At 35.9% G+C, this 54,096-nt stretch carries 55 protein-coding genes and 1 pseudogene (1 of these 56 running past the window's edge); 25 read left to right on the top strand and 31 right to left on the bottom strand.

Annotation, left to right across the window (positions count from 1 at the left end):
- Together JKG61_RS20285 and JKG61_RS20280 are read right to left on the bottom strand one after the other, a co-directional pair.
- A partial coding sequence (locus JKG61_RS20285) for a hypothetical protein (protein WP_202104841.1) occupies positions 1-425 on the bottom strand: 425 nt, incomplete at its 3' end.
- 271 nt (positions 426-696) lie between these two features.
- Positions 697-915 carry a hypothetical protein gene (locus tag JKG61_RS20280; RefSeq protein WP_202104840.1) on the bottom strand — a complete coding sequence of 73 codons (219 nt, stop codon included), beginning with the start codon at positions 913-915 and terminating at the stop codon, positions 697-699.
- A gap of 621 nt (positions 916-1,536) precedes the next feature.
- On the opposite strand from JKG61_RS20280, the gene JKG61_RS20275 reads away from it, so the two are divergent.
- From JKG61_RS20275 to JKG61_RS20240, 8 genes are all read left to right on the top strand, one after another.
- Positions 1,537-2,013 (top strand): hypothetical protein, encoded by a 477-nt coding sequence (locus JKG61_RS20275; protein ID WP_202104839.1) that lies wholly within the window; start codon positions 1,537-1,539, stop codon positions 2,011-2,013.
- Positions 2,014-2,121: 108 nt separating this feature from the next.
- The gene (locus tag JKG61_RS20270) at positions 2,122-3,147 is read left to right on the top strand and encodes an N-acetyltransferase (protein ID WP_202104838.1); all 1,026 of its coding nucleotides are present in this window, start codon (positions 2,122-2,124) and stop codon (positions 3,145-3,147) included.
- Between the two features lie 142 nt (positions 3,148-3,289).
- Positions 3,290-5,263 carry a tetratricopeptide repeat protein gene (locus JKG61_RS20265; RefSeq protein ID WP_202104837.1) on the top strand — a complete coding sequence of 658 codons (1,974 nt, stop codon included), beginning with the start codon at positions 3,290-3,292 and terminating at the stop codon, positions 5,261-5,263.
- A gap of 180 nt (positions 5,264-5,443) precedes the next feature.
- Positions 5,444-6,436, top strand: a complete 993-nt coding sequence (locus JKG61_RS20260; RefSeq protein WP_202104836.1) for an AbiH family protein — start codon at positions 5,444-5,446, stop codon at positions 6,434-6,436.
- 24 nt (positions 6,437-6,460) lie between these two features.
- Positions 6,461-7,300 carry a PD-(D/E)XK nuclease domain-containing protein gene (locus JKG61_RS20255; RefSeq protein WP_202104835.1) on the top strand — a complete coding sequence of 280 codons (840 nt, stop codon included), beginning with the start codon at positions 6,461-6,463 and terminating at the stop codon, positions 7,298-7,300.
- A 270-nt stretch (positions 7,301-7,570) separates the two neighbouring features.
- On the top strand, positions 7,571-8,509 hold the full coding sequence (locus JKG61_RS20250) for an abortive infection family protein (protein ID WP_202104834.1): 939 nt from the start codon (positions 7,571-7,573) through the stop codon (positions 8,507-8,509).
- A gap of 498 nt (positions 8,510-9,007) precedes the next feature.
- Positions 9,008-9,940 (top strand): hypothetical protein, encoded by a 933-nt coding sequence (locus tag JKG61_RS20245; RefSeq protein WP_202104833.1) that lies wholly within the window; start codon positions 9,008-9,010, stop codon positions 9,938-9,940.
- Positions 9,941-10,441, top strand: coding sequence for a hypothetical protein (locus tag JKG61_RS20240; protein WP_202104832.1), 501 nt, complete (start codon positions 9,941-9,943; stop codon positions 10,439-10,441).
- A 27-nt stretch (positions 10,442-10,468) separates the two neighbouring features.
- Here the strand turns inward: JKG61_RS20240 and JKG61_RS20235 are convergent, their stop codons facing one another.
- From JKG61_RS20235 to JKG61_RS20215, 5 genes are all read right to left on the bottom strand, one after another.
- A complete protein-coding gene (locus tag JKG61_RS20235) occupies positions 10,469-11,083 on the bottom strand; it encodes a hypothetical protein (protein WP_202104831.1) in 615 nt (204 codons plus the stop codon).
- A gap of 5 nt (positions 11,084-11,088) precedes the next feature.
- The gene (locus JKG61_RS20230) at positions 11,089-12,237 is read right to left on the bottom strand and encodes an AAA family ATPase (RefSeq protein WP_202104830.1); all 1,149 of its coding nucleotides are present in this window, start codon (positions 12,235-12,237) and stop codon (positions 11,089-11,091) included.
- A gap of 79 nt (positions 12,238-12,316) precedes the next feature.
- Positions 12,317-13,573 carry a hypothetical protein gene (locus JKG61_RS20225; RefSeq protein ID WP_202104829.1) on the bottom strand — a complete coding sequence of 419 codons (1,257 nt, stop codon included), beginning with the start codon at positions 13,571-13,573 and terminating at the stop codon, positions 12,317-12,319.
- 34 nt (positions 13,574-13,607) lie between these two features.
- The gene (locus tag JKG61_RS20220) at positions 13,608-15,407 is read right to left on the bottom strand and encodes a serine/threonine-protein kinase (protein WP_202104828.1); all 1,800 of its coding nucleotides are present in this window, start codon (positions 15,405-15,407) and stop codon (positions 13,608-13,610) included.
- A 3-nt stretch (positions 15,408-15,410) separates the two neighbouring features.
- Positions 15,411-16,967, bottom strand: coding sequence for a P-loop NTPase fold protein (locus JKG61_RS20215; protein WP_202104827.1), 1,557 nt, complete (start codon positions 16,965-16,967; stop codon positions 15,411-15,413).
- A gap of 139 nt (positions 16,968-17,106) precedes the next feature.
- Between JKG61_RS20215 and JKG61_RS23365 the strand changes: the two are divergent.
- Positions 17,107-18,267 (top strand): annotated as a pseudogene (locus tag JKG61_RS23365) (PDDEXK-like family protein).
- A 212-nt stretch (positions 18,268-18,479) separates the two neighbouring features.
- On the opposite strand, the gene JKG61_RS20200 reads toward JKG61_RS23365, so the two are convergent.
- From JKG61_RS20200 to JKG61_RS20175, 6 genes are all read right to left on the bottom strand, one after another.
- On the bottom strand, positions 18,480-19,184 hold the full coding sequence (locus JKG61_RS20200) for a M48 family metallopeptidase (protein ID WP_202104824.1): 705 nt from the start codon (positions 19,182-19,184) through the stop codon (positions 18,480-18,482).
- The gene (locus JKG61_RS20195; RefSeq protein WP_202104823.1) at positions 19,184-22,234 is read right to left on the bottom strand and encodes a type I restriction endonuclease subunit R; all 3,051 of its coding nucleotides are present in this window, start codon (positions 22,232-22,234) and stop codon (positions 19,184-19,186) included. The genes JKG61_RS20200 and JKG61_RS20195 overlap by 1 nt, the downstream gene beginning before the upstream one ends.
- Positions 22,231-23,262: a PDDEXK nuclease domain-containing protein gene (locus tag JKG61_RS20190; RefSeq protein ID WP_202104822.1), complete on the bottom strand. Its 1,032-nt coding sequence runs from the start codon at positions 23,260-23,262 to the stop codon at positions 22,231-22,233. The genes JKG61_RS20195 and JKG61_RS20190 overlap by 4 nt, the downstream gene beginning before the upstream one ends.
- A 23-nt stretch (positions 23,263-23,285) precedes the next feature.
- Positions 23,286-24,428 carry a restriction endonuclease subunit S gene (locus JKG61_RS20185; RefSeq protein WP_202104821.1) on the bottom strand — a complete coding sequence of 381 codons (1,143 nt, stop codon included), beginning with the start codon at positions 24,426-24,428 and terminating at the stop codon, positions 23,286-23,288.
- Entirely contained in the window at positions 24,422-26,920 is a 2,499-nt protein-coding gene (locus JKG61_RS20180; RefSeq protein WP_202104820.1) for a type I restriction-modification system subunit M, read from the bottom strand. Before JKG61_RS20180 ends, JKG61_RS20185 begins: the two co-directional genes overlap by 7 nt.
- A 209-nt stretch (positions 26,921-27,129) precedes the next feature.
- Positions 27,130-28,251: an AbiH family protein gene (locus JKG61_RS20175; protein ID WP_202104819.1), complete on the bottom strand. Its 1,122-nt coding sequence runs from the start codon at positions 28,249-28,251 to the stop codon at positions 27,130-27,132.
- Positions 28,252-28,752: 501 nt separating this feature from the next.
- Here JKG61_RS20175 and JKG61_RS20170 point away from each other — a divergent pair.
- Complete coding sequence (locus JKG61_RS20170; RefSeq protein ID WP_202104818.1) at positions 28,753-29,244, top strand: hypothetical protein; 492 nt, start codon at positions 28,753-28,755, stop codon at positions 29,242-29,244.
- A 15-nt stretch (positions 29,245-29,259) separates the two neighbouring features.
- Positions 29,260-29,949, top strand: a complete 690-nt coding sequence (locus JKG61_RS20165; protein ID WP_202104817.1) for a hypothetical protein — start codon at positions 29,260-29,262, stop codon at positions 29,947-29,949.
- 32 nt (positions 29,950-29,981) lie between these two features.
- Here JKG61_RS20165 and JKG61_RS20160 read toward each other — a convergent pair whose 3' ends face one another.
- The 3 genes from JKG61_RS20160 to JKG61_RS20150 are packed head-to-tail and all read right to left on the bottom strand — an operon-like array spanning position 29,982 to position 30,841.
- Positions 29,982-30,119 carry a hypothetical protein gene (locus tag JKG61_RS20160; RefSeq protein ID WP_202104816.1) on the bottom strand — a complete coding sequence of 46 codons (138 nt, stop codon included), beginning with the start codon at positions 30,117-30,119 and terminating at the stop codon, positions 29,982-29,984.
- Between the two features lie 12 nt (positions 30,120-30,131).
- Positions 30,132-30,536, bottom strand: coding sequence for a hypothetical protein (locus JKG61_RS20155; protein ID WP_202104815.1), 405 nt, complete (start codon positions 30,534-30,536; stop codon positions 30,132-30,134).
- 17 nt (positions 30,537-30,553) lie between these two features.
- Entirely contained in the window at positions 30,554-30,841 is a 288-nt protein-coding gene (locus tag JKG61_RS20150) for a DUF2185 domain-containing protein (protein WP_202104814.1), read from the bottom strand.
- A gap of 222 nt (positions 30,842-31,063) precedes the next feature.
- Between JKG61_RS20150 and JKG61_RS20145 the strand changes: the two genes are divergently transcribed.
- From JKG61_RS20145 to JKG61_RS20115, 7 genes are all read left to right on the top strand, one after another.
- Complete coding sequence (locus JKG61_RS20145; RefSeq protein ID WP_202104813.1) at positions 31,064-31,843, top strand: leucine-rich repeat domain-containing protein; 780 nt, start codon at positions 31,064-31,066, stop codon at positions 31,841-31,843.
- Positions 31,824-32,426 carry a hypothetical protein gene (locus JKG61_RS20140; protein WP_202104812.1) on the top strand — a complete coding sequence of 201 codons (603 nt, stop codon included), beginning with the start codon at positions 31,824-31,826 and terminating at the stop codon, positions 32,424-32,426. The genes JKG61_RS20145 and JKG61_RS20140 overlap by 20 nt, the downstream gene beginning before the upstream one ends.
- Before the next feature lie 33 nt (positions 32,427-32,459).
- Positions 32,460-32,921 (top strand): hypothetical protein, encoded by a 462-nt coding sequence (locus JKG61_RS20135; protein WP_202104811.1) that lies wholly within the window; start codon positions 32,460-32,462, stop codon positions 32,919-32,921.
- Positions 32,922-33,000: 79 nt separating this feature from the next.
- Positions 33,001-33,630: a DUF4919 domain-containing protein gene (locus JKG61_RS20130; RefSeq protein WP_202104810.1), complete on the top strand. Its 630-nt coding sequence runs from the start codon at positions 33,001-33,003 to the stop codon at positions 33,628-33,630.
- 50 nt (positions 33,631-33,680) lie between these two features.
- Positions 33,681-34,253, top strand: a complete 573-nt coding sequence (locus tag JKG61_RS20125) for a hypothetical protein (RefSeq protein ID WP_202104809.1) — start codon at positions 33,681-33,683, stop codon at positions 34,251-34,253.
- Positions 34,254-34,262: 9 nt separating this feature from the next.
- On the top strand, positions 34,263-34,964 hold the full coding sequence (locus JKG61_RS20120; protein WP_202104808.1) for a hypothetical protein: 702 nt from the start codon (positions 34,263-34,265) through the stop codon (positions 34,962-34,964).
- Complete coding sequence (locus JKG61_RS20115) at positions 34,957-35,580, top strand: hypothetical protein (RefSeq protein ID WP_202104807.1); 624 nt, start codon at positions 34,957-34,959, stop codon at positions 35,578-35,580. The genes JKG61_RS20120 and JKG61_RS20115 overlap by 8 nt, the downstream gene beginning before the upstream one ends.
- 23 nt (positions 35,581-35,603) lie before the next feature.
- On the opposite strand, the gene JKG61_RS20110 is transcribed toward JKG61_RS20115, so the two are convergent.
- The 9 genes from JKG61_RS20110 to JKG61_RS20070 all read right to left on the bottom strand — a co-directional run bounded on the left by JKG61_RS20110 (position 35,604) and on the right by JKG61_RS20070 (position 41,686).
- Entirely contained in the window at positions 35,604-35,822 is a 219-nt protein-coding gene (locus JKG61_RS20110; RefSeq protein WP_202104806.1) for a hypothetical protein, read from the bottom strand.
- 157 nt (positions 35,823-35,979) lie between these two features.
- Entirely contained in the window at positions 35,980-36,222 is a 243-nt protein-coding gene (locus JKG61_RS20105) for a hypothetical protein (protein WP_202104805.1), read from the bottom strand.
- 144 nt (positions 36,223-36,366) lie between these two features.
- Positions 36,367-36,966, bottom strand: a complete 600-nt coding sequence (locus tag JKG61_RS20100) for a hypothetical protein (protein ID WP_202104804.1) — start codon at positions 36,964-36,966, stop codon at positions 36,367-36,369.
- A 157-nt stretch (positions 36,967-37,123) separates the two neighbouring features.
- Entirely contained in the window at positions 37,124-38,680 is a 1,557-nt protein-coding gene (locus tag JKG61_RS20095) for a cold-shock protein (RefSeq protein ID WP_202104803.1), read from the bottom strand.
- A 220-nt stretch (positions 38,681-38,900) separates the two neighbouring features.
- Entirely contained in the window at positions 38,901-39,194 is a 294-nt protein-coding gene (locus tag JKG61_RS23200; RefSeq protein ID WP_202104802.1) for a YdeI/OmpD-associated family protein, read from the bottom strand.
- Positions 39,195-39,245: 51 nt separating this feature from the next.
- Entirely contained in the window at positions 39,246-40,187 is a 942-nt protein-coding gene (locus tag JKG61_RS20085) for a hypothetical protein (protein WP_202104801.1), read from the bottom strand.
- A gap of 474 nt (positions 40,188-40,661) precedes the next feature.
- The gene (locus tag JKG61_RS20080) at positions 40,662-41,114 is read right to left on the bottom strand and encodes a hypothetical protein (RefSeq protein WP_202104800.1); all 453 of its coding nucleotides are present in this window, start codon (positions 41,112-41,114) and stop codon (positions 40,662-40,664) included.
- Between the two features lie 98 nt (positions 41,115-41,212).
- On the bottom strand, positions 41,213-41,398 hold the full coding sequence (locus JKG61_RS20075; protein ID WP_202104799.1) for a hypothetical protein: 186 nt from the start codon (positions 41,396-41,398) through the stop codon (positions 41,213-41,215).
- 114 nt (positions 41,399-41,512) lie between these two features.
- A complete protein-coding gene (locus tag JKG61_RS20070) occupies positions 41,513-41,686 on the bottom strand; it encodes a hypothetical protein (protein ID WP_202104798.1) in 174 nt (57 codons plus the stop codon).
- A gap of 264 nt (positions 41,687-41,950) precedes the next feature.
- Between JKG61_RS20070 and JKG61_RS20065 the strand changes: the two genes are divergently transcribed.
- Both JKG61_RS20065 and JKG61_RS20060 read left to right on the top strand, forming a co-directional pair.
- A complete protein-coding gene (locus tag JKG61_RS20065) occupies positions 41,951-43,192 on the top strand; it encodes a hypothetical protein (protein WP_202104797.1) in 1,242 nt (413 codons plus the stop codon).
- A 309-nt stretch (positions 43,193-43,501) separates the two neighbouring features.
- Positions 43,502-45,202 carry a Kelch repeat-containing protein gene (locus tag JKG61_RS20060; RefSeq protein WP_202104796.1) on the top strand — a complete coding sequence of 567 codons (1,701 nt, stop codon included), beginning with the start codon at positions 43,502-43,504 and terminating at the stop codon, positions 45,200-45,202.
- Between the two features lie 151 nt (positions 45,203-45,353).
- Here the strand turns inward: JKG61_RS20060 and JKG61_RS20055 are convergent, their stop codons facing one another.
- The 4 genes from JKG61_RS20055 to JKG61_RS20040 all read right to left on the bottom strand — a co-directional run bounded on the left by JKG61_RS20055 (position 45,354) and on the right by JKG61_RS20040 (position 48,035).
- Positions 45,354-45,917, bottom strand: a complete 564-nt coding sequence (locus tag JKG61_RS20055) for a YdeI/OmpD-associated family protein (protein WP_202104795.1) — start codon at positions 45,915-45,917, stop codon at positions 45,354-45,356.
- 10 nt (positions 45,918-45,927) lie between these two features.
- Entirely contained in the window at positions 45,928-46,389 is a 462-nt protein-coding gene (locus tag JKG61_RS20050; protein ID WP_202104794.1) for a hypothetical protein, read from the bottom strand.
- 36 nt (positions 46,390-46,425) lie between these two features.
- Positions 46,426-46,806, bottom strand: a complete 381-nt coding sequence (locus tag JKG61_RS20045; RefSeq protein ID WP_202104793.1) for a nuclear transport factor 2 family protein — start codon at positions 46,804-46,806, stop codon at positions 46,426-46,428.
- A gap of 368 nt (positions 46,807-47,174) precedes the next feature.
- Complete coding sequence (locus tag JKG61_RS20040) at positions 47,175-48,035, bottom strand: virulence RhuM family protein (protein WP_202104792.1); 861 nt, start codon at positions 48,033-48,035, stop codon at positions 47,175-47,177.
- A gap of 167 nt (positions 48,036-48,202) precedes the next feature.
- Between JKG61_RS20040 and JKG61_RS20035 the strand changes: the two genes are divergently transcribed.
- Together JKG61_RS20035 and JKG61_RS20030 are read left to right on the top strand one after the other, a co-directional pair.
- Positions 48,203-48,574: a hypothetical protein gene (locus JKG61_RS20035; RefSeq protein WP_202104791.1), complete on the top strand. Its 372-nt coding sequence runs from the start codon at positions 48,203-48,205 to the stop codon at positions 48,572-48,574.
- 556 nt (positions 48,575-49,130) lie between these two features.
- A complete protein-coding gene (locus JKG61_RS20030; RefSeq protein ID WP_202104790.1) occupies positions 49,131-49,625 on the top strand; it encodes a hypothetical protein in 495 nt (164 codons plus the stop codon).
- A 474-nt stretch (positions 49,626-50,099) separates the two neighbouring features.
- Here the strand turns inward: JKG61_RS20030 and JKG61_RS20025 are convergent, their stop codons facing one another.
- The gene (locus JKG61_RS20025; protein ID WP_202104789.1) at positions 50,100-50,981 is read right to left on the bottom strand and encodes a DUF6624 domain-containing protein; all 882 of its coding nucleotides are present in this window, start codon (positions 50,979-50,981) and stop codon (positions 50,100-50,102) included.
- A gap of 177 nt (positions 50,982-51,158) precedes the next feature.
- On the opposite strand from JKG61_RS20025, the gene JKG61_RS20020 reads away from it, so the two are divergent.
- Positions 51,159-51,341 (top strand): hypothetical protein, encoded by a 183-nt coding sequence (locus JKG61_RS20020; protein WP_202104788.1) that lies wholly within the window; start codon positions 51,159-51,161, stop codon positions 51,339-51,341.
- A 110-nt stretch (positions 51,342-51,451) separates the two neighbouring features.
- Here JKG61_RS20020 and JKG61_RS20015 read toward each other — a convergent pair whose 3' ends face one another.
- On the bottom strand, positions 51,452-52,138 hold the full coding sequence (locus tag JKG61_RS20015) for a tetratricopeptide repeat protein (RefSeq protein WP_202104787.1): 687 nt from the start codon (positions 52,136-52,138) through the stop codon (positions 51,452-51,454).
- Positions 52,139-52,599: 461 nt separating this feature from the next.
- Here JKG61_RS20015 and JKG61_RS20010 point away from each other — a divergent pair, with 461 nt between their 5' ends.
- Together JKG61_RS20010 and JKG61_RS20005 are read left to right on the top strand one after the other, a co-directional pair.
- Entirely contained in the window at positions 52,600-53,349 is a 750-nt protein-coding gene (locus JKG61_RS20010; RefSeq protein ID WP_202104786.1) for a hypothetical protein, read from the top strand.
- A gap of 153 nt (positions 53,350-53,502) precedes the next feature.
- Positions 53,503-54,096, top strand: partial view of a hypothetical protein gene (locus tag JKG61_RS20005; RefSeq protein WP_202104785.1) — the 5' end (the start) only. It continues 606 nt past the right edge of the window; the window shows 594 of its 1,200 coding nt (coding positions 1-594); it begins with the start codon at positions 53,503-53,505; its stop codon lies beyond the right edge, outside the window.

Genomic DNA, 54,096 nt, shown 5'->3' with positions numbered 1-54,096 from the left:
TTGATTATAAAAGGTCCGCGATTAATAGTGTCAAATGGAACATATATTGGTTTAGTAAGCTTATTATGTCCAATGCGCAATACGCCAGATTCGAGGTAAACTCCACGAAAAGAAAAAGTCCCATCATGCTGCGAATAGACATAAACATCAGTTCCTTCAATACTGATATGACTTCTTAGGCTAAGCGTACTATCTGAAGACACCACCTTACCTTTTAAATACGGTCTATACACTTGACTGATCTCAGGAGCCTTTATGGCAGCCCGCTCCCCAGTGGACTGCGCAAAGACTTTACTAAACAACACACAGAAAATCATAGGTAGCATGTATATGATCAGCGAAACACACTTCATTTTTTGTTTTATGGATTGGACATAGCTCTGCCCAAAGGGCAGTTCTCTCCTACCCCTAAAAAATTCTCTCATTTTAAGTTCATTGGGTGTGACCTAACTTTACCCCGTCACCCTGAGCGGAACGCAGAGGAGTCGAACGGGTCTAAAGACTATACAGTCCTTAACTAGCCCACACTGTTTAAATAAAAAATTAACTGATAAAGTCGTTTAGTGCAAGATTGGTTTATATAGGAATTTAGCGTTTTATAATTGGCACTCGACTCATAAAGTCATCAACAATGACTTCTACTCCTTTGGAATTAAGGAGGGATTCTAATCTTTCTTTTTGTTCTTTCTTTTCTCCTCATTGCTCTTTATTCTTGACACCTTCATGCTCCGTCCCTAAACCTAATCTGAAACCAAACAGAGTGTAACAGCCTCTAATTTTCTCAACAGGCCAATTAATAGCCTCGGCTATACGCACGAACTCTGTTTCAGTATTCTCAATCCATTCATTGATCTCTTGCAAGTGCTCTTCCTTAGTATCTCCAATGATTAGGTCTCTAAAATCTTCTTTCTTCATTTTTTGGATTCATTTTTTGTGACCTAACTAAACATTCCGTCATTTCGACCGAAGTGGAGAAATCTCACTCCATACGATGTTAACTCACACTGTTTAAATAAAAAATTAACTGAATGAAATCGAGGAAATGCCTGTTCGCTTACAATTGGGTTTTGTCGGTTTAATAATTGGCAAATACAACGATCTAAGTCATCAATAATGACTTCTATTCCTTGGGTATTAAGGAGGCCTCTTAAGCTTCGTTCTAATTTGTTTTTTTCTCATTGTTCATCTTGGTTAAGGCATCAATGAACAACAGTATCTATATAAGAAGAAGGCTATCTGAAAAGAGATGGGACTTACCTCATTCCTTCAGAAGGCCGTAGGAAGCCCGGAGAAAAGAACAAGAGCAAGCGCCCATCTCTCCTCACAAAGATAAGAGAATGGGGCTTAGACTCCTGACCTTGTTTCTCCTGAAAATTTCCTACGTTTTCTAAACAAGATGCAGCGTCATTCGCCAATTTATTAGCAGAAATACAAATAGTTAATCAGCTAATTACAACACAAACTTAAAACAAAAAATACAAAATTCCAACTTTTTCTAATCACCATAATTTGCATCGAATATTCTTTATTGCGATTATGGTTAAATTAACAACTTCAGCAATATTCACAATCAACATGGTTAAGCTACGTAGACTGGTTAAAGGTCGCTCAGCAAGAGACCTATCAGCATCTGTCAGTAGTGATCCTAATTTAATTTCAGGATTTGAAAGTATGGTGATAAAATCACAATATCCGCATCATATTCTATCATCAATCGCAAATGAATTGAATGATGATATACGACTATATTACCCTCCTGATGAAGACTTGCTGGAAGATGACGGCAGTAGAGTTGTCAAAGAAATTATCAGTCTATCTAATATAGATGATTGCACGTTAGTGATAAATGGAATGATAGATGCGGGTTGTTTTATCGATGGAAAGAGTACGGATGACACTGCGATATATCTGTTTGAACAAGGGAAACCTAATGCTTTGATAATCGAACAGGCCTTAAAAATAGCTGAAAAAGCTAATAAATTAAGCCTTCGCGACGGCAAATACTTTTCCTAATCACAAGCATTGTTGTCTCCAATCAGATAAAACCTTATTTTAGAGCTTTATTAATCTAAATTGGGGAACGTCAAAAAAAATACCAGAGTAAGAAGTCCGCTTGTTATCATGCTTCGAAGTGATTTCGAGGTGCTTCGCAACGTGTACCATCTTTTACAAGATTCAATTCTGTCAGATGAGGACGTCTCATTTCTAATGGGGAAAGCTGATGGTTATCTTTTCGAAATATTAGACCCCACGAACAAGAAGAAATTTAAACAAGACCTGTGGACGCTTTTTGTCCCGATATTCCAATCTTCTTTTACGGAGGTTATGCCTCCTTCACATGTAGGTTCCTATGAAAAAGTAAAGCTTAATAGTGCTGCCAACCATAATAAAAAAACGACTATATACCGTTTTACGGTTAATTATGAAGATCGTACGGAAGATAAAAATGGTGCTGAACATAAGATAGCCGTAGAACCTGAATACCTAGAATGGAAAAAGAAGGTGGTTACGGGTGAACGGAAAGTTGAAAATAAACCGCTGACTCATTATTTAAAGTTTTTGATCAGCGAGGGGTTCTTTTTTACACCCAAGACTTCCCTATTCATTCTTATCCATCTCCGTGAGTACTTTGATAAACCATTCACAGCTGAAGATCTAGGTGTCTCTATTAAAAAACTGTGTAGACGACAGGCGGGAATCGAGACATTGCTCCAACGGAATATAGATGACTCAAGATACTCCTACTCCGAATTATTCCATATCTCGCCATTAGATGAAGTATCAGAACTTCCAGAAGTACTACTTGAAATGGCTAGTAGCTCCACTGTCACTCTCCGATACAAAATTACGCATGCAGTACGCGGTTTACTAGGCTTTATCGAGCTGAACGACCGAGAGCTGGTGAACATAGCAGTGCATCCTGACTTTAGAGAAATGCGTATGGCAGCGAGATTGCTCGATTACGTCATGGATCTAGATAAAAAGTCGCCATTGACAATAGAAGTCGATATCAAATCTCCCCACGTCGACTTTCTTGAAAACTGCTCATTCATAGAAAGCAAAGAAGACCGGAAACATAGGAAAGATAACAAACTGTCAATAATTAAGCTGAAAAGAGGAACCAAGAAGGAGGAAGAAGATGAGTAATAAGTCTGACAATAAAATTAAAAGGTATTTAAGAGTTTACATCTATATTCTGAAATCAACATAAAAGTTCTTGTAAGCCTAAAATGAAATTACATCCCCATCCTAGATATCAATAACCAAATGATTATACGTTAACACCTGTATGAATAAAACTAAAGAAAAGCCTCAAAGTTCATGGATTAAAGAAGCGGAAAGTCTTTTTAAAGTCGGAAGATTTGAAGAATCATTAAGCCTTTTAGAGAAAGAATTAGAAATAAATAGTAATAATTGGGAAGTTTTAAACTTCAAAAGCTCGTGCTTGATGAAACTTAATCTACTTCCAGAGGCAAAACTACACATAGAAAAGTCGCTAAAAATTGATGATAGTAAAGGTGAAAGCTGGGGTTTTATGGGGACCTATTATCTTCTGAATAATCAAAATGAAGAAGCCCAGAAGTGTTTTAGCCAAACAGAAAAACTCGAAGGAACAGAGCTTTCTTTTGCTCAGCTAGCTTATTTCTATTATATAATCGAAAAATATGACGAGGCGATTCTATATGCTCAAAAAGCGTTAAGCATAAATAGTATTAATGAAAGCGCTCTTAATACTAAGGGTTTACTCTTAATAATTGATAAAAAGTATGAGTTGGCTATTGAGACCTTTAATACTTTAATAAAGGTTAATAGTGCAAATAGCATGTATTATAGCAATATAGGATATGCATACTTATCTGATGGAAATAACTGCGAAGCGAAAGCACCATTAGAAAAGGCTATTTCACTAGATCCTAATAATGCTCACGCTTTTAATAACCTCGCCATATTATACCATAACAAAAGCGAGCAACTGTTAGCATGGAATTATATAGAACAAGCAGTATCTGCCAATCCGAATATCCCTAAATTATGGGTGAATAAAGGAGAAATATTGATTCATTTAATCAAATCAGGACAGAAATCCTATGGCAACTTACAAAATGTCGGCACCTATTTCTTTAAAGGAAATCTATCTGTCGTGGATGCTATGATTGCATTGGGTCCTTCAATGCCAGAACCGGTTTTATCGAGAGAGGAAAGGTATCAGGTAATTCTTGGGATGATAAGTATGGATGTTTTCTTTACTGACACCGTACGAGAATGTTTAGTCCCAGAAGAACATTATTTTAATATCTATAGGATGTCATTGGAAATAGTAGCATTATTAGGTACTTCTGATCCAAATGAACTTCATTTTGCACACTACACAACACAAGAAACAGCTAATGCATTAGTTTTTCAAAATTCGTCATTCAGATTAAACTCGGTGACAACAGCAAACGATCCGAAAGAAGGAAATTCTATTTTAGATTTCTTCGGTTTTACAGGGCTTTATTCTCCTAATGTTCATCAAGCATTTGTTGGTAGCTTTACTTTTAACCCTGACAGTTTGAATCAGTTTCGACTTTATGGAAAAAACAACAACATAGAAGGAACGGGAGTTAGCCTATTTTTGTCTTTTGATTACTTTGCTGATAATGCAGATTTAAATAAAGGATTGATGAGTCCTAAGTCAACCGGATTCTCAAAAATGAAACAACCATTGTTTCGGTGTATCTATATCGACCCAATATCTAGGCGAGTAATTTCTTTAGGGCACAAAGAAGCTTGTGTTTTTTATCGCGATCTGGACAACTATGGATTGGAAAGAGACGCTTTAGATAATAAAGTTTCCGATTATATAAATTTTATTAATGAATTAAGAGTTAAAGTTGAAAAATCACTAAGCGATTTGAGCGATGAAATTTCAATTTTGTATAATAAAATTGCCAAAAATGATGATCAGCGAAATGAATTTTTTCAAATAATACCTAAACTGTTAATACATCTCCGCTATTTAGTTAAGCATTATGACTTTAGAGAAGAACAGGAATGTAGAATTATTCAAGTTGAACCCCTTCAGAAAAATCCCCATATAAAAGTGACACAGGATAATACCAGAATGTATGTTGATTATCTACCATTTCATGATGAAGATAGATCATATTTACGAGAAGTATACTGGGGACCCAAAACATCAAATTTTGAACTCTTCAAAGATCAAATCACGCACATGGGTATAGATATATTATGTGTTAAAAATGAGCATCCATTTGTATAACGAATAAATATTGTTAGTTAGAAATTTTGGAAGAATAAATTCGTTAAGACATAAACTTTTTTCATATTTTAGTGAATAATAAAAGGGGCTAGAGCATGTTCCTGTTAAGGATAAATTACAATACTTTATTGACTTCTCGTTTTCCCCCTGCTATTAATACCAAATCAAGAATAATTTTTAGTGAAAATATTACATATACTGGGAAACGGTTTTGACTTAAATTTGGGGTTGAAAACCAGCTATAGAGACTTTTACAGTTACTATAAATCTATTGAATCTTCTAAAGAGGGAGTAAAAATTCTGAAAACTAATATCGCTGACAATTTCAGCCATTGGTCAGATTTAGAATTAGCTTTGGGGCAATATACAGAGAACTTTAAGAACACAGATGATTTTGACGAAGCATTTGAGGATATCGGAGAGCAATTAGCGGAGTACTTGAAGAACGAAGAAAACAACTTTGATTTCTCGAGAGCCAATAAAGAAAAACTATTCGAAGATCTGGTTAAGGCAGAAGTGTTTTTAACTCCAGCAGAGTCAAAGAAAATTGCAGATTATAAGTTGAGATATGTGCATCATAGTTGGGCTGTTGATATAGTTACATTCAATTACACTAGAATAATTGAAGGAATTATTGGCGGTACCACGGTAACTAAAATTGGAAATCATATCGCAAGTAATGTCCATGTAGAGTTGCGAGGAATTGATCATATACACGGTTATGTCGACGACAGAATGGTTTTAGGGGTAAATGACGTATCACAGCTTAAAAATCAAAAATTTCATCAGAATGTTGATATACTTGAAGCCATTGTAAAACAAAGATGCAATAGCGGACAAGGACATACTATTGACGATCAGGTTGTTGCAAAAATTAAAGAAGCTAACATGATAATAATTTTTGGATCTTCTTTAGGGGATACTGATAATATGTGGTGGGAATTAATCGGAGAAAAACTCAAACGAGAACCAATCCCTGTTATAATTTTCACAAGAGGTGAAGAGGTTATTTCACCAAGGATCGCTTACAAAAACAATAGAACCAAAAGAGCAATGGTTGATTACTTTTTGAAAAAAACTAAACTTAATGGTGGTGATATTGAAAGGGTTAAAGATAATATTTTTGTTGGTCTTAATACCTCAATGTTTCAATCTGCTATAAGTAAAAACTAAATTGCTGTCACAAAAAAAATAATTATGTCCTTAGATGTTTCAACCTACCAAGAGCAAAAAATTAAAAGCATTATCGCAGAAATGCAGACAATCTATTTGGATATTCAAATAAGAGAGGAAGTAACTAGTAAACGAGAAATAGACTATGAATTTGACATTAGAACCGAACAATTAGAAGATGAATTCTGCACATTAGCTCAATCTGTTTATATTATATCTTCAGCATATATTGAAAGTAAGAAAATGCAAAATTATTATAGTGATTTCGCAAATGATCTAAAGTTCTACCTGATAAATAAAAGCAATTTGCTTTCTTCTAGTTACCATGAAGAAAGTGGTGAAATATACAGCGAATTTATTAATAAGCTATGGAGATACTTATTAGCATTCCCTGCATTCGACGGTAACAATGAGAAAATTCTTAAAAGAAGCGGTCTTCATTATCTCGAAAACATATTAGAAAGTACTGCATTTATAGTAAAAGAACTAGGAATTAAACCGAAGAAGGAAACAGAGGTATATAATGGCATAAAATTTATCGTACAAGCTACTTTTCCCAATACTCATTCTCCTGACATATCATTTATTAAAACCGCCAAACATTATGTACCTGATGTTTTAATTCCGAGCTTAAATGTTGCAATTGAATATAAATTTGCTCGATCATTAAAGAGGTTGACAAATACAATGGATGAAATACTCATTGATGTCAAGGGATATGATAATAATCCAACCTACAAAATATTCTATGCTGTATTCTATGTAAAGGCAGGAATTTTGTCTCCAAAAAGATTTCATGAAATTTGGAAGGAAAAAGAATTCCCAGAAAATTGGAAACCTATATTTGTTGAGGCAGAAATGTAGTATCTATAATAGCACTTATCTTAATTAAAGAGAATATAGACAATTTGTCTGCATTCAATTTGACACCAAATTGAAACGCATAGGTTCATACTCTTAATTAAGGCTTTAACTAATTTTTCATATCGCACTTAACTCACAACATGGTGAACGAAATAAAACTCGCTGTTACAAAATTATTGCATGTGAAAACACTATACATATTGTCAAAATAAAATCATATACTATTTAGCCTAGTGTTTGTTTACATCAATTTTTAAATCAATATAAAAAATGCCAAAATCTATAAAAAACAGAATTACTCAAGAAATAAGAAATGAAATAGCGGATGAAATTATCGCTAAAAACCTGATTTACAATGGAAAAGTCAGGCATTCAGATTTTTTAAACAGACTGTTTGATTTAAAAGAAATGCCCTCTACAGATTATAGACCTGAATATAATAACGCATACAAGGATATTTATCAACATGCAGACATGAACCCTGGAGATTGGGATAAAGGCTGGGTTTTCACAGATGAAAGGTTGAATTTAACGCACTGTGCTGACGAAGTTTATTTGAAATTCTTAGATTTGACAGTTAATCCTGCTATGCGAGACAATGATGGAACAGCAAAACAATTAATAGATATATACAACAAATCCTTAAAAAGCATAGGGATTGGATTTCAACAAGAAATCGAACTTCAGAATGGAGCTCCTAAATACTCTAGAGCAATACTAGCTGAATTACAATCTGGTCAGACAACTAAATCTCTTGAAATTAAACGTTATTTAGATTCCGACTACGTTAAACAGAAAATTGATTTAATGAATCAAAACGTTGATCAAGCTACTGATATCGCCATAGGCACCGGTAAAGAGCTTCTTGAGACCGTATGTAAATCCGTTTTAAAGCAGAAAAATGTTATGACAAACAAAGACTGGACTTTATCTCAGTTAATCAAAAATACTATTACATCTTTAGATGTTAAACCAAAAACAGTAGCAAATCCAGAGAATGCTGAACGCTCAATTAGACAGATACTAGGGGGCATAGCTTCTATCGTACAAGGTATTAGCGAATTACGAAATTCTTACGGCTCAGGGCATGGTAAAGATGATGATTTTAAAGGATTAGATCCGATTTATGCAAGACTATTTATAGCCATGGTTGCTGATATTTCACTTTTCATATTGAATTTAAACGGAAAAGCTGAATTAGAGGAGTAAGTTTTAAAATCAACATCCCCACAAAAGCGCTCTCATTGTTTTGGGGAGCTAATATTAGTATATTTATGGTATTACTATAAGTCTATAATTAGAACGACAAAACAATATATATAACATCGTCCTTGCGTCTGCAAGGCGATGTTTAACCAATCATACATCCTGAGAGCTCAGATTCTTATTATAAATATTGCTCTTATAGACTTAAAATACTGCAGAATAAAAATTAATATTCTGAATTGCTTAAAGTGCAACATCTAGTATTCCTTCACTCCTTCTCTAGTCAATAGATATAAACTAGACAACACTTCGGCTTCCCATATTTTCATTCTAATAGAAAGTACATTTTAGCAGAAGTTACAACTTAAAATTGTAAAATAGATTTTATTTGTTATTTTACAAGAAATCTCGAACCAACAAGTTTGCTTGTATGCAAGAGTTTATAAAATCTCTAAATTAAATGATTTTAACTAATATACTCAAACTAGCCAATTATTAATTATGGAAAAAATAGCTCACGTAGACAAAACAATACATTATTATCTTTTAAACTTTAAATTCACTGACAATTTCAAACCAAAAGATGGTGACAGCTTCAGAGAAATATTCGAAATTATAGTATCTCTATCAAAAACTAAAGCTGATATTAGATATCAACGATTTGGAGAAAAATCAATATTCATACAAGACATTAAATTTGTCCCTAAGGATAGACAAATATTTGGCAAACTTAGGTGTGTTAGAACAGACTTATTACCCGAAATTATGAATACTAAAACCGATAAAGCTCGAGGTATCGATGCTTTAGAAGAAGAAGGTCTCGTTGAAACTACTCATTTTATTTTAGACTACTCAAAGAAAGAAAAGAAAATTGCTATAGAGTATAATCAATTCGGTGCTAAAATAAATGACTTCTCTCTCTACATACAGAATATTGGAATAACGAAGAAAGCCATTAAAAGTGTCGATTATGTACCAATTATAAAAAATGAATTATCAAAATACCTTAATAGAATAAACAGAACTAGTGAATTTGTTGTTAAGATTCATAAAGACAATATAGAAGCTGTAAAGAACGTTGATAATGGATTATATAGCGCCGCTAAGGCCGCAATTGATCAATTTAATAGTGACTATGCAACTCTACGTTTAAAGTTTGACTATAGAAAGATGGACGATACATCAGAAGTTAATAGGTCTATTTTTAACACTATCAGGAATTTAGTAAAAAAACCTACAAAAGCGGAATTATTTGATGTTCTAACTGTTAAAGCAGAAGACGAGGAAAAAAATAACAGATTAGAAGTTTTTGATCTGTTAGTGAATAAAGTAAAGAGTAATATAAAAGTAGAAAAACAACCCAGATACCGGACTGTGATATCTGAAGATATGTATCAAAAAATTCAAGCTGAGATAATTCGAAAAAAAATATAGATGACAAAGATAATTGACTACTATCTAGAAAATCCCTTAAGGTGTGATTTTCTAGCTATTTGCACTTTAATAGCAGGAAATTGGTTAATTCCAGCATTCATTCAATTTAAATTTGATCCTTCTGCTCAAGCTGATATTATATCTGACTTGATTAGTACTAGCGTTTCTTTGGCCGGTTTCATTTTAGCCGCACTGACAATTATTGTCTCTTTCCGGTCCAATATTGCATGTAAAAATCCAGAAAACGCTAAGAATCCCTTAGAACTACTATTTTCAACAGCTCATTATCAAAATGTTATAAAAATATTTAAAGGGGCTATTATTGAATTAACGGTTGTCTTTGTTGGTTTATATTTAGTATGGATAATAGCAGAAAACGTTAATTCTGAAATACTCTTACAAGCTAACGTATACGGTGGTTTGCTTATCCTTTTCAGCTTATTTAGGACACTGTTTACCTTATTTCTGGTGCTGAAAATGGATAAGCATGAGGAACGATAGAGTTCACGAATAAAGTAACTCCAATTTCTATAACTGAGAAAGCAATATCTCGAGGCTTTCTTTTATTGCAGCGGTAGCTTGATCCGAAATGACACTGTCATTCTCACTTGAAGGTATTCCTTGAGCCTGATTTAATGAATCAACTTCCAGCTTTGAGAGTTTAAAATAATCGTATGTATATCGACCTTTGTTGGTTTTTGCAATGTACTTAGTAATTTTTGCTTCATTAACCACTAAGCGAAAATGATCCAAGTTATTACTATATGTATCAAAATTAGGGTGAATAAAATAATAATGTTGTGGTACTGAATAATCAGTTCTTATCAAAGCCTTGTCAACTACGAAATCATCCTTTTCTCCTTTTATGGGCATGTTACATCGTTTGCATGAAATATTAAGATTCCCCATTTCAAACATATACTCTTCATATTTTGATTTAGGCAATATGTGCTCAATATCAATAACCATATTAAACTCATCTTGAAAGTCCCTGCGGCAATAACAGCAAACTTCCGAACCATTCGTCCGGTAAAATCGCTTAATCCGAGCTTTAAGATCTACTAGCAGTTCATTGTTCCAAATATCACCTCCGGTATCTTGTGCAGTTCTTATATTTTGTAAATCCTCTTCTGTGAAGTTCATTTTTTCTAATTGTTAGATTCGACTTGATGTGCTAGCTTTATTATTCCTCTTAGTGCCTTCTGTTGCACTTCATCATATGATTGATCAATAAACCTGTTCACTACATTTTCAAAATCGGAAAGTTCCATTTTTCGTTCAGTAAGTAAATTAAACTTGCTCATCAAAAAATCCGAAAGATATCGATTCTCAGGTGTCGTTACGTTGAAGTACTCTTCATAAATCTCTTCAACATTCTTCTTATTCCGTTCCAAAGGAAAGAATCCATTGGGCCCTCCTTTTAAAATATTTATATTTTGAACGTTAAGTTTACCACCGTTTATTATCAAAGGGGAGTGCGTAGCAATAATTATTTTAGGTTGATATAAATGAAATAGATCTAGAATCAATCTGATAAACTCTATCTGCCATTTAGGATGTAAACTATTCTCAGGCTCATCAATCAGGATAATGGTTTCTTTATCTATATTTGCACTAATAAAAATAAGAGATGTTAATAACGTTAGTTCTCCTGAACTCGCTCCAAACAATTCAATTAACTGATTATTTTTCATCAAGGCAAAGTCAAAAATTCTTAAAACTTCTTGTTGATTAAGTTTACTATGACGAAGCAGCCTAAAGAGATCCCAACTTAGCTGACCTTGTAAGTTATTTCTATCAAGATTTATTGGAACAAAATCATTCTTGGAATGAACTTTATTAGAGTCCATTATATCATAAAAATAAGCAAAGAAGGAATTAATAGACTCTTGATCATTAGAGTCTCGATGATTTTTAAGCTGATTAATTTTTCGAGGATTTATTTTTAATCCTAAAACTTGATCAAACCCAATATAATCTAATGTTCTTAACACACTATACTTGTTATCTCCATAATCATCAGCAAAAACTTTTAAAAGATCAATAATAGACCTCTTAGCTAGTTGTTTGCCATAACCACCCCTTAAAATTTTAAAATTTGATTTTCTTACGTTGAATTTATCGTAAATAGAATTTGCTATAGCGATTACATTTCGCCCAGCATTAGTGTGATACCGGGCTACTTCATTCAACATAATACTTTTCCCACTGCCATTTTCCCCAACCAAAATATTTACATCTTCTATTGAATCGGAGAATTCAGTGAGCTCCTTTGGTAAATCAAAATTTTTAAACATAAATATTTATCTTTATTATGATAGTATACTATGGTTTAATTAGTTAAGTTAATCAGCTAACTTCCAAATCCGTTCTTACTTACAAGAAGTTAAATAGAAGTAGCTCAAGTTTTATCAATCTGTCGTGATCTTTATGATTTCTAAAAACAAATGAAAATGATGTTTCGCTTCTTTTACCTTCGTAACTGACGAAAAGCTCATGTGCTTTCAATGTTTCTATAGAAATTTCTATAATCTGAGAGAAGCCAGTGGCTTTTGTATTGAAAATTAACAAAGCAGCTTTGCCATCTCTCCATGTGATATATCTACTAAACAACTGAGTGATTGCCTTATCTAGGTATGATTTACCATTCCATAATTTACATTCAGCAACTAATAACACCTCCTTTGCTTTATTTCTAACCAAAATATCACTTTTCCCTAACCCTCGGAATGTTTCACCTGTTACGGTATGATCAAGAGATAAAGAATCTAAATATCCCACGAAGTAATCCCGATACCTCTCTTCATCCATTTTAGTTGATAATTCTCTAAAACCCTCTAAAGCAGCCCCAAGGCGAAGCATATAATCCAAAATCTGAAAATAAGCTATCTCACTTATACCTGATATTACCTCTTCTTTAAAAATTGGATCCATCGGGCTTCTAGAAAAGTAGTTTTCTAAAGTCAACTCCACTTCCTCGAGAGCTTCATTAATAGTGAAAGGCCTTCTTGCGTAGATTGTAAGATCATTGTGGCCATTAGCTTTCTGAGTTAGGTTAACATGTTGAACCGAAGCAATTTTCCTTAAATGATTTGCAATAACATCCAATAGTTCGTTAGATCTTAAAAAAACTTTGATCCAATAATTATCGTCCCTTGATCCAACTTCTAATGCAAATTTTTTGCCTGGCTCTGTTGCATTAGTACCTGGTACAGAAAGATATTGGGATGAAGCGGGTATTTTGGTTCTTGACTCTATTTCTGACTTTTCGAATTTTTCAATAATCTTTTTACAAATCGGTTCATCAGGATAGCTTGTGGCTGCTTTAAATAACACTTTTTGAGGTGCTCTATTCTCTAAGATCGTAATTAAAGATATTAATTGATCCATTTTCAAAAGATACTTTTCCTCTGTATGACATAACAGTAATATATCTAAATCGTTATATATTTCTTTCTTAGATATTCGATCTGCGACTTCAAAATGCTTAAATAACTCTTCAACGAATATATTTATCGCAAAATTAACGGTTGTATCTGAGTCTAAATTATTACCATGTTTGTGTAAAATCATGATTATCTCACCGAATTTTTTCTCATGCAGATATTGATAGATAACTTCTTGACTTAACATTTAAAGACTAATTTTACTTTTTATAAATATGCAATTATGCATGTACCTCTTTTAATCCTAAAATTTGGGCTAGTGTATTGGGAATATCAAATACTTTACCTAGCTTCAATTCTACCATATTACCCACATAATTTGGCTCTTCCAGAATATCTAAAACGTCTCCTTCAAAGATGTAATGTGGTTTTGCTATTGAAAGTGCGTAGCTGCTAAATCTTTCAAATTGATTAATGGTACTAAACTTTATCGAATAATAATCATCATCAATGTTAGAATATGTCATTTTCCATTTACGACGAAAAGCGGCTAGAATCTGTTGTAATTCTTCTTCTTTTTCTAAGTTGTAGCTATACAACAACTCTTCCTCATCTTCATTATACTCGTACTCCTGCGTTCGGTCCCAGTCGATCAAAATATGATTCTCAAACCTAAACTCGAAACGCCCTCCAAACCCATTGATTCCATCGGATAAAGCTCCCCTTTTTTCAACAATTCCTTGTTTTAATGCAATAACAATAAAAATAATTGGCGCAGAGGTTAGGTTATATTTTGCGCTATCCTCAATTTCTTGCATTCGCTCAAGAATTTCCACGCAGTGATAATCTGCACAAGAAGAAAAATACTTCAGAATTTGACCCGACAGATCCAATAAAGGATAGCCATTGTGCTTTAAATCGTATTTTTCTAAAAAAACACTCAACTGGAGATAAAGAGACGTGTGCTTATCATTATTGATTAAATCTAATGTTTGGTGCCAATTATCTTTTCTATAAATATTGCTTTCATATTCAAACTTAGCTTTACATATTTGTAGCAAACGTTCTTGGATATAAAGGTTGTAAAGAAAATAGTCTACCCTGTATCCAACTTTCATATGCCAATTACGATTATATCTATTAAGTTCACTTCTAGAATGCGTCTCGAATAGATACTTACCAAACAAAATGTCTTCACTCGCTCGCCTGTAAATTTTTCGTATTATTGAACTCTTTAATTCTAGAGGAGGAGATTCTATCTCAAGATCACACCTGATATCTTCAAGATTCTTCTTCAGCTGTTGATGAATAAACTTTATTTGCGCTATCACACTATCAATAGCTATTCGATCAGCAGCCGCATTTCTAGTCATATTTTCGACCAGATTATCTAATTCATAAAACAAAGGATAGCTGTCTGCTATTTTTTTAAATTGGGAGCCCGCTGGATTTTGTTTCGTAAAACACTCATTTACAATCAGTCCTAATGCATAAACATCAGCTGCCTCATGTACGTTGTGTACATTATTTTTTGTCTTTTGCTCAGGTGCCATGTAATTCCTATTGGCAAGCCAATCGCTCTTTTTGGTTAACCCATATTCCTTGAAATGGGCAATACCGAAATCTGCAAGCACTAGATTATTACCGTCTATGAGTATATTCTCTGGTTTGATGTCACGATGCCTGATTCCTTTTCTATGAATGTATTTTAAAGCAGCACATATTTTCAATATATACTTGATAAGCATATCTGCTTTTTCCTCTTCATCGATAACCTGTCGCAAAGTCCTGGAATAGAATGGCATTACGTAAAACGGAGTTCCTTGATGATTACCTTCAGCAATTACCTTCACAATATTACGGTGGGTTGCGTGTTTACTAAAAGAAATTTCAGCTTTAAAACGGGCAATTTTATTACCAGACTTATCATTTAGTAAACTTTCTGATTTGATATATTTAATCGCAAACTGTTGTCCACCAGATTCCGCCGTCCATACTGTACCTGCCCCTCCTTCTCCCTTTTTCTTATCAAGTTTATACTCGGCACCTTCTACTTCGATTATTTGGTCCTTTTTGAACATAGCTTATTCTAAAACACCTATTTTCTTTGCACTAGATAATGCAACAGACAATACTTCAAACACATTTAATTCAAAATTTTCGCTCTCAAGGTCTTCTTCACTAGTAGATTTCAAGAAATAAAACTCTGAAGTTCGCAATTCAAAATTGGCTTCTGCCTTAAAGTGAATATAACACGTTAGTTCTTTGCTATAAATAACAGTCTTATCTTTATCTTCTAATCGATAAGTAATCATTTTTTTAGGATCTGTTATAAAAGGAATTGCATAGCCTAAAACAGCACTATGGACGGATGAATTATCGACATTCTTTTCTGAGTTGTAACTATTCTTATCCTTATAGAAATCTTGTGCTAAAGAATCTAATTTTTCTTTTATAATGTCAATCGTTGGATAGTAAGCTAATAATAACTGAAATAAAATTATCAAAGGATACGAACTGCTATCTAAGCTATTAGGATTTATTGTAATTGGAATATCTTTTAATCTTACATCTGTAACTTGAAGCAACGACCGTAGATTAAGCAATCTTGCATTAATCAAATTATTAAGTAACCATTCTATTGTAGAAACAAACATATTATATCTTGAAGACTCCTGTGTAAGATATATAAAACGGGTATTACTTCGACTTTTCTCATTTGCTTTCAACTCTCTAAGCAAGTGATATACAACACCACATACAAAGTGTCTATTATCGAAATCAAAAGGCGCATGGGAGTAAAACTTATCCAAATACCCTTTGAAATCTACACCTGCACCATATTTGTGCCTATAGATGCGTCGGATATTCTCAATATCGCAGACGAAGATAATCTTGTCAAAGCCAAACTTATTACAGCCATTGCCGTCTAGACTTTCTCCCCGATATTCAAAATGTGTAGAGAAGACATTGAAAAGACGGAAGATGTGTTCTGGATCCAGACGGTCTAGATCATCTATAACTAATACTACTTTATGCTCTGTCTTTGCTTGCAAACGTATTATCAGCTCTTTGACCTTCTCAGATATACTGTCCATTTCAATGGCACTTCTCTCTTTATTGATTAAAGCTCCTACAAAGGTCTCGATGTCTTTAGTTTCGTTGGGTTGTATTGCCTTATGGAATGCGTTGAAATCCTTTACAGTATCTGTAAAGGCCTTGAAAAAGTTAGATGAAGACTTGCCTATATTACCAAAGCACGAAAGTATGGCTTCTATCCACGGTGTCAAAGACATACTGTCTCGTACAAATACCTGTGCTGTGAGCAGCTTACTGAAGTCTTCTTGTTGAAGATCTAGCTGGTTGCCATACTTACCAATGAGCTGTGTCAATATATCAAACTTGATCAGTTGGAAGACGTCCTCATTGGACGATACAGAATAATTGACGGGGTAAAGTTTTATGGTGTGATATTCCGCTTGCTCATCTTCGAATACTTTATTAAGGAATGTAGTCTTGCCCTGCCCAAATGGCCCAGAGAATAAGATGCGGTGATTGTCGGTATCTGCAAGGTGATCTTTGAACTGCTGCTCCAAAGAATCTTGGTTAATAACAAATGGTTCTGTCTGTCCCGGTGTCATATGTATTTAAGTCTCCTACAAGATACCTGAAATCTAATAATGAATCAAATAATATTGTATAAAAATACAAGACTCATGCTAGTACAAATAACTATACTATCTTTGCTCCCAATCAAATAAAAATTAAAACTTATAGCCGATGAATGATCTTAAATCCTATTTTGAACACCAACTGATAAAGCAAACAAAGGAATACAATATTTTTTCTGTTCTACATAGAGAAGATGATGAAACACGTCTACATTCTAGATTTCTTGCGTTTTTGCTAGACCCGAAGGAGTCTCACAATATAGGTGACATGTTTTTCAAATTATTCTTAGAACAGGTTTTAAATATATACTTTGACTATACCAACTATGAAGTAAAGAAAGAATTTCAGTTTATCGATATTCTTATCCATAATGACAGTGATGCTGTTATCATTGAAAATAAAATTTATGCGGGAGATAGTAACCATAAGGACACGGTTGATGAAGTTGGTGATGGTGCATCTGACATTAAGGTCGGTTATAAAGGTTAGCTAGAAAGATATTACAATACGGTATCTAACGGCATAAATAAAAAAGGTGATGACACGGACTTAAAAAGAAATGTGAGACAGGTAGCGTACCTTACATTGGCTGGACACCAGCCTACGAAGGAAAGCATCGGCATGTTGCCAATTGAACCAAAGATAATCTCCTACATCGACCATATCAACAAATGGTTGGAGCAGTGTGCTGCATTGATCGATAATACGTCTCCAAAACTGAGTGCTGACATCCGGCAATATAGACAACTGGTGATAAAACTGACGAGCGAGGTTCCTCAGGTTTTAAAGAATCAAGCTATAATTTCGGATAATATCGATATTGCTTGGGACCTAGAAAATAGTGATAAGTTTTTCACTAGAGATATGGCTACGATATTCAATCATGTAAAGTGGCATACGATAGATGACTTTTTTAACGAATTGGCCTATGCTTTGGAGCAACAGGAAAACTGTAATGTAGTATCTAGACCTGATCCAGAAAGTGTTACGAAAGTAGCGCATAGTAAGGGTAAATCGACGCATATGCTGATTCTGACTTTTGTTCTAAACGGTAACTCGATGCAGATCGTAAGTGATTCCAAAGGCTTTACTCTAGGTAATCTGAGTACTATGCAATGGGATAACATCAAAGGTGTAGATCTGAAATTAAATGACTTTAGCAAAGAAGGTACCTTTCGTATGATTAAGGGGGCGGATAGAGAGATAGTCGTTTCAGAAATAGTAAACTTTACTTTAGAAAACTACAATAAACTGAAAAAGGTTTTTTAGATCCTACCTCAGACAACCACTTTTTCATGAAAATCTGTAGATCCGTCGGGCCGTTGATAATGGAAAATCTTGATAGACTTACAATTAGGATGGTCGAATACTTCCTTAAATATTGTCCGATCAGATAAGCCACATGAATGCTCAATTACATACACTTGATAACAGAGTGATCGGTTATTGACGTCTTGCTATAGCTAACTATTTCAGAAAAACTAGATAATTCCAATCGGCAAGTCATTCAGCAGTTTCTTTTGTGTACGCCAGGATGGGGAATATTGATCCATCAACAGAATAAATCTTTTGTTGTGATTACGCTCGAGTAAATGCACCAATTCATGCACTACTATATATTCAATGCAGTCAATCGGTTTTTTTGCCAACTCAATATTAAACCAGATTCTTTTGAGATCAGTTGCACATGAGCCCCATTTGGTTTTCATTACTCTAATCTTAAACTCTGGAACGTCAACACGGAGCAATGCTGCATATTGTTGAACCATTACCTTCAATTTGTTCCGTAATTCTTTACGATAAAAACGATACAAAATGGCTTTCTTTAATTGTAAATCTTCAACATCCTTAACATGCAAGATCATTTTTTTACCCAGAATTTGGATGGAATTACGATTTGACTGTCGAACATCTAATAAATAGCGTTCGCCAAAAAGATAATGACTTTCTCGCGTAATCATCAATCTTTCATCTTCACGCGCTTGATCTCTGAATTTCCTTTGTTCTTTCTTTATCCATCCTAGCTTAGACGCAGCATAAATCTTTACTTTCTCCAAATCATAAAAATCCGGAGATGCAATCGTGACGCGTCCCTCCGGTGGATGAACACTCAAATGAAGGTTTTTAATGGGCTTGAAGGTTACCTCAATCTCTACCTCAGCTATCTTCAAACTTTCAATATGCATTAGTACTCGTCCTTATGTGCTTCAATTATTTTATAGACAACTTGTACCTTTTCAATATCTTTTACAACGTCGAAAATAGCCTTCTTAACAATATTTTGTTTGGCCAAATTCTCTCTAAAACCTTCTTGCTTGGAATATTGAACAGCTTGTTCACAAGCCAAAGCCAATTCCTCACTTTCTAAAGTATGATACAGGGCTACCTTTCCTTTGGTATTTAAAGTACTGGGCAAATCGTCTTTTTTCCCCTGATTCACTTGGCGAACCAGTTCTGCCATTTTTACTAAATATTCCTGATAGGAAATCATTTCTTTTTTCCGTTGCTCAATCAATTCCTGAAGCAGCACTGACATGTGGTCGAAGTATTTAGGGTCTAAAAGATGTTCCTCTACAATTTTGCTACGTACATTATTTTCAATTGTTTCGGCAACAGCTTCTTTACTACCCTTAATTCCTTCAGGTAAAGTTTTGATCGCATCCTCAATATTACTCTCTAATAAATCGAGCAGCGAAATATCTTCAAAAGGTGAAATTGTTTCAGATTCCTCAGCCCGAATATAGGTGTCAATTAGGAATCGCATGTCAGACTCATAGGCTTTCAAATCAATGGTTTCGCCAGAAGCAATACGAATGATTTCTCTTAAATTCAGGTAATCATCTAATTTCTTATGAAATCGTTGAACTTCGACATCACTAAATGACGTGCTGTGAAAATCTGCTTTGATCGCTGTATAAGCACGAATATATTCTACAATGGCCTTGTACAATGCCATGCGCTTAAACTCATTTGATTTTAAATCTTCGGGATTTTCTGTGTTGCCACAGAAATATCGAATATAATCTAAATCAGTTTTTGGTGCGGCAACATTTTCAATAATTGCTTCGACAGTTTCGTAAGCAGTCATTAATCGATCTACAGCGATTTTGACGCGATCTTTCAACTGAATTTCAACATCCTCTTTTGTAAAACCTTCGCTATCCAACTCCGAAGTGTATACATTGATGGCATCGGTCACATTACCAAATAACTCCATGTAATCCACAATGTAGCCATAATCTTTATCGTCAGTATCTAACCTATTTACACGACATATAGCCTGAAACAAGGTGTGATCTTGCATTTTTTTGTCAATGTAGATATAAGAACATGGAGGCGCATCAAAGCCTGTCAGCAGTTTAGAAACTACAATCAATAGTTTCATTTTAGCAGGTTCTTTTCGGAACTGCTCTTTGCTATCATCTTCGTATGTTTCTGTCTTCGATTTCGACCCTTTGACACTTACATTTTTTAATAACTCATCGTAGGTTTTGTAGATAAAGGCTTTGTCCGTTTCGGTATCAGCGCCTGTATCTTCTAATGTAATATCGCCAATGTAAGGATTGTATGAGGTAATAACTGCACACCTATTCTTAAGCTCGGTTTGTAAAAATAGGTTATAGTACTTGCACGCTTCATAGATACTAGAGGCCACTAAAATCGCATTTCCTTTTTCACTGGCTAAACGTGGCTTGACAGAGAAATCCATCACAATATCGGATACGATTTTCTCCATTCTACTTTTAGAGCTCAATACATTCTGCATAGTGCCCCATTTTTTCTTCAATTCGTTGCGCTGAAAATCATTTAGGCCTGAAGTTTTGGCATCAAACCATTGATCTACTTTTGTTTGCGATGTCAAACTTTGCTCAATTTTTCGACCTTCGTACATTAAGTCCTTTACCACTCCGTCCTGTACCGCTTCGTTGAATTTATAGGTATGAATGTATCGACCAAATACATCCATAGTGGTTTTCTTATCTTCTTTCAGTAATGGCGTACCTGTAAAACCTACAAAAACGGCATTGTGTAACACGGCTTTCATTACTTGATTCAATTTGCCACTTTGGGTACGGTGACATTCGTCTATGAACACAAAAATTTCGCCTTGCGTTTGTATCGGATTTTCTTGTAACTCTTTTAAGAAAGCATCAAAATCTGTTTCTCCTTTATTTCCGAATTTGTGTATCAGCGAACAGACCAATCGAGGTCTTGACGCCATCAAAAAATTCATCAACTCCTTCCCTGATCTTGTTTTTGCAATATCTGTTTCGCCTACATCGTTAAACACACGCTCTATTTGATCGTCTAGCTCTGTACGGTCGGTTAAAATAACCAAACGTGAATTGGATACGTTTTCGAGAATCCATTTCCCTAGCATCACCATCATCAATGACTTGCCCGATCCTTGGGTATGCCAAATAATGCCACCTTCTTTGCGTTTTATGTATTCTTGTGCAGCTTTCAATCCAAAGTATTGATGAGGTCGTGGTAACTTTTTCACTCCAGCATCAAATACTACGGCATTGTATATTACATCTAAAAATCGCTCTTTGGTGCAAAGCTTCTTTAGGTACTTATCGAGTTTGTATTCTGTATTATCCTGTTCGTCCTCTTTCCAGGAAAGGAAATATTTCGCAGGGGTTTCAATGGTTCCGTATTTCAACCCCTGGGTATTATTGCCCGCCATCACAAACTGCACTGTGGTATAAAACCACTCGTTGAAAATTTCCTTTTGGTTGGATATGGATTGATTGACTGACTCTGCGATATCTGTGGTACCACGTTTTAGCTCCAATACGCCTAATGCAATACCATTAACATATAATACAATATCGGGGCGACGTGTATGCTGCCCCTTGGTCAAGGTAACTTCTTCGGCAATGGCAAACTCATTGTTTTGCCAATTGTTCCAATCGATCGGAAAAATAGTGTCAAACTGCTCCCCTAATTCCGGTCGTGCCTTGATACCATAACGTAAGGTATTATAGAATGATTTATTACGATCGTACAAATTGCCCGAATTGGTGTGCGCCAGATCATACAGTTCCTTCACGGCTTTGTTAACCAAAGTCTCGGTATAACCACGCTTCAGCAGATTAGCTTTTAGCTTCTCTTCTTCTACATTGCTATTGTTATCTCGCTTCTCCCAATTGCCATAGTAAACATAGCTCAATTGCTCTAGGAATAGCTTAACTATACGGTTTTGTGTAATGCGCTCAATGGGGTTGATCATAAATCTTGGTTCTTTGATGTGGCAATCGCTATTGCCTTATGCAGTTTTTCTTTTAGGATTTCCTGCGACGGAAGTAATGTCAAGTATTCTGCTACTTTTATATTAGCCTGCTCCAGTTGCATGAGTTCAATATGTTCCTCATTCTTACCGGTACACAGTATTAATCCGATGGGGTTGTTCTCCCCTTCTATTTGTTCGTTTTTTTGCAGGTAGCGTAGGTACAGTTCCATCTGCCCTTTGAAACCAGCTTCAAATTCACCTATCTTCAGGTCAATGGCAACCAGACATTTCAACCTGCGGTGATAGAATAGTAGATCAATGTAGTAATCTCTATTGTCTATACTGATTCGCTTCTGACGGGCCATAAAAGCAAAATCACTACCCATCTCAATAATAAATCGCTGTAGCTCTACTATGATAGAGGTCTCTAGATCTTTCTCAGAATAGGTATCACGAAGCCCTAAGAAATCCAGAAAATAAGGATCTCTGAACACGAGGTCGGGTGAGAGCTGTTGTTCGTCTTTTAGCAAGGCTAAATCACCAACAATGGTTTCGTCAGGCTTTTTGCTGATAGCGGTACGTTCGTAAAGCATAGATTGGATACGTTCTTGGAAGGTTCGGACGCTCCATTTTTCGTGCTTACAAATTTCTATATAGAATTCCCGCTTTAAGGGATCTTCTATAGGAATAAGTAGCTTGATATGTGACCAACTCAATTGTCGTATCAGTGATACGACAATCTTTTCATCAGGAAATACCTCAGCAAACTGCATCATCCGTCGCAAATTTTTCTCTGAAAACGATGTCCCATATTCACTTTGTAATTGTCGCCACAGTGTAGCGACAATCTGTTTGCCATAGCTTTGTTGCTTGTCGTACTGCTTTAATTCTTTATTAATAGCAGAGCCAATGCTCCAGTATAGCATACTCATGGTAGCGTTGACCGCTACAGCTACTTGCTGTTTGCTATCTTCTATCAACTGCTTGATAGTAGCGAAAAGTGGATTATTTTGTTCTAATTGGCTCATAACCTAAATTTACAAATAATTTCTTACAGCAAGCGTATTCTACCCGTTAGCAACTCTTGCATCATACCTTGTTTGATCTGGCGTGCTTTGTCCAGTTGCGCTTCTAATGCCTCGATCTCCGTATCCATATCGGATAGGATTGTAGCGATGCGAGTTTGTTCGGAAAGGGGTGGGCAATGAAACATTGTACTTCTAAGAATACTGTTATATAACCTCTGAATTGTCCCACCTTCTGTATTGTATTTTATAACATCTAACACATATTTCAAGAAGGCATCTGTAACTATTTTCTCTTGATTTTCAATCCATACAATATTTGAATCTTGGAAATAACTCTCTTCACCGTCGTATACAACTGTTTTACCAATTGTTCCAGCTGCTGAAATTAAAATATTACCTTTATTAGGATAAAAAAATCTACTTTTAAAATCTTCGTAATGCTTTCTCGTAATAAATGCATCAGGTGTTTTGCCAAATGTTCCTATCTTGTAAAAAGGTATTTCACCATATTCTGATGTTTGGTATTGAAATACTCTTTTACACATCCTAACTTCACCAACCTCCCCCAACGTCTTGACTTCCCAATCATCTTTGGGCGTCAACAATTTCTGCATGGCTCCTTTTTTGATGAGGCGTTTTTTGGCAATGAGTTGCTCTAAGCTTTCTATCCACGCATCAGCATCTGATAATGCATTCGCAATGGCTTCTTGCTCGGGTAATGGAGGGAGTGGGATTTGATATTTTGCTAATGCAATACCTGTTAATTGAGGAATACCACCACTTTCATCATATATTTCTAAATAAGAATTAATGTAATTTTCTAAAAATGTATTATTTACTATATTTTTCGATAATTCTACAACGATTAAACGGCCAATAGCTGTAAAGCGTCCATTTCTTTTAAATGCTTTTCCAATACCAATCCCTCGTCCGACAATAGTTACAGCATATGCATTAGATTTATAGTCTGAGCTGTATCCATAGAGACCATAATTTGTAACTGTATTTGAATATATTGGATATGTGTATTCAGAATCTTGCACTTCAGAAAAAGTATTTAGGTCAACATCACCACCTACAACGACATTGGCTATTTCTCCTATCATTACAACCTCCCAATCCTCAGGAATTAAGCCAATATCCGTCTGTTGCATTCCCTTTACCATGCTAATCCCATTTGTTTTAGATGAGCGGATACTTTTGTTTGAGCATCTAAAACCTGTGCTTCCAAAGTCGGTAGCGTGATGGCATAACGTCCTGCTAAAGCTTTAATACGCTGGCTCAGGTTTTGGCTTACTTGTTCTTGTTCTTGTGCCAAGGCATTTTCCAGATAAGCTTGCCATTTATGTTCAATAACTAAGCTTTTGATATCGGCTTCGCTAAGGCTTGGGTATTGTGTTAATACCTTTGCTTCTAACTCCGCATTTAATACATTAATTTTTGCCTTGGATTTCTTGATGTTAATTTCCAATCCCAAGTACTCTTCCAAAATTTCAAAACTATTCTTGGCTTCGTAAAGAACCTCCTCTTCAGCTGCCACGCCAAAATCAATTGGCTCAACCGCTTTCAATTTCTTAGTAGGTTTTAATTGCTTCAGCAATTTATTGATTTCAGAAGCATTGATCTTTTCCAAATCGGCAAACAAGCCATCTTCCGCACTTTGCTCCTCTTCGATTTCTTGCATACGGCTTTGGTATGTTTCCACCAATTGCTCAGCTTCGTTAATAGCATTTCGCTCTGCTTCAAAATAAATATTAATCAGCAAATCTGGCGATATCATTCTGCCTTCAATACCTGCCAAACCTGTCACCTCTTTGTCGGCTTTGGTTTTGCCGTTTCTGTCGGGTTTAGATTTTATAAGCAATCGCTGATACTCATTACCCGCTTTCCAACCATCCATGGCAACACTATACACATCGTCTTGCATGATTTCGTTCCAAAACTGCATCAGATGTTGGTATAGATCATAATTGTCGATCAACGCATTATCACTAAGGCTGGCAAATAATTGCTCGCTGGCATCCGCTATTACATCTTTAGGATGTACTCCTTTGTCTAAAGCATCCCATTTTACTTTTTGTGCGTTCAACCATTCCTTAAAATGGATTTGTAAGTTCTGGTTATTGGCAACAAACTCGGGATGACCGAATATATGAGATTTCAGATCAGCAAGACTTCCTTGCAAGGCATAAAAACCAGGGCGTTCTTCACTAAACAAATCTTTTTTAAGATTGGGGAATACTTGCCAATAGGTTTGCAAGGAATCAATATCCGCCTTAGGAATACCACCCAATAGATGGGCTTCAATATTTTGGATATCCTCGGCTTCCTGTGTATCGATATATCGTGGAATATTAAGGTTGTAATCGTTTTTAGCATCAGCAATTTCGGTCATCGATACCATTCTGCTATATTTTGGTAGCTCAGAAGAATGACTGAAAACGTCAGTCATTTTACGGATATCTTGCTCGCGAAGACGATTTTTATTACCATCTTTCATGAAGCCTTTGCTCGCATCGATCATAAAAATTCCTTTGCGATGCTCGGCATTCTCTTTGTCCAAAACTAGAATACACGCTGGAATACCCGTGCCGTAAAATAAGTTGGCTGGTAAGCCAATAATGCCTTTGATGTAGCCTTTCTTTAATATGTTTTTACGGATTTCGCCTTCAGCATTTCCACGGAACAACACACCATGCGGTAATACCACTGCAGCTTTACCTGTTGCTTTTAAGGATTTGATAATATGCAATAAAAAGGCATAATCTCCATTTTTCTCTGGGGGTACACCCAATTCGAAGCGTGCAAATTCATCGCTGTCCACATTCACGCCATTGCTCCAACTTTTTAGGGAAAACGGCGGGTTGGCGACCACATAATCAAATCGCTTTAAGCTGCCATCGGCTTCTTTGTAGGCTGGACGCGTCAAGGTATTATCTGCAACAATCTCCGCAGTGGGACTATTGTGTAAGATCATATTCATCTTCGCCAAGTTGGCGGTAGCAGTTTCTTTTTCTTGTCCGTAGAGGGTTATATTTTTCCCAGACTCATTAGCAACCTTTAATAACAATGATCCCGATCCACAGGTGGGGTCATAAGCTGTCGTTTGATTGGTCGAATTGGCTGGTGAAATGCCTATCACCTTGGCCAATACTCTCGACACTTCCGCAGGAGTATAAAACTGTCCTTTGGATTTCCCGGATTCTGTTGCAAAGTGGCGCATCAAAAATTCGTAAGCATCCCCCAAGATATCATCGCCCTCCGCAGAGTTTTTGGCAAAATCCAAGCTAGGATCGTTGAAGATACGTACTAGGTTGGATACAGTATCAACCAAATCCTTGCCTTTTCCCAATTTGTTTTCGTCATTGAAATCAGGAAAATCGGTCAGCTTGTTGGCTTCTTTAATGGGGTTAAGAATCTCCTTGTTGATCTTATCACCAATCTCTGTATTTCCAATCAATGCCACCATTGCATCAAAAGAAGCACCTTCTGGAACGGTGATGGCTCCAAAAGGATCGCCTTTGTATTTGTCGGAGATGTACTTGACAAACAACATAGTCAGTACGTAATCTTTATATTGTGAGGCGTCCATGCCTCCACGTAGTTCGTCGCAAGAAGCCCAAAGTGAACTGTATAATTCTGATTTTTTAATCGCCATAAATTCTGATAATCAAGATCTTAATGATCTGTAGATTTTGGCCTTAAAATAGACTTTATTTAGCACTTAGGCAATAGGAAAATGCTCTAGTTAAAGCTTATTTTTGCTTGTTTAGCAGTTGTATAATGCTATCTTACTCTTTAAGTAGTTATTTGCATTAAGGGCATCTTTTCAACCCTTAATGCAAATAACTACTTAATTTGTCTTTGTTAATTCTGCGGAAGCGCATTTTTATCATTAAATTCTACTATTAATTTACGCATCATTCCTTTGTTACTAAAATGCCGGCCGATATTAACTACTTTTTCATGAAAATCTGTAGATCCGTCTGGCCGTTGATAATGGAAAATCTTGATAGACTTACAATTAGGATGATCGAACACCTCCTTAAACATGGTCCGATCGGATAAGCCACATGAATGCCCTATTACATGTACTTGATAGGTATCTTCATTTAAAAAACGTATTAAGTTTCTATAGTTTGGCGTCCTCAGATATTGATAGGATTTAATATGATCAAATAGTTCGTTCATGCGCTGTTCTTCGAACTGCATATATTCTTTGTCATGCTCATCCCCAAAACCAAAAATGATAGGGTTGTCAGAATTATTCAGTTGCCCGTGGATATGGTTTAGGTCAATCTTTGAAAAGTATTTACTTTTCAAATTTTCACGGTAAGTCTCAAATGTATTTGTATAATTGAAATTTAGAACGTGGGCTTTATGAAGTATTCTTTCCTGAAGAGAAAACTTTTTCCCCAGTTTACTCTGTAAAGCCTTAGGGTCGTCAATAACTGTATCAAAATCAGAAAGTTCAAACGGTGAGTTAAGTATATCTAATAGATTGGGATTTACTGAATGTATATGATTTTGTTCTACTGAAATAAGATACTCTTCTAGTTTTGTTTTAAGGAATTTGAATTCACTATTTAGTTGTTTTACCTCTTCTAAATTAAAACTCTTTGTACTGATCTTCCCTCCTAAATCCAATAGATTATCAAAGTATTGATTTTCAATGTCTACCCAGTTCTTTAGCGAGAGATTGATCAATAACTCTTTAAAAAATCTTGATCTAACTGTGACAACACACCTAAGTTCGCGAGGAATCTGTGTTTCGAAATATTGATGTATATACATACTCTCCTGTATATCGTCATAATCGTCTTCATCCCGACATGGACTTAAGTCAATTAATTCATCCTGAAAATAGCATTGATTTGCCGTATATCGATTAGCACATTGGCTCATGTACCAAAGAATAAAATCTTTGTAGCCGGTCTCTAAACCATGTGCTAAATCGAAGCCATTGCCGATTAGTATTAGTCTATTCATTCGTAAATCCTTTAGCCAGGAAACTAATTTTGCTCTGTACAAATGCTCCAGAGAATAAGATACGGGATTATCGGTGTCTGCAAGATGATCTTTGAACTGCTGCTCTAAAGAACCTTGTCCTATTCGATATGTATATTTAAATCACCTCCAAGATACTTGAAATCTAATAATGAATCAAATAATATTGTATAAAAACACAAGACTAACAGATAGCTTTTGTAAGGGAAACCGTAGCGCTATTGGTTCTACTAAAAAAGAATCAATTGGTGAAAGGATGGGGCGTAAGGAGTGTATAAACTGTTTTCCTTTGTCTGTTAAATTAGAATGTTAAAACTTTGACTTTATGATAAAATAGATCGTCACCTTTGAAAAACACGGTTTAATAAAATTAACACATCATGTTTTAATAAAAATAACACAACAATATTTACTAAATTAGTCACATCTGTTTTTAATAAAAATAACACAGCAGGTGACGTATAGTAAAAAGTATACAGCATTATGAAAGACTATAAACTTGAAAAGACGATTTGGACTGAGGCAGATTATGAAGGGATGGGATGGCACGATGCCAATATATATGGTTTTGTATTTCATAACGACAATGCCGATAGTGCTACTACGGATCTGATTTTTGATATTGATTATATCTTCAAATGGGTACAACCTGTGCCACCAAAAGATAATTTCTCGTTTTGGGTCGCTCCATGTACGCTAAGGTTTGAAAACACCTTTGCCCTCGAAATAGACATCGACAGACGTGGAGGGCTGACAGATATGTTTGAGGTTGCAGATTTACATCTATTGAGCAAGTCTGAGGAAAAAGAAAACAAATGGATCTACGAGTGGGTAATAGAATTGCAGGATGGTAGAATAGCATTTAAGGCGACAGGTTTTAAACAGATCGTCCGACAAGAGCCAGTCCTTTCGGATTCACAGGTATTAACTCTTGTGCAGCGAAATGGGATTTCATTTAGCCAGACACCATTTTAATAATCCCTGAGATATATGAACCCATTTATTATCACCACCAGCTTAATACTATACGGATTTACGCTTTTCTGTTGTCAATCATGTTCTCCACAAATATCGAAGGAAGATTTTGTCAAAGTTTCGAAATCTGATATACTAAACCTTGAACCGGGTAAGCTGATAAATTGGAGCAACAGCGACAGCAGTGTGATAATGCGTTATATGTTTAAAGATTTAGATTTTCTAGCAGACTATGTCATGTATGCTGCTATAGAGGTAAGGCATGTACTGGACACGGCATACTATCTGAGGGAAATAGAACCGAGCGAGGATACAGTTGTCAGGGGTGATTCGTTGTATATTTTGTCAAAAGCCAATACGAGTATAAAAGGCTGGCACGAAGTCCATAAGTATGGTAGCCATCGAATGGACTACGACACGGTACAATGGCTAAAGACATTGTCGGAAAGAAAAGACATCGCGTATCAGCACGCTAAAATAGATAGCCTTCCTTATGGCACCTATAAACTCCAAGGGTCGGATTTGATGAAGGTAAAACTTACAGATAATCCCTTTGTCAATAGAGATAAAGATATCTATGGGATATTCTATGTTACTGAGCCTGGTACTGGGCCTGCCTATCTGCTAAATATGGACTCTGTAAGTAGCCTATTGCTCTCTCCCAACCCACCCAAAAAGATTAAGACGATTTATATTAAGGATTAACTTATAGTAATTCTGCAAGTAACGGAATATCCTTAACCGGCTTCCTTCTCGATAGATACCCATCTAAGGACGATATAATTCTCTTCTTGGCTAGCTCCAAGCCACTGTTCTACTGTACGTCCTAATCTTAGATTAGTTTTGAGTTGATCCTCGGTCAAATATCGTGTCATAAATTGAATGTTTTATTTGATGCTGCCCCGTCTGCTTACAATCAACAAGCTCGCACAACAAGCTAGTAGGTAAGGCAAGCTGATGGCGATAAATAACTCAGACTTGGTATGTATCGCTGCATATACACCCCATATGCTCTGATCACTGCTCTCTTTTAAAAAATATATAATTACAGGTATAAGAACATAGACTATAGCACTGGTCACTCCTAGGGCCAGTAAAAGAGCTTGCTTTCGCAGAAGGCTTAGGACAAGCACTCCGATCAAAGAGAACAGCACTACAAAAGATACCACACGCACAATCAATGCTATCATAATCATCTCGCCGGGATTGCCTTGGGCTTTATTGATGGCGACATTAATCAAAAGATCACTACCAATCAATAGAAACACGTATGCGAATAGACTCTTGATCATTGTGATTTTGTTATAGACTATTTTAAAAGTTCAGTTTGTATAGGCTTGATTTCCCATTGACTTTCGCAATCTATCCTAAAAGCATAGTATCCTAAGGGCAAGTCGAGAATCTCTCTAATGGTTTTGTCCCTATTGATTACTTCTTCTAGAGATACAACGCGTATTTCAGAATCTTGGACCTTGTCTTTATTCTCTCTGAACTCCCACATTCCGTCATCAGCATGACGGAATACATAGCTGATTGGCATGTTTTCAAAAAAAACTCCTTTTGTGGTTAATACGGCTATATTCTTATGATCAGTCATGTGTTTTCATTTAGATTAATTTGCCAAACTCACACCTCCCTTCTCCCTATAAATATATCAATTTTTACTATATTTAGATATTGAAGCTTGTCATAGAGAACACTACTCGTATGTAATAAAAAATGAGTCATGCACTTGGAAGAATTTACGCCGCAACATAATGACTCAAAGTAGACATATAGTGACTTTGATTATGTACAGCATGAAGTTGATGGAAATATAATGAAGGATAGGGAAAAGAATAATATAATTCATCTAGCAAGAAAGCGACTAGAGGGGTATTTAACTGCTCTGGAAATAAATAACGAGGTCTTCAGCGTCGATAAACTGCATATTCCACTCCTAACCATGGACTTCCCTCCTGCTACTTCTGTAAAGTTCAGAAATAACATAGCAAAACAATGGGAACAACTCATTCCGACACTTGATAATATCAAATCTCTATCATTCCGATATCGAATAGATGAAAATCTATTTGAAGCTATTTGTAAGATGAAAAACTTGGAGTGTCTGACATTTTGGACTTCAAACATCAAGGACATTTCAGCAATAAGTAAGCTTAAACAACTAAAACGGTTAGAATTGAACCACTTTAGTAAACTGGAGGATATTGCTCCGATTAAAGATCTCCAAAACTTGGAAATTTTAACAATTTCAAAAAGTATGAATATCGTCAACTATGAAGTCATAGGAGAATTAAAGAACCTCATTGGTCTTGCCATAAATGGAGATGCTATAGCTCCAAAGAATCTAAGATTAAAATCCCTTAAACCATTTTCTGGTCTTAAAAAATTGGAACATCTTAATCTAGAATCTACAATAGTCATCGACGAATCTTATGATACGCTTCTTGAGATGGATAGTTTGAAGCGATTCGATATTACTACTACAGTAAAAAAGCCATTACGCGATAGGATAAAAGAACATCCGGTACTAGATTCTGGGTTCTTCGTGGACTATGATTTTGAAAACAATCGGTTTTATGACGGAAAAGCTTGGTAGTGCTCAACAAATGAATCAGTACCACTATAAGAACTTTACAATTGAAGTGATTGACGAACCGACTTACAAATATGAGTCGGTAGATAACAGTTTCTGTTATTCCAGGATTTACTTCGGTGATGATGATGAGCGGTACCCAACTTCAAAACACGGTGTTAAAATATACGAAGGTGACATCGGTATTGACAGCTGTATTATCATTGGTTCGGGGGGCGCAACTGGCATTCATCAAAACTCAACACTTGTAGACAATGACCAGTTATTAATATGCTGTTGCGACACAATATTTTGCTTGGCCCTCCCCGACCTTGCCTTAAAGTGGAAAACACAAGCCGATCAGGCGACTTGTTTTCAGGTTTTCAAACTGCAGGACGGCTACATTGTGCATGGTGAACTTCTGATAACAAAGCTAGACAGAGAAGGCAATAAGAAATGGGAATTTGGTGGTAATGACATCTTTGTATCTATAAATAATGAAGAGGTTTTTAAAATGGACAACGATGGCATTCTCCTTACTGACTTCAGTGGAAATACCTATAAAATAGATTTTGATGGCGACTTATTATCGGATTTTTTAAGTTAATTTATTGAGATATTGATCAAATATGCGGCAAAGATGATCCTGAAAGAAATTAAAGAGAACGAACTCTATCTATACATCAACGGTGAACTTGTATACAAGAGGTGGTTGGATACGGGACAATCTAAGGTATTTGATGTAATGGCTTATGATAAGTATACTTTGTCCAGTATCAGCACACCAGCACCTACAGATACCTTACTGATAGTGAAGGCAAATATAAGGCTGAAGCCCACTGAGGAAGGTGGACGCAAAACAGGTGTTATATCAGGCTACCGTCCCAACCATGTATTCGAATATGGTGCCGAAGGAAATATCGTCCAAACCTATATCGGCGACCTTGTCTTTGGCGACGAAAACTTGCTGATGCCTGGTGAAGAGCGGATAGTCACAGTCCGCTTTATCCCATCAGCAGACTTGGAAAAGTACTTAACCAAAGGCCGTAAATGGTGGCTGCATGAAGGGCCCAACCTGATCGGTGAGGCTGTTATCTTGTAACTTTATCTAATACATAAAAAAACGTGCAATGAATAGGAAATTAACTATACTTTTAACAACTGCCCTTACGCTATTTTCAATGAGGCTACTAATAGCACAAGAGATGCTGAAGGTAGATTATGAAGAAATAGAACGCCGGGTACAGGATAAGAATAAAGAGTCTTATTACCCAAAGTTACTGAAACGATATAATGCTTTTGATAAGACATTGACTCCGGAAGAGTATATGTTAATCTACTATGGTTTTTCTTTTCAAAACACTTATCTCTCCGCCCAAAATGCAGATGGAAAATTATCTGATATCGCTGAATCAAAGGACTACAAAAGGCTGATTGCAGAAAGCAAACGAGTGTTACAGATAAACCCTGTGAGTTTAACGGCCAACAATCTGATGGCTCTGGCTCTGTTTGAAACGGGGAAGGCTGAAGATGGGCTAAAATACCAAAATAGATACCGAGCAATACGCAAAACAATCGCTACCAGTGGTGACGGACTATCGTGCGAAACTGCGCTAAAAGTGATCTTTATATCGGATGAGTATAACATGCTGTACTCCTACTTTGACGTAGAAAAAATACACGCACAGAAACTCGTAGGACTCTGTGATTATTTTGAGGTAGTCCCTACGCAGTATCTACAAGCTAAAGATATCTACTTTGATATATCGAGGAAGCTGATAGCTACGCAAAAACGGCTTGATGGCAATTGATCATCAAAATAAAAGCCTCAAAAAGTTAACGAAAATAAAATTAGAATGCGATGCAAACAGATTTTTACGGAACTATAGCGGATAAGAAACTAATACTCGATTTCATATTTTCGGAGACCAATTACCAAGTTTTTGACCATTACTCTGAGCTAGGACAAGAATTACAACAATACTATTCTACTAAGGAGATTCTAGAAAAATTTGATCTGGAAAAGGGTAAACAATACGCGGTTAATTTTGGTCTTTGGAATCCATTAGACGGCACTAAGAATATCGTTAGGAAAATTGACTTAAATCCGAAGAAATGTAATGGACACACTTTTCGATTTTCAAGTGAAGGTTGGGGTATGCAACGGTTGTATTTTGGCGGAATAGAAAATGAATATCTTAACAGATCAGCGTTTGTAGGATTAAACGAAAAGGGAGCTCTAAATAAAGACTTTTTCAATCCGGAAGATGAAAAGGAAGCCCACAAATTAGACTGGAAGCTTATTCGTTCTGACCAAAGAAAATTAAAGAGCTTTATTGAAAAGAAAATCGGGACAACAAATAAATTTCGAGGAGCAACAATATTGATTAATGCTAATCAACATATAGAGGCTGACAAAATCCACATTAGATAATATGTGTACATGAATCCATTTACTGTCGTTATAAGCTTAATACTTTTTGGATTGACGGTGTTTTGTTTTGTACTTCCTTTTAAAGCGGGTGAAAAACAAACGGCAAACGTGGTGGGATTGATACTGACAATTGTTATATCCGTAACTCTCGTCGGCAATTTAGGTCTTCTAGTTATTTTTGTCTGGCCCATTGTCCTAATGTTTCAGTTCATTTTTATCAGTTATTGGTCTTTTAAACTCTTCAACAGAAAGAAAGTAGGATTATTTGTAGCGCTCGCACTAACTGGGACTTTTGGGGCACTTATATTAAGCCCTTGGATCTCGGACTGGTTATTCAATAAAAACGATGCTCGCAAAATCCTTTCAACCCACGGTATAGACCTGAAGGACGATTTTATACTATTGAAGAATGAAGCTGGCGGATTTCGAGATTACTATGAGATATTCACATTAAAATTATCAGACAATGATTTTGATCGGATAGCTGTCCAAATCAAGAATTCGAAGAACTATAAGGGAATTTTTAAAGATGGTTCGGATTTGCCTTTTGCTGAATATAGCTTATTAGATACAGTAGACTTCGAAACAGAGAATATAATGGTTCGAGAATATTGGATAGATAAAACAAAAATGGCTAATGGAACATATCATTTTAGATTTCAACTAAATAAGAAAAAAAGAGAACTGACTTACATAGGAAGCGATGAATAGATTATTAAAATTACTTTTCATCCTTTTGGGGATAGCACTTTTTATTATTGGAGGATTCTATCTTTTTCTACATATAGCTTTTGATGGACTCTTTACGGGAGTATCTTATGACAAAAGAGATCTTATCGAAAATTATGAAAAACGCAAAGAGGAAATCATTGATGTTAGAAATTATTTCACGTCTATCCTTCCTGAAGGAACGGATGTAATGCTAGAATTTAATAATAATAATGAATTGGGTATTTTCCACGTTACGGTCGATAGCATTCACCAAAGCAATTGGAATTTGGAAATCAATTCGCTAAAAGTGGACTCTCTGTTAAATGAAATAAACTGGACAAAGGAAAAGTTGAAAATACTAAAGGAAAAATTGGACAAAGCAAACTGCATATCTATTGCAGGTCGTGACCCTGTGGTAATAGGTTGGCAAAGAAGTGGAATGGGACTATTTAGCTATGTTCTATTCAACCAAAATTTGAACGAAGATATGATCAAGGATTATAATGATGGATGTTCCTACATTTTCTACAAAGACAATATAGTCCTGAAATATGGAGGTGGAGCAATTGGGATACAGTGCTTCCCTGATTTTTATAAAGTTAAATCTGAAAAATAATGACCATGAAGTAATTCTGTACTTTATAGTTTTTTATAAAGCTTATATTCTTCTTGAATCATCCCTCCAGATACATACTTGATATCGGATGCGTTATAGGTATGACCGGCATATTTCAATGCTTCATCAAAAGAAGAAAATGTAGAAGTACGACCGAATTGTTCATCTGGATCTATGGGTGAGAACTCGTAGATATTTAAAAAGCTCTCACTCCCCTCGTCAAAGGATTCGATATAAGCCACGGAATATCCTTGGTTGCCTTCCTTCTCGATAGCGACCCATCTAAGGACGAGGTAGTTCTCTTCTCGGCTAGCTCCAAGCCACTGTTCTACTGTACGCCTAATCTCAGATTAGTTTTGAGCTGATCCTCGGTCAAATATCGCGGATTAACTGAATGTTTTATTTGATGATGCCCCATCTGCTTACAATCAACAAGCTCGCACAACAAGCTAGTAGGTAAGGCAAGCTGATGGCGATAAATAACTCAGGCTTGGTATGTATCGCTGCATATATATCCCACAGGCGCTTATCATTGCCTTTCTTTAAAAGATATATAACTACGGGTATAAGAACATAGACTATAGCACTGATCACTCCTAGAGCCAGTAAAAGAGCTTGCTTTCGCAGAAGGCTTAGAACCATTTTCTAAAAAAACACTCTTTTGACTTTGTCTCCTTAGGCTAAGTATTAACGTCTAACTGTTTTGGTGGATGGATATCGTATGCAAATATTTCCTTTTCGAGCAGTCGTAAATGATTGCCAAACTCTTTACGCCAGTGCAGATAATTAGTTGACATATAACTTCGGATTCATCTGCTGCAGTATGGGTTGTAATAACTTTTTGGTCTTGGAATGTCCGTACTCCCGAACCGCATATTTTAGTTTATTATAATCCATCGTCTTTCCTTTAGCTAGAGCATTGTTTAGGACCATCTCCCGATCTTCTGCTAAGGTATCAAGATGATTAACTAAATCGACCAAAAGAAATTCGGGTGTTGCTTTTTTGGGAAAATACGGCGTCTTGTGAAAGAAAAATTTCTTACCGTTTAAATCGACCTCACCATGGCGTTTATGATTGTATACGACGCGCTTGTTGTATAGCTGCGTTGTACCTACCCTTAACGCATTATAGCTGTTTGGTGACGTCAATAGAAAATGGTCGTCTTTTAAAAAACTACGCACCAATACCTCGTCTTCGGGAGGAACTACGCCAAATACTGATCGTTTGGGAAAATGATACAAACCGGGGGCTACCTTCTCTAGGGTACCATCGTCGACTAATTGCGCCAAATGCCGATCTACCGCATTAGAGTATCTCGTCAAGTCTTCTCTACGATATACTTTACCCGGTTTTAGTTGTTGTTTTAATTCTGCGACTCTGTCCATAACACGCTCCTCTATAAGCTTTCCTTATACAAAGGTACGAAACAAGAGTTTTATTTGCAATAATTCGGATTTAAAATTCATGCATAAAAAAAATATAACAAACTATAAAATAGTACGATTACGAATAACAAAAACTAAAACACCATTTTGAATACTCCTATAACCTGAAGGTCTTTAGTTTAAGCTTTGGGAAAAATGAATTGGCATAACTATAGTTTCGTATCCTGTCCAGTTCAAGTTCATCCAGGTCATCCGCATGCTCGAGCAGTATCTCCATCGGTATTTCGTAATCCACGCCATCCGAATAGGCAATAAACCGAAACAGGCCATGTTGCCACACATAGAATAGAATTCCTGGACGAAGATTTGCATAAAAGTAGCAGTATATCATCTGCTCCATCATTTCCCTGTTTTTCGATTCGACGACTTTCACCGCGATACGCTCCAAGTACCAACAGAACCGATGAAACCACCGATCCCTCAACTCCTTGTCATAATAGTTTTGCACTGTCTCGATAAACGAAGCCTCTGATCGGTTCATAAAGATCTGACGGGTACCATGTTCCAACAGACGGAATACATATTTGCTCTCGCTCGGCATATTCGAAGGTTTTCTAACAGCTATGCATCCCTCCATCGCGTCATGCTCCAAGAGCTGCATCAAGATGCTGAAGTCGGGGGTGTACTCCAAGAGTGTACAACCTGACAACCGGATCTTTCCGGTATCCGATCTCACTACTCGTCTATAATAGATTACTTGGTTCTTATCTAATGGCCCACTTGGCTTACGTTTAAAATTATTGATATGAACGAATGCGGCTTCCTCTCCATTGATCCGTACAATACCAAACAACTTTGTATTGTCAAACCATTTGACCCGTCCAAAATTAAAGTGCTGTTCGTGCCGTTCGCTAAAGGCATCCTTCAAGCGTGTAGCGAGATCGTTTTTATCGGGTCGATTATCTGTCGAGCAAAATTGTACAATCATCGGTGCACGTTGCATATCGATGATCCTTAGCTCAGTGGGCCATTCATCCTCCGGCACTTCCATCTGGCGGAGTTTGGACCGCTCTGTCCTCAAAAAGTGATTTTGACGTGCTTCTTCAAGTGCTTCATCGATAAGTTTCGGATCTCGGATGATCTCCTGTTCGACTGCCCAGTCGAAGATCTCTACTGGACTTAGTTGCAGAAGTTGGTATGCTCGTCCGTTGACATGACGATGTTGGAACGGCATTGACCCAAAGTCGGGGTCGAAGGCATCAATAGCGGCATGCGAATTTTCATAGTTAAGATTGATGTAAATCAGCATAGGTACTACCGATCTCCCTGTCCGTCGCAGGACATCGAAGCTTTCAGACAATTGTGCGTAGGCCTTTGTTAGTACCTTACGTGACGAGGATACTTTCAGCTCACCGATGGTGAGTGTATCCTCTCTGTCAAGTACAAAGTCTATTTCCCTAAACCGTTTGCTGTATTTGTGGTCACGTCCCAGCTGTTCGTAGGATAGTATCCTATTTTCCTGCCCCCCATAGGGTGCTACCCATTTTCGGACAGCGCTTTCAAGCAGGACAGAAATCTTGTCGGCATATAAACGCTGGCCGTAGCTCTCTCCAATCCGTGATCTTGTGAGGCGCTGTCTCTCCACATACCTACGGTATTCAGGGTCACTGGCCGTGACCAAGGAAATATTCCGTGTGCGTGTGCGAGGATCCATAATCTTTTACATTTTGGTACGGTTTATCGTTAACTAATTGCGTTGAAAGTTTATGGATGTCCTTTCAAGCCTAGCCAAGTAAAATACAAGATACATATTTTTTTTGCATAAAACAACAGCAATAAGCTGATATTAAGTAATTTATAAATTTAAGTGCGTTGACGTTGAGTCTGCGCTAAATGAGAAATATTTTTTTAAAGGCTTCTGGCTTAACATTCTGTCACATTCTTTTCAATTGAAGGTTTGTCAAAATTTCCCTCAGTCTTTTGGCTCTTGTTTCGGGCTTCTTGGCGGTTTGTAATCTAAAATTGATAGCAAATTTATTGGTCTTGCTAAGGGATTGATAAAATGTCTCTGCTTCTTTATCCTTTGCTAATTCTTGCAACAAGTCTTCGGCATCCTGCATAGTAGTATGGGAGTCGTAAGCTCTTGCCCATCGACCATCAGTTTTAGCCTTTTCAATTTCTACATACCCTCTTGGCATCATCTTTCCGTCTGCAATGAGTTTTTTCACTATTACCGTGAGTCATCAATGTGCAATAGGTGTTCTTGATGATGATCATAATCAAGATCTCAACGAACGAATGTATTCTATCTCTCGATATCGCATAACATTATACTTATCGGTCGTAAATAAGATATTTTCAAGGGGCTTACTATCAAATCTAAGCCCCAAATGATAAAGTGAGCCATCATTGATATTAAATGGCCATACAAAGTAGCTCATTCTCTCTTTAAAAGCTTGCTCTTTTTTGCAAATGTTATACCACTTGTCTAAGTGCGCTTCATTATCTTTATCTAATGAGTTATAAAACCGTTTGAGTATATCATGGTCATTATTCGATTTTGCTGATTTTAAATATTCTTCAACTACGTTTAGATACTCTGTAAAAGTATCTTTAAATCGGTATTTTTCAACAGGAATACATTCTTCTTCATCGTAATATTCGTCCTCATAGCTGGTCTTCAAATACTTGTTTTCTGCATACCATGATTCAAGGAACTCGACATCAAGTGCCGATATATGGCTTCGGTCATGGATAGCTGCTATGGCTCGCTCGCGCAAATAGATCTGGTAATCTACCGAAGAGCTGTCATAGCCAATTTTATCCTCCTCATAGATTTTAAATTGCAAGAGATATTCATAAGATAAATCTTCATTACTTTCGCTATGAAGAATATAATTACTTTTTGGCTTGTCATACAAGGTTCTTATATCCGTCACAATCTCGTCGACTACGGTAATAACCAGTAAATAATTGCAGTAAGATTCTTCATCAAAGAAAGCATATCCTTGCTCATTACTAGCTAATTCGCCACAAGTAAATGGATCGTAGAAATGCTCATTCGCTAGGGACTCTATGTCAACTTTCTTGAAGAAACGATTGACTGTGTCTAGGAAACCTTCGACTGCAATACCGGAGTATATTCCCAAAGGATTTATTTTGCTTTGTAGATAGACTAAATCTCTATTCTGAAATGCGTCTAATACATTTTGTACTGTCATAATTTTAGAAAAATAAATTGGTTTTAATTAATCGCTAATAGAACTGCATTATTTAAGAATTCAAACAATTATAAATATACTCATAAAAAACATAATTAAATATATCTAGATCCTGTCATTTACCATTTTAACTCTAGCCAAAACCTCCTCTACCAAACTATCCATTCTTGAAAAAGCAAACCACTTCTTTCCCAGATCTTTTAACGATGCGCCAATATGGTAAAGCTCGCTCCCGTCAATAATAAGAAATTATTTCTTTTTTTTTGCTCTCTAAACTTTTGACTGCGGTGTCAATAAAATCTTTCTCGACTTTGGCAGGCACGCGGTTTGGCATCTAGTTTTACTTATTATTGCTATCGCAATAATAGCCAGTTATGCATACTTAAGAAAGTATAATTTTCTGTATCTCGGATAAAGATACACGCTTCTGTAAGACGAAAATATCAGGTGACCTAATTGGGCTTCCAATATAATTTATTTTTCCTTCGCCTGAGTCCGCTCCACATAACGATCTATTCCCCAATATAAAATTAAAGCGGTACCACAACCTATTCCTAATGTAGAAAATATAAAAAGCTTATACCAATCAATTAGTGGAAATCTAAACAGTATGATCCATAAAAAAACCACGGTGCCAGTTAACATTAAACACTTGATGGATAACGAGAGCCCTTTATTATGTTTTCGGAAATAATGGTCTTTGAAAAGTTGAAAAGGTAATAAGATAAGAATTAAGAAAACAAAAGAAATTGATGGATAAGAATAATCATGCAGCAAAATACTAAAATACTCCCAAAATGAATGCGGATAATTATCATACGGGTTTCCGCCATTTACACCATAATAGTCCCATAAGCTTTTCCCGATAAAAAAAGAGGGGAAATAAATAAACGCAGCAAAAATGTTAAATACAATTTTTCTAGTCATAACTTTCTATTTACAATCTAAACTCAATGATGAAATTGGCGCCCTGCCATCAATTACATCTTTGATAAGCGACCACTCCGGCCTCTTTATTACGGGATCTAACACAGTAGCCTGTCCCTGATGTTGATTAACAAAGTCTGCAATCCCCTCCTGAAATAAAGTCCAAAGCTCGTCAGCTTTTTCAAATAGAATACCGGAATTTGAACCTGTCCTAGAAAAGGTTCCAATGCGGGTGCTGCCGTTAACGCTCTGATAGATGATATTATATCACTCTGCTGTTCCATTGTCTAAAAGTTTAAAATACCATGCAACAGTCTGTCACGTATTATAAGAAGTATGCGTCACTTATAACCAATGTATTGTGTTAATACGGCTTTAAGTATGCAAAATAAACTTTTTTATAGGGATAAACAAGGTTGCGTCCCTTTGATCATAAACTCGGACTTGATGAATCGAAGCCCCGTAACCATTTCTAAATTGGCTTCGAATAGCTGTTGTAAATCTTTTTCCAGCTTGAAAGAAATCTCTTTAAGACTAGTTAATTGATTTTTGGCTTGGACAAATAGTTGCATGTAGCAAGTTAAGGATTGAAAACAATTTCGCGACAAAGACGAACAAATAATATTGTACAACAATACAAGTATGATAAACACCCTTTGTACGGGAAACCGTAGCGCGAGACTTTGTTTTGGCTAATTGATAAATTAATTGTTCGAAAAGGACAATTAAAAAATACCCTAAATTGGGTATTTACCTGACTATTAAAATGGTATAACTTAGTATACTATCAAGAAAACAAGTTTTGCTGAAGTTTTTTACATCTATAGACTTAAATTATGAAAAATCATATATTAATATCCACACTATTCTTGTGGAGTGGGATAGCTATAGCCCAATCGCAGGATATGGTTAAAGAATTCCAAGATACAGCTAAGATTATTTCAGAAGAAAGGATAAAGAATATTATAAAACAAGAAAATCTTATGTCATCGAGCGCCTTTTCAAAACTGATGGAAAGTGATTTTTCTAAAATCCAGACAGGTACGAGAGATGAAAACATAGCTTCAAGTTTTGCGTCTTTATCATTAGATAAAGACAAGCAGGCTTTCTCTATTTCAAAAGAAGTCAAATCTTTTGTCGGAGGTAGACATCGAATTGCAATAAAAGCTGCTGGAGAATTAAATGGAAAAGGTATGTTGGATTTTGAAGACCGACATAAAGTTAAATTAGGTGTTAGTTATACTCATTTACGTACGTTTAGAAATTTTAAAAAAACAGAAGATCCAACACTGTATGCTCTATTATATGATATAGTCAACAAAGAGATTAGTATACAACTTTCCGAAAGGAAACTTGACGGACTACCAATTGTGGATACTATTGGTCTTAACACTGTTCTAGCTAAAAAATTCAATGATGAATTAGATAAAAGAGAAATTGCTTTCTTTGATAACAAATGGTCAAGTAAAAGCTTTTATTGGTTTACCATAAATGTCAATCCGATCAACAATGACAATTTTCGATATATTATTAAAGAAGATATATTAAGTTATGAGAATCCGTACCGTAAAAAAATCAACGTCCCGCAAGTATCACTTTCTCTGAACTATTATAGAGAAAGTCATGCGTGGATTTTCAATCCCAGTTTGAATTTAACAGGGACCTACAAACATAATCTATCAGAAGTACACTCTACAAATGAGTGGAATAAGATATCTCAACTGAATTCTGAAACATATTTGAATGAAGAGTCATCCAAAGTATATGTATTGGGCAATCATGAGTTTCATCAACTCGTATTGGTAGACTTTGGGATACGCATGCTTATGATTAAAAAAAATTGGAACTTAGGGGCAGAAGTGACTTTTAATAACACGAAATTTATTACGCCTGATTCTAAAACCTCGGTAAGTAATATTAACGATGTATCAATAGGCATAGTCGTGCCATTAAAGACTTCAAATGGTAAAAGAACAATAAATATAATGCCCTTTTGGTCATATAAAAAGTACATAAATTATGACAAAGAAAAGGATAGTAATTTTGGAATACGCTTTAATATACCTTTTGGTCTCTAATAAAACATAGCTGTCTTACGAAAATACCTAAAAAGCCATCTGGATTATTACATTTCTCTTTACTATGAATTTTTAACTTTCTCATTGATCTAAATTGGTTAAAAAAACAATATAGCTTGCTCAGATCTTTAACTATATAACCAAAAATTGCCTAAGCCGATTGATGAAGATTGTCTATTATGTATTTACCTTAACTTAGTAACTTAAAAGAAAAAACAATTATTTAAGATTTTTATAACAATAAGATAGTTATCTTTAGGGATAAAAAATATCCGTTTGTTATTTTAGAAATAAAACACCAATATTGACGTGAAGAGTATTTCATTACCCATTTGTTTTATTGCTATTGCAGTATTACTAACACTCATCTCTTGTAATAAAGACAAAAACGATCCGATCATAGAACCTGAGCAGATCATCCAAATTCAATTTGGCAAGGAAAAAATAAAATCAGGAGAAACGGTTACCCTTTTCGGAAATTTCGAAAAGCTACTAAAGGAAAACCCTAAAAATATAACATTTGATTTTTTCGCTTGGATGTGGCTATCTGACAGACGAGAGAAAATTCCCTTTCCAGTGACTATTGAGATACAAGAAATCACTAAAAGCCAAATCACCTTAATTGCCAATTTCAACATCAACAACAAAGAGATTGCGGTAGTTGACATGTTGGTTAATGGCAAACGAGATCCACAATATGCTTCTACGACCATCGAATTGCAGGGAATTCTCCCTGCCGTTAAGTTTAGTTTTGGGCCTTGGAAAGCCCGTATTGGAGAGGTTATCATCTTAGCATCGAGTGAATTCATGGAGGCAGCAAAGGACGAGGTGAAGATTCGTTTTACAGGAAGTGATGAATGGGTTACAGCCTTTCACGTAGAAGCTTTCAAGGAATACCTGGTAGGGCGGGCTTATTTTAAAATCCCGAAAGGAATTCAGCCTGGAGATATTGAATTGAATTTAGATGGTCATGTCATTTCAAAAAGCCAGAACCCTCTGACAATCGTCCCTTCTTTTCCCGCCTTAAAACAGGGATATTGGGGACAACGAGCTAATTTTGGGGCAGGAGAAAATTATAGCGTTGTCTTGGAAGAATATCTAAAACAAGGCAGTATAGGAGAATCCCGCTCAGGGGCTAGCTCTTTTGTCGCCAACAACACCGCTTACATAGTAGGTGGAGCAGGTTTTGAGGCCTTTGGAGGAAATCCGGACTCAAAGAAGCTATGGGAATATGATGTCGATTTTGACATTTGGTTACCCAAAGCCGATTTTCCAGCCGGATCGCTTTCACATGCAGTGGCTTTTGTAATCGATGGCAAAGCTTATGTTGGAACAGGTTTTAGCAATGAACAAGAAAGCAACACCTTCTACTGCTATGATCCCAAGTTAAATACATGGGAGAAAAAGGCAAACTTTCCGGGAGATAAAAGAGCTTTTGCCGTAGGTTTTTCTGCCAATGGCATAGGTTATATTGGCGCAGGATCAAATAACGATCAGTATTTTAATGATTTCTATGCATATCATGCCCAAACAGACACATGGACGAAGAAAGCGAATGTACCAGGTGAAAGAACGGAAGCCTACTCCTTTTCACTGGATGGGAAAGGCTACGTGGGTGGAGGCCGATTGGGCAGACTAAAATATTATGATTTATATCAATATGATGCGAGTAAGGACACTTGGATTCAAAAAAAAGGAATTCCATCCTACGAATATACCAGTGGAAATGTAGCCGTAACAACTGGAAGTGAAGCTTATGTAGGATTAGGATATGATCGTGATAAAAGTCCTCAATTCTATAGCACAAATGAGATTTATAAGTATACTCCTGGGTCAGATACGTGGTCAAAATTTATAAATTATGCAGACGAAACATCAAACAGCTTTAGAAGCCAAAGCACAGGTTTCTTTTTGGACAACACACTATTTATTGGCCTTGGGCAAGCTATAGGAAACAGTCAACGTTATTCAAGTTTTTGGGGATACAAATTAAGTAACGGACAAAATTAATAAGAAGTATATATGAAAAAAGCAATTTTACATTTTACAGGATTAAGCATTATATGCGCATTATTATTGGCTTTTTCAATGGATGACGCCAAAGACATCACTATGTCTTTTAAATCATTGGAGGATATGAGGCTTCTGGCTTAACATTCTGTCACATTTTTTTCAGTTGAAGGTTTGTCAAAATTTCCCTCAGTCTTTTGGCTCTTGTTTCAGGCTTCTTAGCGGTTTGTAATCTAAAATTGATAGCAAATTTATTGGTCTTGCTAAGGGATTGATAAAATGTTTCTGCTTCTTTATCCTTTGCTAATTCTTGCAACAAGTCTTCGGCATCCTGCATCGTAGTATGGGAGTCGTAAGCTCTTGCCCATCGACCATCAGTTTTAGCCTTTTCAATTTCTACATACCCCCTTGGCATCATCTTTCCGTCTGCAATGAGTTTTTCCACTATACCAATATTGCGTTTTGACCAAATGCTCTGTGCTCTTCTTGGTGTGTATTTCTGCAGGTACGAGTGTTCATCATAGCTTTTCCGCTGTCCATCAATCCAACCAAAGCATAGAGCTTCGTCCAAAGCTTCTGTAATTTTTATGGATTCAATCCCAGAGTTAACTTTGAATACTTGTAGCCAGATGCCTTCCTGCATATCTTGATTTTTATCTAACCAATTTCGCCAGGCTTCTTGGGATTTAAAAGATTTGATTATCGCTTCTGCCATCGAAATACTATTAATATTCTTTTTTAATCACAAAAAATGAACCTCTTATTGTTCCTGCCAATTTTGATTTCTGCTGGGCAAATTTAAATTTGTTCAGTTCTTCCGGCACTTCCATACCTTCGGAAAGTTTGAAACCTACGGCTCTTTTCTTTGAGCTGTCCAAGGTATATAGTACATTAATGGAAAGACCGCTTTCATAAAAAACAAACACCCATTTAATTCCTTCTACAAGTAGTGACGCGGTTTCTAATGGTTTTGATGCAATGACAATATTGCGTTCTTCCTTGAGAATATTTGTAACCCAATCCAAAGTTTCTTTGCTATCTGAAACTGGAGTTGTTACAAATTCTGCTTTGTATTTGTTTTGAAAATATCGGGCTTCATTGGCTCGCAAACCAGCAAGTGCAGATGCAAATGGTGATGTTTCTAATCCTTTCTCGTTAACATTTTTAAAATCTACTAAATAGCTCATAATTATATTTTATACATTAATACTGAATAGTTGCACTCAATATTCATCAGTTAGTTGAATAATCTTGTCGCCAAAGAACACAAAAACAGATTTTCCTTTTAGCTCTAATTTATCGCCTTTTTTCAATCCATTTGGAAAATCCATTGCTAAAGTCGCAGAATAATCTACTTCTATTTCCGTGGTGCCATTGTTGTGTTTTAAGAAAGTGATTTGTTGTCGTCTATTATCGAAAAATGATTTCGCTTGTTCGGCTTGTTGCTTAAACTCATTTATTCCATTCAATACCATATTCACTTTGCCATTCTGAACATTTTTAAAAATGATATTGTCGTCAAAATCACAGATCATTTTTTCTATATCGAATTCATTGTAACCGTCAATATAGTTCTGAATTATTTTTTGTCTTTCTTCGTTCATGTTGTCATAAGTTTAGTTTTTGACAGTTAGTTCGTCACAATTACCGCTAACAGTTTGAATATTGCTGAAGGCGGGGACTTTAGGGCTGAAAGCTTAAATTCAGCTGTGAGGTGAACCAAAACACATTCCTATGAGTTAAATTTAAGAAAAAAGTCAATATAATTGGTTTTTTGCGAGATAGAAACTTGAAATTAAAAACTATGCGGCCAAGGTTTCATTTTTGCAGTTGGATGCTACGTTTGTGGGTGCTTTATAAAAGCGGATTGGTACTAGATTTTGTATATTAGCTTTCGCTGACGCAACTGTTATAGGCAATATTAGGAAGACCGTACCAATATCAAATAACCTCTGTACGGGAAACCGTAGCGCTATTTTACCATTTTAACTCTAGCCAAAACTTCCTCTACCAAACTATCCATTCTTGAAAAAGCAAACCACTTTTTTCCCAGATCTTTTAACGATGCGCCGATATGGTAAAGCTCGCTCCCGTCAATAATAAGAAATCGGTCATGGCTCTGCTTGAATTCATGGATCGCAACAGTAGGGTATTGTTGATTGTGCTTTTCTACATCCAGTCGCAATTGCTTGCTGATACTAGCGGTATAAATATGCACTTTTACATTCTTCTTCCTTTTGCTCAATAGCGTTAGTACGGTATCATCTAGATAATTATCAATGAGGACAATGGAAGATGTTGCTTTTCTTATAACATTACTCGCAAATTTATAGGCGTCATAAACTTGACCATCAAAAAACAACCCTTGATGGGGTAACTCGGAGGATTTAATTTGAAAATCTATATTCTGTACCTTATTGACCAAACCTTCTACGGTATTTTCCAGACGATTCATCCGTTGATTTAGCACATAGCCCTTTAACATATAGTCTCGTAATACATTGGTTGCCCAGATACGGAATTGTGTACCTTGCCGGGATTTAACACGGTAACCTACTGATATGATCATATCGAGATTATAGTATTCAATCTTTCTTTTTACGTTTCTGCTTCCTTCTTTCTGAACTGTCAAGTATTCCTTGACAGTTGCTTGCTTGTCTAATTCACCTTCTTTAAAGCAGTTGGAGATATGCAGACTGATGTTTTGTTTTGTCTGCTGAAATAATTCTGCCATTTGCTGTTGAGATAACCAAACCGTTTCGTCCTCTATCCTTACTTCGATACGTTCCGGTAAATTATCAGCTTGGTAAAGTATGATTTCATTGTTAGCCATGGATCCTCATAATTGGTATTAAAGCTTATTGCTTATTTAATCGGTTATACGCTAATATAACTGTAAATGAGCAACTAAACAAATAACATTGCATAAAACACAAGAATGACAAATAACTCTTGTAAGGGAAACTGTAGCGCTATTTCTCTTAGTTCTTCTCTGGAAATATGATGAAGGATAATGAAAAGATTGATAGTGTTCAACAAATGAACCAACACCCGTATAAAGATTTGATTATTGAGGTCCTTAACGAAACGATATACCTTACCTTAAAGTGGAAAATCCAAGCTGACCAGGCCACTTGTTTTCAAATTTTCAAACTGCATGACGGCTACATTGTGCATGGTGAACTTCTGATAACAAAGCTAGACAGAGACGGGAATAAAAAATGGGAGTTTGGTGGTGCTGACATCTTTGTATCTATAGATAATGCAGAGGTTTTCAAAATGGACAACGATGGTATTCTCCTTAGTGACTTCAGCGGAAACATCTATAAAATAGATTTTGATGGTGACTTATTATCGGGTTTTTTAAGTTAATTTATTGAGATATTGATCAAATATACGGCAAAGATGATCCTGAAAAATTAAAGAGGACGAACTCTATCTATACATCAACAGTGAGCTTGTGTAAGAATAGATACCGAGCAATACGCAAAACAATCGCTACCAGTGGTGACGGACGGTCGTGCGAGACTGCACTAAAAGTGATTTTTATATCAGATGAACATTAAACTCAACTAGGTAGATGAGCCAGTTGCGCCCCCGAAACCAGAGAAACAATAGTTATATCCATCAGAAAAGAGCTACTAAAGAAATATCCCAATATTAAAGGATAATTACACGTTAAGCTAGTAAAAACGACATTATTAATTGGGTCAAGTTATCTGTTTCGTAACGGCTTCATAAGCACCCAAAGTTCAAAAAAGAAAAACATTGGCCCGGAAAAACTATAATTATATTTCTTAGCTTTATAATAGATAAGAAACTTATAATCTAAATATGGACCTAACAAAATAGCAATAATACAATGCCTCTAACTCGAAACGACATTTACTTTGAAGAGAATGAAGATCATATCTCGTTTGTGATTAAAATGGTGCATCCGAAAACATATAAGTTTATATTTGCTTTACTATCGACAATCTCTTTAGCTGCCACTTTTTCTTTGATTATCATATTTAATATTTTTGATCATCTTGGCCCCATGTCTTTCGTTCCTCTAACACTTGGATTAATAGTGTCGTTTGCTTTTTTCAAAACATACATGTGGCATCATAGAGGTGAAGAATTTTTCTTGCTGGCTATAGACAATATCAGCCATCAGATTAATAATGGAATTAAACTATCAGAGTTAAAATCCTATGAAGCAATAAAATACAATATTGATTTTATTCCAACAGACGAATATGAGTCCAAACAGGTAGGTACGCTATTATTTTATACGGTTGATCCTACTACTAAACTAAAAAATTTTGTATTACAGAGCACTTTAGAAATCACGATTGATGAATATGAATTTATTGAAATGGAATATATGAAAATCAAAGAGATGTCAACCCAAAAATTAGTGAATATCAATTTGAACTAATAACTTGTTTTCAGCTATATAGTTACGAACATTGCAGTAATAATTCAAATACTGAATCTTCATAGCAAGAGTGTAGTATTCTAGTCCTTTTTTGAAGGTCAGAAATGCTTACCAACGGTAGTCGTGAATATTTTTTCTCAATAACTTAATCATTAGCTTTTTTTATAAAAATAGTGGTTCAAAATAACGAGTCAGATTTTGGTAAGATACCAAAGCTAACTACAGATGATAGTACTATCGTGTATTGGGATGAATGGTCCGCTACACTATTAAAGCGCTAAAACATGAAACCAACCAAAATAAAACAGACCTCACCTGATAAAGTAAGGGGTAAACTGGTAAAGTACAGAAAAGGAGACATTAGATGAATTGAGATTAAAAAGGTTTTATGGAACGAAAATAGGCTCATAGGAGGATGTAACCTATGCGGTCAACGTAAGGATGATCGCCGCTATTAGTATAAATTTAATAGAGTTACTGCTTTATTTGAATATATAGCTCGTAAAAGTCTTTTCCCTTTTTTATCTGTTGCTGACCGACAGTTTTATCCAATTGCCTGAATGTAAGCGTTATTTCGTCTTTGTCGAAAAAACTGTATTTGCTAAAGAGAAAGCCATTTAAATCAGATTTTCCAATAAGGTTTTCGCCATGCCATACAGCAATATTGGCGACACCAATATTGGACGTGTTCCAAAAATGTCCAATCAACGTAATGTCATATATTGAGCTATTGCTTTGCGGAAAGTCGTATTTAATATTTGATTGTTTAAGCTGCAGCTCTAGTTCCTGGAGACCGATCTCGGCCCTCCTCCTATGGATGGAATCGATATTATCAACTGGGTATAGGTAGGAATTCCCAATGTTGTCGAAGGCGGTCTGGCTGCCAAACAGTTGGTTCTTCCCTAATCTAACGCTTAGACGATCCTGAAATATAGCATATTCGTGATTCGATATCTGTCCACTTCGGAAAGCTTCTTCCATGAAGTGCTTATATTTTATTTGAGTTTCGAGGTCTGCGTGCTGGATGGTGTAGAAAAAAGCTTTGTTTGCTTTATCTGATAAGACGGTCTTGTCAAGCCAGCCAAATCTATCCAATATATTTAAAGCTATCCCGCGATTGATGGAGTCCTGGACGTTCATCGCATTTAGCCTTTCATTAAATTCTTTGGAACCGTATCCGTATTTTTTCTGCGCCTCGTTTAGTTCTCTTCGGGTCAGCTGATCGGTGGTATATACTTCTTCTAGTTTTTCATTGATATTTTCTAACGCTAGCTTGGTTTGACTGTAGGCTGGCACACTGCTTAATAATAAAGCTGTACAGCATAGTAACGTGAGAAATGGTTTATAATGATACATATAGTTACAATTTATTTATTATTTTTAGGTTACGCAATTACTTATTTAGAATTATAGACTGCATTTGTAGTCTCTGATCGCTCTCCTTCATCTGAATGACAGTTTCTCCTTACTTCTTAGAAATTATGTGTATATTTATTCGGCGCCCATGGCTCACAATCAATAAAGTTATTAGACATGAGTAAACTAGACAGGTACAAAGACGGAAATAAAAGAGCATTAGATGTTACTTTTTTCTTATCACCAATAGCAGGCGTATTTGCGCTTTTGTTTTCAACCACCCATTCACGTGCTATTAAGATCACTACCGTATTAGCGACCATTACTGGGTTGATAGCTGCGGCGATCATAAACTCATAGATCCGAAATAAGCACAGCGTGGGTCCCTATAACGCTTGAAGGCGTATATTCACAATGATTCCTCTGGCAGTGGACGCTCCAATAATGGACTGAATTTATCCCAACAGGACCTACTCTATACAGGTAGCCTGCAGATGAGCGCTATATTCTTTGGTAATCGGAAGTCCACCCAATGCCTGACATTCGCTATAATACTTCCATGCTGCTTTACAATTGCTATTTAAAAGATGAGTCATTGATAATTTGATCAGTGTATTTTGATCCTTATCGTCTAACCCGTAGGATTTTTCGAATAAGCTGAGTGCCTGCTCTAATTCTTTAGTATTCCTGTTTTCTCCCTCTTGGAACTTGATCATATAATAAGTCCCTAAATCCGTAAGGAGATGTGTATTCTGTGGATTCTCCCGCAGTCCTATCTCATACTGCTCTTTAGCTTTATCCGGCATCGACTGCGTCATATATACTCCACCGAATCCCCAATAGATATCTGTATTGGTACTATCAATCAAATAGGCCTGATTGAATCGGTACATGGCTGTCTTAACATCTCCCTTATAGAGATAGTCAAAACCGATTTTTATTAATTCGTCCGAAGCTAGTCTTTTATTATCTCTATACTTATCGTCACTAAAAATTGTATCTAAAAAGTCCTGGTCGGCAGCCAGCTGTTCTTTGCTTTTCTGGACACCTCCATACTTTGGCAACATTCTAATGTCATCGGCATTTTTTTTCTCCTGTGCGCACGATGCCATGAAGAATAAGAGAGAAAGGATGACTATTCGGTTTATGATATGCATAGATCAATAATGAGTAAGTGAATCTCTACAAGATACTACTTTTTGCTTCTTATTAAATAGGGATTTCAATATTAAATTATCAGATACATACCGATGCAATAAAAGAAAATCTCGTACCGGACGAAATTACCAAACAATAAGTGGGTCATGTATATGCTACAGAAGCGGATATGCTCAACATGGCTCTTTTTGATGTGAAGGATCTTTATCCGCAAAACCTCACAAAATCAGCTGTCCTGTAGTTGGTAGGCCGTATACGCGCAAACGATAAGGCTTCAAAAACAGAGAAGTCTACCCTAGTTTTGGTACTATTGGGAAAAATAAGCTGATTTTCTCCATCAGAAAAGACCTCAAAAAACTTTCTACCCCTAAAATCACCATTCTATCCCAGAAAATTGACATTAAAAACCCATTGGGAATACATTTGTGCCAATATTATACTTTCAAAAAATTAATCAAAAATGAAACAGATCAAACTATTTTTAACTCTAATCCTCATAGGAGCGATGACGGTATCGTGTGAAAAAGATGACGATGACAGCACCAACACTGACGCCATATTGGTTACAAAAATCATTACCACAGATGTGGAAGGAAAAAAAACCTCTAGTTTGTATGAATATGATGGTACAAAAATCAAAAAAATCACCGAAACTTCTGACTTGGGAACTACCGTTTTTAACTATACTTACACGGGTAATGAAATTACCAAAATAGCAGAAAGTAATGAGGACGGAATTGTGAAAAGTCAAAGTTTCATATACGTAGACGGCAAGTTGAGAATGTGGGCAGAAAATTACGAAACTGATTCTGAAACTTGCTTTGCCTGCGAAATCACGGCAACGGTTGAGTACAATACAGACGGAAGTCAAACGGTTAAATACCGTGAAGGCGAAGTCTTAAAGAAACAAGTAGAAATTAAATACAATGCTTTAGACAATTCTATAACGCAGTTAGATTTAGACGGTACGGGAGATTTTATTACACTTGAAATAGGAAAAGCAAACCCTCACAAAAATATAATAGGCTGGAATAAATTGCTAAGAATAGATCCATATGTGTATGCAGAAGAAAATGTGAACGGTTATATGAAATATATTAATGATGAACATGTGTCCGGAGGCCATATAAAATATAAATATAATTCAAATAATTTTCCTACGTCATGTACCTCTGACCTGTATGATAAAGAGTATTTCTATAATAAATAAAGTATTGGTTCCGCAAAACTTCACAAAATCAGCTGACCTGTAGTTCGTAGGCAGGATATGAATATGCGCCCTAAATCAAGTCATTCTATGTATTGGACAAAAATACCTATAAAAGGGTATTGCTTAAAAGCATAGCCTAATATAGCTTTGATTATGAAAAAAATAAGCTATTACTTCCTGATATTTACGCTAATAGGCTCTTCCATGCAAATGTCTAGCTGCAAGAAAATTAAAGAATATGTCAAAAGTAAGTTTGATGAGGCCATAGGTAAGTGGGACATTGGTCGTTTAATCCGGGATGGTATCGACATCACGATATCCGAAAATGACCTCAGCCTATTACTAAATAGTGATGGTACGGGGCAACTGTTCAGCGCAGCAGGTATTTTAACAAACGCTCAGCAAGATTTTAAATTCTCTTTTGATGTAGATGATACCGGTATAAATATAGTCAACGACAAGACGGGTGAGCCTATGCGTTTCTCAATAGCAGACCTTCAACCCGAAACCATGGTCTTAACCAATCAAGGAAACAAATTATACCTAAAAAAAGATTTTAATTTTTCGGGAGGATGGTTAAATTCTGGGCAAAGCGGCGGTGGTGGCGCTACAAAAAAGGCAATAGCAAAGAAAATGTCTTTTTGGGATTCGAACAATCCGACTAAGACAAACTATGAGGTTGTGTATACAGGGGGTAAGCTGCAAAGTATAGGGTTTAATATTGATGGAAATCGTTTTCCGCTCTTT

The sequence above is a fragment of the Sphingobacterium faecale genome (genome assembly GCF_016746095.1).
Lineage (GTDB): Bacteria > Bacteroidota > Bacteroidia > Sphingobacteriales > Sphingobacteriaceae > Sphingobacterium > Sphingobacterium faecale.
Note: the sequence above shows the minus strand (reverse complement) of the source record. Positions and strands in the feature narration are given on the sequence as shown.

Bases quoted from the DNA above. Each gene is read 5' to 3' on its own strand.
- JKG61_RS20185 (WP_202104821.1), bottom strand. From the start codon at position 24,428: ATGGTAAAGGGAATGCAACAGACGGATATTGGCTTAATTCCTGAGGAT.
- JKG61_RS20175 (WP_202104819.1), bottom strand. From the start codon at position 28,251: ATGAATAGACTAATACTAATCGGCAATGGCTTCGATTTAGCACATGGT.
- JKG61_RS20240 (WP_202104832.1), top strand. From the start codon at position 9,941: ATGACAAAGATAATTGACTACTATCTAGAAAATCCCTTAAGGTGTGAT.
- JKG61_RS20140 (WP_202104812.1), top strand. From the start codon at position 31,824: ATGACGGAAAAGCTTGGTAGTGCTCAACAAATGAATCAGTACCACTAT.
- JKG61_RS20215 (WP_202104827.1), bottom strand. From the start codon at position 16,967: ATGACACCGGGACAGACAGAACCATTTGTTATTAACCAAGATTCTTTG.
- JKG61_RS20080 (WP_202104800.1), bottom strand. From the start codon at position 41,114: ATGACTAGAAAAATTGTATTTAACATTTTTGCTGCGTTTATTTATTTC.
- JKG61_RS20085 (WP_202104801.1), bottom strand. From the start codon at position 40,187: ATGACAGTACAAAATGTATTAGACGCATTTCAGAATAGAGATTTAGTC.
- JKG61_RS20105 (WP_202104805.1), bottom strand. From the start codon at position 36,222: ATGGTTCTAAGCCTTCTGCGAAAGCAAGCTCTTTTACTGGCTCTAGGA.
- JKG61_RS20270 (WP_202104838.1), top strand. From the start codon at position 2,122: ATGCTTCGAAGTGATTTCGAGGTGCTTCGCAACGTGTACCATCTTTTA.
- JKG61_RS20200 (WP_202104824.1), bottom strand. From the start codon at position 19,184: ATGCATATTGAAAGTTTGAAGATAGCTGAGGTAGAGATTGAGGTAACC.
- JKG61_RS20275 (WP_202104839.1), top strand. From the start codon at position 1,537: ATGGTTAAATTAACAACTTCAGCAATATTCACAATCAACATGGTTAAG.
- JKG61_RS20190 (WP_202104822.1), bottom strand. From the start codon at position 23,262: ATGAGCCAATTAGAACAAAATAATCCACTTTTCGCTACTATCAAGCAG.
- JKG61_RS20030 (WP_202104790.1), top strand. From the start codon at position 49,131: ATGGTGCATCCGAAAACATATAAGTTTATATTTGCTTTACTATCGACA.
- JKG61_RS20055 (WP_202104795.1), bottom strand. From the start codon at position 45,917: ATGGCAGAAGCGATAATCAAATCTTTTAAATCCCAAGAAGCCTGGCGA.
- JKG61_RS20025 (WP_202104789.1), bottom strand. From the start codon at position 50,981: ATGTATCATTATAAACCATTTCTCACGTTACTATGCTGTACAGCTTTA.
- JKG61_RS20010 (WP_202104786.1), top strand. From the start codon at position 52,600: ATGAAACAGATCAAACTATTTTTAACTCTAATCCTCATAGGAGCGATG.
- JKG61_RS20040 (WP_202104792.1), bottom strand. From the start codon at position 48,035: ATGGCTAACAATGAAATCATACTTTACCAAGCTGATAATTTACCGGAA.
- JKG61_RS20265 (WP_202104837.1), top strand. From the start codon at position 3,290: ATGAATAAAACTAAAGAAAAGCCTCAAAGTTCATGGATTAAAGAAGCG.
- JKG61_RS20235 (WP_202104831.1), bottom strand. From the start codon at position 11,083: ATGAACTTCACAGAAGAGGATTTACAAAATATAAGAACTGCACAAGAT.
- JKG61_RS20065 (WP_202104797.1), top strand. From the start codon at position 41,951: ATGAAAAATCATATATTAATATCCACACTATTCTTGTGGAGTGGGATA.
- JKG61_RS20160 (WP_202104816.1), bottom strand. From the start codon at position 30,119: ATGACACGATATTTGACCGAGGATCAACTCAAAACTAATCTAAGATTA.
- JKG61_RS20225 (WP_202104829.1), bottom strand. From the start codon at position 13,573: ATGTTAAGTCAAGAAGTTATCTATCAATATCTGCATGAGAAAAAATTC.
- JKG61_RS20145 (WP_202104813.1), top strand. From the start codon at position 31,064: ATGAAGGATAGGGAAAAGAATAATATAATTCATCTAGCAAGAAAGCGA.
- JKG61_RS20035 (WP_202104791.1), top strand. From the start codon at position 48,203: ATGATGAAGGATAATGAAAAGATTGATAGTGTTCAACAAATGAACCAA.
- JKG61_RS20280 (WP_202104840.1), bottom strand. From the start codon at position 915: ATGAAGAAAGAAGATTTTAGAGACCTAATCATTGGAGATACTAAGGAA.
- JKG61_RS20155 (WP_202104815.1), bottom strand. From the start codon at position 30,536: ATGATCAAGAGTCTATTCGCATACGTGTTTCTATTGATTGGTAGTGAT.
- JKG61_RS20220 (WP_202104828.1), bottom strand. From the start codon at position 15,407: ATGTTCAAAAAGGACCAAATAATCGAAGTAGAAGGTGCCGAGTATAAA.
- JKG61_RS20070 (WP_202104798.1), bottom strand. From the start codon at position 41,686: ATGCAACTATTTGTCCAAGCCAAAAATCAATTAACTAGTCTTAAAGAG.
- JKG61_RS20015 (WP_202104787.1), bottom strand. From the start codon at position 52,138: ATGCATATCATAAACCGAATAGTCATCCTTTCTCTCTTATTCTTCATG.
- JKG61_RS20255 (WP_202104835.1), top strand. From the start codon at position 6,461: ATGTCCTTAGATGTTTCAACCTACCAAGAGCAAAAAATTAAAAGCATT.
- JKG61_RS20045 (WP_202104793.1), bottom strand. From the start codon at position 46,806: ATGAACGAAGAAAGACAAAAAATAATTCAGAACTATATTGACGGTTAC.
- JKG61_RS20125 (WP_202104809.1), top strand. From the start codon at position 33,681: ATGCAAACAGATTTTTACGGAACTATAGCGGATAAGAAACTAATACTC.
- JKG61_RS20095 (WP_202104803.1), bottom strand. From the start codon at position 38,680: ATGGATCCTCGCACACGCACACGGAATATTTCCTTGGTCACGGCCAGT.
- JKG61_RS20170 (WP_202104818.1), top strand. From the start codon at position 28,753: ATGAAAGACTATAAACTTGAAAAGACGATTTGGACTGAGGCAGATTAT.
- JKG61_RS20100 (WP_202104804.1), bottom strand. From the start codon at position 36,966: ATGGACAGAGTCGCAGAATTAAAACAACAACTAAAACCGGGTAAAGTA.
- JKG61_RS20195 (WP_202104823.1), bottom strand. From the start codon at position 22,234: ATGATCAACCCCATTGAGCGCATTACACAAAACCGTATAGTTAAGCTA.
- JKG61_RS20115 (WP_202104807.1), top strand. From the start codon at position 34,957: ATGAATAGATTATTAAAATTACTTTTCATCCTTTTGGGGATAGCACTT.
- JKG61_RS20245 (WP_202104833.1), top strand. From the start codon at position 9,008: ATGGAAAAAATAGCTCACGTAGACAAAACAATACATTATTATCTTTTA.
- JKG61_RS20050 (WP_202104794.1), bottom strand. From the start codon at position 46,389: ATGAGCTATTTAGTAGATTTTAAAAATGTTAACGAGAAAGGATTAGAA.
- JKG61_RS20230 (WP_202104830.1), bottom strand. From the start codon at position 12,237: ATGTTTAAAAATTTTGATTTACCAAAGGAGCTCACTGAATTCTCCGAT.
- JKG61_RS20075 (WP_202104799.1), bottom strand. From the start codon at position 41,398: ATGGAACAGCAGAGTGATATAATATCATCTATCAGAGCGTTAACGGCA.
- JKG61_RS20150 (WP_202104814.1), bottom strand. From the start codon at position 30,841: ATGACTGATCATAAGAATATAGCCGTATTAACCACAAAAGGAGTTTTT.
- JKG61_RS20135 (WP_202104811.1), top strand. From the start codon at position 32,460: ATGATCCTGAAAGAAATTAAAGAGAACGAACTCTATCTATACATCAAC.
- JKG61_RS20250 (WP_202104834.1), top strand. From the start codon at position 7,571: ATGCCAAAATCTATAAAAAACAGAATTACTCAAGAAATAAGAAATGAA.
- JKG61_RS20120 (WP_202104808.1), top strand. From the start codon at position 34,263: ATGAATCCATTTACTGTCGTTATAAGCTTAATACTTTTTGGATTGACG.
- JKG61_RS20130 (WP_202104810.1), top strand. From the start codon at position 33,001: ATGAGGCTACTAATAGCACAAGAGATGCTGAAGGTAGATTATGAAGAA.
- JKG61_RS20020 (WP_202104788.1), top strand. From the start codon at position 51,159: ATGAGTAAACTAGACAGGTACAAAGACGGAAATAAAAGAGCATTAGAT.
- JKG61_RS20165 (WP_202104817.1), top strand. From the start codon at position 29,260: ATGAACCCATTTATTATCACCACCAGCTTAATACTATACGGATTTACG.
- JKG61_RS20180 (WP_202104820.1), bottom strand. From the start codon at position 26,920: ATGGCGATTAAAAAATCAGAATTATACAGTTCACTTTGGGCTTCTTGC.